This is a genomic window from Cupriavidus neocaledonicus (assembly GCF_000372525.1).
Classification (GTDB): domain Bacteria; phylum Pseudomonadota; class Gammaproteobacteria; order Burkholderiales; family Burkholderiaceae; genus Cupriavidus; species Cupriavidus neocaledonicus.
Window position 1 is genome coordinate 1 of record NZ_AQUR01000083.1, and the last position, 54675, is coordinate 54675.

At 66.0% G+C, this 54675-nt stretch carries 60 protein-coding genes and 2 pseudogenes (1 of these 62 only partly in view); 55 read left to right on the plus strand and 7 right to left on the minus strand.

Features of this window, described 5'->3' with window-relative positions; all coding sequences use genetic code 11:
• Window positions 1-2: 2 nt before the first annotated feature.
• Together tuf and rpsJ are read left to right on the plus strand one after the other, a co-directional pair.
• Window positions 3-1193 (plus strand): elongation factor Tu, encoded by a 1191-nt coding sequence (tuf, locus tag A3AG_RS0107800; protein WP_018004885.1) that lies wholly within the window; start codon window positions 3-5, stop codon window positions 1191-1193.
• Window positions 1194-1270: 77 nt separating this feature from the next.
• The gene (rpsJ, locus tag A3AG_RS0107805) at window positions 1271-1579 is read left to right on the plus strand and encodes a 30S ribosomal protein S10 (protein WP_006160488.1); all 309 of its coding nucleotides are present in this window, start codon (window positions 1271-1273) and stop codon (window positions 1577-1579) included.
• A 100-nt stretch (window positions 1580-1679) separates the two neighbouring features.
• Here rpsJ and A3AG_RS0107810 read toward each other — a convergent pair whose 3' ends face one another.
• Window positions 1680-2693, minus strand: coding sequence for an AraC family transcriptional regulator (locus A3AG_RS0107810; RefSeq protein ID WP_018004886.1), 1014 nt, complete (start codon window positions 2691-2693; stop codon window positions 1680-1682).
• Window positions 2694-2970: 277 nt separating this feature from the next.
• Here A3AG_RS0107810 and A3AG_RS0107815 point away from each other — a divergent pair, with 277 nt between their 5' ends.
• From A3AG_RS0107815 to dsbD, 34 genes and pseudogenes are all read left to right on the plus strand, one after another.
• Window positions 2971-4200, plus strand: coding sequence for a dienelactone hydrolase family protein (locus A3AG_RS0107815; RefSeq protein WP_018004887.1), 1230 nt, complete (start codon window positions 2971-2973; stop codon window positions 4198-4200).
• Window positions 4201-4278: 78 nt separating this feature from the next.
• Complete coding sequence (locus tag A3AG_RS0107820) at window positions 4279-5067, plus strand: SDR family oxidoreductase (protein WP_018004888.1); 789 nt, start codon at window positions 4279-4281, stop codon at window positions 5065-5067.
• A 37-nt stretch (window positions 5068-5104) separates the two neighbouring features.
• Window positions 5105-6346, plus strand: a complete 1242-nt coding sequence (locus A3AG_RS0107825) for a styrene monooxygenase/indole monooxygenase family protein (protein ID WP_018004889.1) — start codon at window positions 5105-5107, stop codon at window positions 6344-6346.
• A 1-nt stretch (window position 6347) separates the two neighbouring features.
• Window positions 6348-6848, plus strand: a complete 501-nt coding sequence (locus tag A3AG_RS0107830) for a flavin reductase family protein (protein ID WP_018004890.1) — start codon at window positions 6348-6350, stop codon at window positions 6846-6848.
• A gap of 306 nt (window positions 6849-7154) precedes the next feature.
• Entirely contained in the window at window positions 7155-7805 is a 651-nt protein-coding gene (gene rplC, locus A3AG_RS0107835; RefSeq protein ID WP_010812397.1) for a 50S ribosomal protein L3, read from the plus strand.
• A gap of 12 nt (window positions 7806-7817) precedes the next feature.
• On the plus strand, window positions 7818-8438 hold the full coding sequence (gene rplD / locus A3AG_RS0107840; RefSeq protein ID WP_018004892.1) for a 50S ribosomal protein L4: 621 nt from the start codon (window positions 7818-7820) through the stop codon (window positions 8436-8438).
• Window positions 8435-8749, plus strand: a complete 315-nt coding sequence (gene rplW, locus A3AG_RS0107845; RefSeq protein ID WP_006576245.1) for a 50S ribosomal protein L23 — start codon at window positions 8435-8437, stop codon at window positions 8747-8749. Before rplD ends, rplW begins: the two co-directional genes overlap by 4 nt.
• A gap of 2 nt (window positions 8750-8751) precedes the next feature.
• Complete coding sequence (rplB, locus tag A3AG_RS0107850; RefSeq protein ID WP_012354139.1) at window positions 8752-9582, plus strand: 50S ribosomal protein L2; 831 nt, start codon at window positions 8752-8754, stop codon at window positions 9580-9582.
• Between the two features lie 22 nt (window positions 9583-9604).
• On the plus strand, window positions 9605-9880 hold the full coding sequence (gene rpsS / locus A3AG_RS0107855; protein ID WP_012354138.1) for a 30S ribosomal protein S19: 276 nt from the start codon (window positions 9605-9607) through the stop codon (window positions 9878-9880).
• Between the two features lie 9 nt (window positions 9881-9889).
• On the plus strand, window positions 9890-10219 hold the full coding sequence (gene rplV / locus A3AG_RS0107860) for a 50S ribosomal protein L22 (RefSeq protein WP_003271370.1): 330 nt from the start codon (window positions 9890-9892) through the stop codon (window positions 10217-10219).
• Between the two features lie 9 nt (window positions 10220-10228).
• Window positions 10229-11026 (plus strand): 30S ribosomal protein S3, encoded by a 798-nt coding sequence (rpsC, locus tag A3AG_RS0107865; RefSeq protein ID WP_010812392.1) that lies wholly within the window; start codon window positions 10229-10231, stop codon window positions 11024-11026.
• A gap of 2 nt (window positions 11027-11028) precedes the next feature.
• Window positions 11029-11445: a 50S ribosomal protein L16 gene (gene rplP, locus A3AG_RS0107870; RefSeq protein WP_010812391.1), complete on the plus strand. Its 417-nt coding sequence runs from the start codon at window positions 11029-11031 to the stop codon at window positions 11443-11445.
• Between the two features lie 11 nt (window positions 11446-11456).
• The gene (rpmC, locus tag A3AG_RS0107875) at window positions 11457-11651 is read left to right on the plus strand and encodes a 50S ribosomal protein L29 (protein ID WP_008642937.1); all 195 of its coding nucleotides are present in this window, start codon (window positions 11457-11459) and stop codon (window positions 11649-11651) included.
• Window positions 11648-11926 carry a 30S ribosomal protein S17 gene (rpsQ, locus tag A3AG_RS0107880; protein ID WP_010812389.1) on the plus strand — a complete coding sequence of 93 codons (279 nt, stop codon included), beginning with the start codon at window positions 11648-11650 and terminating at the stop codon, window positions 11924-11926. The genes rpmC and rpsQ overlap by 4 nt, the downstream gene beginning before the upstream one ends.
• A 282-nt stretch (window positions 11927-12208) precedes the next feature.
• Entirely contained in the window at window positions 12209-12577 is a 369-nt protein-coding gene (rplN, locus tag A3AG_RS0107885) for a 50S ribosomal protein L14 (protein ID WP_010812388.1), read from the plus strand.
• Between the two features lie 9 nt (window positions 12578-12586).
• Window positions 12587-12895 (plus strand): 50S ribosomal protein L24, encoded by a 309-nt coding sequence (rplX, locus tag A3AG_RS0107890; RefSeq protein WP_010812387.1) that lies wholly within the window; start codon window positions 12587-12589, stop codon window positions 12893-12895.
• A 25-nt stretch (window positions 12896-12920) separates the two neighbouring features.
• Window positions 12921-13463, plus strand: a complete 543-nt coding sequence (rplE, locus tag A3AG_RS0107895; RefSeq protein WP_010812386.1) for a 50S ribosomal protein L5 — start codon at window positions 12921-12923, stop codon at window positions 13461-13463.
• 9 nt (window positions 13464-13472) lie between these two features.
• Window positions 13473-13778, plus strand: coding sequence for a 30S ribosomal protein S14 (rpsN, locus tag A3AG_RS0107900; protein WP_010812385.1), 306 nt, complete (start codon window positions 13473-13475; stop codon window positions 13776-13778).
• A 27-nt stretch (window positions 13779-13805) separates the two neighbouring features.
• Window positions 13806-14201: a 30S ribosomal protein S8 gene (gene rpsH, locus A3AG_RS0107905; protein ID WP_010812384.1), complete on the plus strand. Its 396-nt coding sequence runs from the start codon at window positions 13806-13808 to the stop codon at window positions 14199-14201.
• A gap of 10 nt (window positions 14202-14211) precedes the next feature.
• Window positions 14212-14745, plus strand: a complete 534-nt coding sequence (rplF, locus tag A3AG_RS0107910; protein ID WP_012354137.1) for a 50S ribosomal protein L6 — start codon at window positions 14212-14214, stop codon at window positions 14743-14745.
• A gap of 11 nt (window positions 14746-14756) precedes the next feature.
• On the plus strand, window positions 14757-15113 hold the full coding sequence (gene rplR, locus A3AG_RS0107915) for a 50S ribosomal protein L18 (protein ID WP_026164029.1): 357 nt from the start codon (window positions 14757-14759) through the stop codon (window positions 15111-15113).
• A gap of 21 nt (window positions 15114-15134) precedes the next feature.
• The gene (gene rpsE, locus A3AG_RS0107920; protein WP_006160449.1) at window positions 15135-15653 is read left to right on the plus strand and encodes a 30S ribosomal protein S5; all 519 of its coding nucleotides are present in this window, start codon (window positions 15135-15137) and stop codon (window positions 15651-15653) included.
• A 10-nt stretch (window positions 15654-15663) separates the two neighbouring features.
• A complete protein-coding gene (gene rpmD / locus A3AG_RS0107925; protein WP_010812381.1) occupies window positions 15664-15846 on the plus strand; it encodes a 50S ribosomal protein L30 in 183 nt (60 codons plus the stop codon).
• A gap of 19 nt (window positions 15847-15865) precedes the next feature.
• Window positions 15866-16300, plus strand: a complete 435-nt coding sequence (gene rplO / locus A3AG_RS0107930; protein WP_012354135.1) for a 50S ribosomal protein L15 — start codon at window positions 15866-15868, stop codon at window positions 16298-16300.
• Between the two features lie 47 nt (window positions 16301-16347).
• On the plus strand, window positions 16348-17691 hold the full coding sequence (gene secY / locus A3AG_RS0107935; RefSeq protein ID WP_012354134.1) for a preprotein translocase subunit SecY: 1344 nt from the start codon (window positions 16348-16350) through the stop codon (window positions 17689-17691).
• Window positions 17692-17714: 23 nt separating this feature from the next.
• Window positions 17715-17933 (plus strand): translation initiation factor IF-1, encoded by a 219-nt coding sequence (infA, locus tag A3AG_RS0107940; protein WP_010812378.1) that lies wholly within the window; start codon window positions 17715-17717, stop codon window positions 17931-17933.
• 30 nt (window positions 17934-17963) lie between these two features.
• Window positions 17964-18080: a 50S ribosomal protein L36 gene (gene rpmJ / locus A3AG_RS0107945; protein ID WP_008642959.1), complete on the plus strand. Its 117-nt coding sequence runs from the start codon at window positions 17964-17966 to the stop codon at window positions 18078-18080.
• 19 nt (window positions 18081-18099) lie between these two features.
• Window positions 18100-18465, plus strand: a complete 366-nt coding sequence (gene rpsM, locus A3AG_RS0107950; protein ID WP_008642961.1) for a 30S ribosomal protein S13 — start codon at window positions 18100-18102, stop codon at window positions 18463-18465.
• Between the two features lie 24 nt (window positions 18466-18489).
• Entirely contained in the window at window positions 18490-18888 is a 399-nt protein-coding gene (gene rpsK, locus A3AG_RS0107955) for a 30S ribosomal protein S11 (protein WP_010812376.1), read from the plus strand.
• 305 nt (window positions 18889-19193) lie between these two features.
• Entirely contained in the window at window positions 19194-19817 is a 624-nt protein-coding gene (gene rpsD / locus A3AG_RS0107960; RefSeq protein WP_012354133.1) for a 30S ribosomal protein S4, read from the plus strand.
• A gap of 165 nt (window positions 19818-19982) precedes the next feature.
• Complete coding sequence (locus tag A3AG_RS0107965; protein ID WP_010812374.1) at window positions 19983-20963, plus strand: DNA-directed RNA polymerase subunit alpha; 981 nt, start codon at window positions 19983-19985, stop codon at window positions 20961-20963.
• A 135-nt stretch (window positions 20964-21098) separates the two neighbouring features.
• Window positions 21099-21494 (plus strand): 50S ribosomal protein L17, encoded by a 396-nt coding sequence (rplQ, locus tag A3AG_RS0107970; RefSeq protein WP_010812373.1) that lies wholly within the window; start codon window positions 21099-21101, stop codon window positions 21492-21494.
• Between the two features lie 123 nt (window positions 21495-21617).
• A pseudogene (cutA, locus tag A3AG_RS31490) lies at window positions 21618-21977 on the plus strand (divalent-cation tolerance protein CutA); the annotation flags it as partial.
• A gap of 89 nt (window positions 21978-22066) precedes the next feature.
• The gene (gene dsbD, locus A3AG_RS0107980) at window positions 22067-23983 is read left to right on the plus strand and encodes a protein-disulfide reductase DsbD (RefSeq protein WP_018004895.1); all 1917 of its coding nucleotides are present in this window, start codon (window positions 22067-22069) and stop codon (window positions 23981-23983) included.
• A 30-nt stretch (window positions 23984-24013) separates the two neighbouring features.
• Here the strand turns inward: dsbD and A3AG_RS31495 are convergent.
• From A3AG_RS31495 to yihA, 3 genes and pseudogenes are all read right to left on the minus strand, one after another.
• A pseudogene (locus tag A3AG_RS31495) lies at window positions 24014-25230 on the minus strand (magnesium transporter CorA family protein).
• Between the two features lie 17 nt (window positions 25231-25247).
• Window positions 25248-26240, minus strand: a complete 993-nt coding sequence (hemB, locus tag A3AG_RS0107990; protein WP_026164030.1) for a porphobilinogen synthase — start codon at window positions 26238-26240, stop codon at window positions 25248-25250.
• 251 nt (window positions 26241-26491) lie between these two features.
• Complete coding sequence (gene yihA, locus A3AG_RS0107995; protein ID WP_018004897.1) at window positions 26492-27193, minus strand: ribosome biogenesis GTP-binding protein YihA/YsxC; 702 nt, start codon at window positions 27191-27193, stop codon at window positions 26492-26494.
• 494 nt (window positions 27194-27687) lie between these two features.
• Here yihA and A3AG_RS0108000 point away from each other — a divergent pair, with 494 nt between their 5' ends.
• The 8 genes from A3AG_RS0108000 to msrQ all read left to right on the plus strand — a co-directional run bounded on the left by A3AG_RS0108000 (window position 27688) and on the right by msrQ (window position 35885).
• Entirely contained in the window at window positions 27688-28347 is a 660-nt protein-coding gene (locus A3AG_RS0108000) for a c-type cytochrome (RefSeq protein WP_018004898.1), read from the plus strand.
• A 186-nt stretch (window positions 28348-28533) separates the two neighbouring features.
• Complete coding sequence (locus tag A3AG_RS0108005; protein ID WP_018004899.1) at window positions 28534-30741, plus strand: cytochrome c biogenesis protein ResB; 2208 nt, start codon at window positions 28534-28536, stop codon at window positions 30739-30741.
• Between the two features lie 49 nt (window positions 30742-30790).
• The gene (ccsB, locus tag A3AG_RS0108010; protein WP_085958668.1) at window positions 30791-31957 is read left to right on the plus strand and encodes a c-type cytochrome biogenesis protein CcsB; all 1167 of its coding nucleotides are present in this window, start codon (window positions 30791-30793) and stop codon (window positions 31955-31957) included.
• A gap of 156 nt (window positions 31958-32113) precedes the next feature.
• Entirely contained in the window at window positions 32114-32551 is a 438-nt protein-coding gene (locus A3AG_RS0108015) for a COG4315 family predicted lipoprotein (protein ID WP_026164031.1), read from the plus strand.
• 58 nt (window positions 32552-32609) lie between these two features.
• Entirely contained in the window at window positions 32610-33149 is a 540-nt protein-coding gene (locus A3AG_RS0108020) for an RNA polymerase sigma factor (protein ID WP_018004902.1), read from the plus strand.
• Window positions 33146-34009, plus strand: coding sequence for an anti-sigma factor family protein (locus A3AG_RS0108025; protein WP_018004903.1), 864 nt, complete (start codon window positions 33146-33148; stop codon window positions 34007-34009). The genes A3AG_RS0108020 and A3AG_RS0108025 overlap by 4 nt, the downstream gene beginning before the upstream one ends.
• A 176-nt stretch (window positions 34010-34185) precedes the next feature.
• Window positions 34186-35187, plus strand: a complete 1002-nt coding sequence (gene msrP / locus A3AG_RS0108030) for a protein-methionine-sulfoxide reductase catalytic subunit MsrP (protein ID WP_018004904.1) — start codon at window positions 34186-34188, stop codon at window positions 35185-35187.
• Window positions 35188-35201: 14 nt separating this feature from the next.
• Window positions 35202-35885, plus strand: coding sequence for a protein-methionine-sulfoxide reductase heme-binding subunit MsrQ (msrQ, locus tag A3AG_RS0108035; RefSeq protein ID WP_370866977.1), 684 nt, complete (start codon window positions 35202-35204; stop codon window positions 35883-35885).
• Between the two features lie 27 nt (window positions 35886-35912).
• On the opposite strand, the gene lysA is transcribed toward msrQ, so the two are convergent.
• Both lysA and A3AG_RS31500 read right to left on the minus strand, forming a co-directional pair.
• Entirely contained in the window at window positions 35913-37172 is a 1260-nt protein-coding gene (lysA, locus tag A3AG_RS0108040; protein WP_026164032.1) for a diaminopimelate decarboxylase, read from the minus strand.
• Between the two features lie 2 nt (window positions 37173-37174).
• Window positions 37175-37396: a hypothetical protein gene (locus A3AG_RS31500; RefSeq protein WP_035848178.1), complete on the minus strand. Its 222-nt coding sequence runs from the start codon at window positions 37394-37396 to the stop codon at window positions 37175-37177.
• A 145-nt stretch (window positions 37397-37541) separates the two neighbouring features.
• On the opposite strand from A3AG_RS31500, the gene cyaY reads away from it, so the two are divergent.
• Window positions 37542-37877 (plus strand): iron donor protein CyaY, encoded by a 336-nt coding sequence (gene cyaY, locus A3AG_RS0108045; protein WP_018004906.1) that lies wholly within the window; start codon window positions 37542-37544, stop codon window positions 37875-37877.
• Between the two features lie 70 nt (window positions 37878-37947).
• Here cyaY and A3AG_RS0108050 read toward each other — a convergent pair whose 3' ends face one another.
• Window positions 37948-40323 carry a penicillin-binding protein 1A gene (locus A3AG_RS0108050; RefSeq protein WP_018004907.1) on the minus strand — a complete coding sequence of 792 codons (2376 nt, stop codon included), beginning with the start codon at window positions 40321-40323 and terminating at the stop codon, window positions 37948-37950.
• A 400-nt stretch (window positions 40324-40723) separates the two neighbouring features.
• On the opposite strand from A3AG_RS0108050, the gene pilM reads away from it, so the two are divergent.
• The 10 genes from pilM to A3AG_RS0108100 all read left to right on the plus strand — a co-directional run.
• A complete protein-coding gene (pilM, locus tag A3AG_RS0108055; protein ID WP_026164033.1) occupies window positions 40724-41794 on the plus strand; it encodes a type IV pilus assembly protein PilM in 1071 nt (356 codons plus the stop codon).
• 17 nt (window positions 41795-41811) lie between these two features.
• Window positions 41812-42501, plus strand: coding sequence for a PilN domain-containing protein (locus A3AG_RS0108060; protein WP_018004909.1), 690 nt, complete (start codon window positions 41812-41814; stop codon window positions 42499-42501).
• Between the two features lie 2 nt (window positions 42502-42503).
• Window positions 42504-43175, plus strand: a complete 672-nt coding sequence (locus A3AG_RS0108065) for a type IV pilus inner membrane component PilO (RefSeq protein ID WP_018004910.1) — start codon at window positions 42504-42506, stop codon at window positions 43173-43175.
• A complete protein-coding gene (locus A3AG_RS0108070; RefSeq protein WP_018004911.1) occupies window positions 43172-43720 on the plus strand; it encodes a pilus assembly protein PilP in 549 nt (182 codons plus the stop codon). Before A3AG_RS0108065 ends, A3AG_RS0108070 begins: the two co-directional genes overlap by 4 nt.
• Window positions 43717-45852 carry a type IV pilus secretin PilQ gene (locus A3AG_RS0108075; RefSeq protein WP_018004912.1) on the plus strand — a complete coding sequence of 712 codons (2136 nt, stop codon included), beginning with the start codon at window positions 43717-43719 and terminating at the stop codon, window positions 45850-45852. Before A3AG_RS0108070 ends, A3AG_RS0108075 begins: the two co-directional genes overlap by 4 nt.
• 225 nt (window positions 45853-46077) lie before the next feature.
• Window positions 46078-46758, plus strand: a complete 681-nt coding sequence (locus A3AG_RS31505) for a shikimate kinase (RefSeq protein WP_370866976.1) — start codon at window positions 46078-46080, stop codon at window positions 46756-46758.
• Entirely contained in the window at window positions 46755-47861 is a 1107-nt protein-coding gene (gene aroB / locus A3AG_RS0108085; protein ID WP_018004914.1) for a 3-dehydroquinate synthase, read from the plus strand. Before A3AG_RS31505 ends, aroB begins: the two co-directional genes overlap by 4 nt.
• Before the next feature lie 48 nt (window positions 47862-47909).
• A complete protein-coding gene (locus A3AG_RS0108090; RefSeq protein WP_018004915.1) occupies window positions 47910-49052 on the plus strand; it encodes a deoxyguanosinetriphosphate triphosphohydrolase in 1143 nt (380 codons plus the stop codon).
• Window positions 49053-49107: 55 nt separating this feature from the next.
• Window positions 49108-49827 (plus strand): transposase, encoded by a 720-nt coding sequence (locus A3AG_RS0108095; protein WP_018004916.1) that lies wholly within the window; start codon window positions 49108-49110, stop codon window positions 49825-49827.
• A 293-nt stretch (window positions 49828-50120) separates the two neighbouring features.
• Window positions 50121-54675 carry the 5' portion of a glutamate synthase-related protein gene (locus A3AG_RS0108100; protein ID WP_035848183.1) on the plus strand. It continues 242 nt past the right edge of the window, so only the first 4555 of its 4797 coding nucleotides appear in the window; its start codon is at window positions 50121-50123; the stop codon falls past the right edge of the window.

Below are 54675 nucleotides of genomic sequence, written 5' to 3' on the forward strand. Positions count from 1 at the left end.
AAATGGCAAAGGAAAAGTTCGAGCGGACCAAGCCGCACGTGAACGTTGGTACGATTGGTCACGTTGACCATGGCAAGACCACGCTGACCGCAGCGATCGCCACGGTGCTGGCAGCGAAGTTCGGTGGTGCGGCCAAGAAGTACGACGAAATCGACGCAGCGCCGGAAGAGAAGGCCCGCGGTATTACCATCAATACCGCCCACGTCGAATACGAGACGGCCAACCGCCACTACGCGCACGTTGACTGCCCGGGCCACGCCGACTACGTGAAGAACATGATTACCGGTGCCGCCCAGATGGACGGCGCGATCCTGGTGTGCTCGGCCGCTGACGGCCCGATGCCGCAGACCCGCGAGCACATCCTGCTGGCCCGTCAGGTCGGCGTGCCGTACATCATCGTGTTCCTGAACAAGTGCGACATGGTGGACGACGCCGAACTGCTCGAGCTGGTCGAGATGGAAGTGCGCGAGCTGCTGTCGAAGTACGAATTCCCCGGCGACGACACCCCGATCATCAAGGGTTCGGCCAAGCTGGCGCTGGAAGGCGACAAGGGCGACCTGGGCGAAGAAGCCATCATGCGCCTGGCCGACGCGCTGGACACCTACATCCCGACGCCGGAGCGTGCCGTTGACGGTACCTTCCTGATGCCGGTGGAAGACGTGTTCTCGATCTCGGGTCGCGGCACCGTGGTGACCGGCCGTATCGAGCGCGGCGTGATCAAGGTCGGCGAGGAAATCGAAATCGTCGGTATCAAGCCGACCGTGAAGACCACCTGCACCGGCGTGGAAATGTTCCGCAAGCTGCTGGACCAGGGCCAGGCTGGCGACAACGTCGGTCTGCTGCTGCGCGGCACCAAGCGTGAAGACGTCGAGCGCGGCCAGGTGCTGTGCAAGCCGGGTTCGATCAAGCCGCACACCCACTTCACCGGCGAGGTGTACATCCTGTCGAAGGACGAAGGCGGCCGTCACACCCCGTTCTTCAACAACTACCGCCCGCAGTTCTACTTCCGTACCACCGACGTGACCGGCTCGATCGAGCTGCCGAAGGACAAGGAAATGGTCATGCCGGGTGACAACGTGTCGATCACCGTCAAGCTGATCGCCCCGATCGCCATGGAAGAAGGCCTGCGCTTCGCTATCCGCGAAGGTGGCCGTACCGTCGGCGCCGGCGTCGTGGCAAAGATCCTCGACTAAGCACTTCCTGGGACATGCCCGCGGGCATGTCCCCATTCAACGGGCAGCTTGCCCAATCGCTCTTTTAAGGAAATATCATGCAGAACCAGAAGATCCGTATCCGCCTGAAGGCTTTCGACTATCGCCTGATCGACCAGTCGGCCGCCGAAATCGTGGATACCGCCAAGCGTACCGGCGCGATCGTCAAGGGCCCGGTGCCCCTGCCGACCCGCATCCAGCGCTTCGACATCCTGCGTTCGCCGCACGTCAACAAGACCAGCCGCGATCAGTTCGAGATCCGCACCCACCAGCGCCTGATGGACATCGTCGACCCGACCGACAAGACCGTTGACGCGCTGATGAAGCTCGACCTGCCGGCAGGCGTGGACGTCGAGATCAAGGTGTAATCATGTTTCGGGCCGCGCGCGCGGCTTGATGCAGCAAAACGGCGAACCTCGGTTCGCCGTTTTTGTTTGGTGGCGCGCGGCATGGGCGCCCGCCTGGCACTTACACGCTGCCGCGCCGGCGCAGCGTCTCGGCCGGGCACTCGCCGAACGCGCGCCGGTATTCGGCGCTGAAGCGGCCCAGGTGGGTAAAGCCCCAGCGCATCGCGGCGCCGCTCACCGACGACAGCGCCGCATCGTTGAGCAGATCGTGCCGTACCCGGTCCAGCCGGACCGTGCGCAGGTAGGCCATCGGGCTCAGCCCGCGATGCTCGCGGAACCCTGCATACAGGCTGCGCAGGCTGACACCCGCGATCTCCGCCAGCAGCGCCGGCGTCAGCGCGGCGCCGGCATGGGCGTGGATATACTCCTCGACGACTTTCACATGGCGCGGCGCCAGCGGCTTGCCGTGCCGCTGCAGCGCCTCGGACAGGCTGTGCGGCTGCAGCGTCAGCAGCGCGCCGATCACCAGTTGCTCGAGCTGGCATGCCGTGAGCGGATGGCGCGCCGCTTCCGGCGCCACCGACAGCATCTGCGCCAGATACTCCATCAATGCATACCAGCCGGCGCTGCGCCAGGCCATGCCGAGCTGGAAGCGCAGCGGCGGGTCCGGGCGATGTCCGAGATAGGCGGCACACACGCGCTCCAGCGCGCTGCGCTCGACGCGCACGATGAGCTGGTCGTTGTCCGCGCTCCAGCGCATCAGCAGCGGATCGCTGGGCGTCAGCACCGAAGCGCAGTCCGGCGTCGACACGATCTGCTGCGCGCCGCAACGGATCTCGGCCTGGCCGCTGAGCGGCATCTGCACCAGCAGGAAGTCTCCGAGCGCGCCCGGGTCGATGGTGACATCGGCGCCGTAGGCGAGCCGGTTCAGCGACACCGCGCCCAGCGGGGCGTGATGCATGCGGGCCGACAGGCTGGTCCCGCGGATATCGAGCCGGTGTGGCTTGAAGACCTTGCCGACCGCCGCGCGCGTCTGCCCTAGGTCGTTCGAGGCGAACACCTGCCGCCCGGCATCGTGTAGCAGGGCATGCGCCAGTGGCACCGGCGCGCGGGCAGTCGGGGGCAGCTGCAACATGGTCTCGCTCCTCTGGCGTGGCCGCGGCGCTGGCTGGCGCCACGGCGGCGGGCCGGGGCGCCATGCGCGCAGCATGGTCCACGCAACCACTATAGCGGATCGACCCGCGCGAGCCCGGCGTTGCGTTGACCGAAGCCGAACTTTCCTGCACTAATCGGATAGCCGCTGCAGCCAGCGGCTAGTTTGCTGCAGTGCGGAGCCACCATCATGGGTCCAGCACGGCAGCACAACCCTCCACCAGCTGTCAGCCAACAGAGAACGACAAGGAGCGCAGGCCATGGGCCAGACCATCCAGATCCAGACCCCCGAAGGCAGTTTCAGCGGCTATCTGGCCACACCGGCGACGGGCAAGGGCCCGGGCATCGTGCTGTGCCAGGAGATCTTCGGCGTCAATGCCACCATGCGCCAGGTGGCCGATTACTACGCCGAAGAAGGCTATACGGTGCTGGTGCCCGACCTGTTCTGGCGCATCGCACCGGGCATCGAGCTGACTGACCGCGGCGACGACTTCCAGCGCGCGCTCGGCCTCTACCAGCAGTTCGACGAAGCCAAGGGCGTGCAGGATGTGGGTGCGGCGCTGGAGACGTTGCGCGCGCGGCCCGAATGTGTCGGCCAGACCGGCGTGCTGGGCTTCTGCCTGGGCGGCAAGCTGGCGTACCTGGCAGCCTGCCGGTTGCCCGACGTGGCCTGCGCGGTGGCGTACTACGGCGTCGGCATCGAGCACGCGCTGGACGAGGCCGCCAACGTGCGGGGCCGCCTGGTGCTGCATATCGCGGAGAAGGACGGCTTCTGCCCGCCGCAGGCGCAGGCGGCGATCCGCGAGGCGCTCGCCGGCCGGGAGCACATCGAGATGTACGTCTATGCCGGCGTCGACCATGCCTTTGCGCGATCCGGCGGCGAGCATTTCGACAAGCCGTCGGCGCTGATGGCGCACCAGCGCTCGATCGCCGCGCTGCGGCGCGAGATGGGGCCGCACTACGACTTCTCGGCGCTGTGGGACAAGCACTGCGAGTACGAATTCGCCACCCGCGATGTCGATGCCACCATGGCGACGATGGTGGCGCAGCCCTATGTGAACCATATCCCGACCATGACCGGCGGCGTCGGCCATGCGCAGTTGCGCCGCTTCTACCAGAACCATTTCGTCCACAGCAATCCGCCCGACACCACGCTGATCCCGCTGTCGCGCACGGTCGGCGCCACGCAGATCGTTGACGAACTGCTGTTCTGCTTCACCCACACCTGCGAGATCGACTGGATGCTGCCGGGCGTGCCGCCGACCGGCAAGCGGGTGGAGATCCCGCTGATCGCCATCGTCAAGTTCCGCGGCGACAAGCTGTACCACGAGCACATCTACTGGGACCAGGCCAGCGTGCTGGTGCAGATCGGCAAGCTGGACCCGGCGGGTTTGCCGGTGGCGGGCGTGGAAACCGCGCGCAAGCTGCTGGACGAGACCTTGCCGTCGAACACGCTGATGGCGCGCTGGCAGCAGAGCGAAGGCAAGTAAGCCAGGCGGCAAGGAACGGGAGCAGGCCCGCAGAGGCCTGCCCCGTACCGGACACCGGTGAGCAACCAGGAGATAACCATGAAAGGACTGCAGGACAAGGTAGCCATCGTCACCGGCGGCGCCACGCTGATCGGCGCGGCGGTGGTGCAGGCTTTCGTCGAGGCCGGGGCGCGCGTGGCGATCTTCGATATCGACGCGGCCAATGGCGAGCGCGTCGCCACGGAACTGGGCCAGGACGCGCTGTTCATCGCGGCGGACATCACGCGGGACGAGCAGGTCCGCGATGCGGTGAGCCAGGTAGCGCAGCGTTTTGGCGGCGTCGATTTCCTGGTCAACCTGGCCTGCACCTATCTCGACGACGGCTTCCGCTCGAACCGCGCCGACTGGCTGGCGGCGCTCGATGTCAATGTGGTTTCCGGGGTGATGCTGGCGCAGGCGGTGCATCCGCATATGCGCGCGCGCGGCGGCGGCGCCATCGTCAACTTCACCAGCATCTCCGCCAACGTGGCGCAGACCGGTCGCTGGCTCTATCCCGTGTCGAAAGCCGCGATCGCGCAGCTGACGCGCAGCATGGCGATGGACCTGGCGCCAGACCGGATCCGCGTGAACTCGGTCTCGCCGGGCTGGACCTGGTGCCGGCTGATGGACGAGGTCAGCGGCGGCAACCGCGCCCGCACCGATGCGGTGGCCGCGCCGTTCCACCTGCTCGGCCGCGTCGGCGAGCCCGACGAGGTGGCGCAGGTGGTGCTCTTCCTCTGCTCCGACCACGCCGGCTTCGTCACCGGCGCGGACTATGCCGTCGACGGTGGCTACTCCGCCATGGGTCCGGAGCAGAACGTGCCTGCCATCGGCAAGCTGGCCGGCTGAACAAACGCCCCACAACGATCCTTCAGGAGACCATGTCATGCGCCAACGCATCGCCATCGTCGGAGCGGGCCAGTCGGGCCTGCAAATGGCCCTCGGGCTGCAAGCCCGCGGCTACCGCGTCACGTTGCTGTCCAACCGCACGCCGGAGCAGGTTCGCGCCGGCAAGGTCATGTCCAGCCAGTGCATGTTCGACCGCGCGCTGCAGACCGAGCGCGAGCTCGGCCTGAACTGGTGGGACGATGCCTGCCCGCCGGTGCAGGGCATCGGCCTGGCCGTGCCCCATCCCGAGCTGCCCGGTGCCAAGGTCATCGACTGGGCCGCACCGCTGGACCGTCCGGCGCAGGCGGTCGACCAGCGCCTGAAGATGCCGGCGTGGATGGAGGCCTTTGTGACGCGCGGCGGCGACCTGCGCATCGTCGATGTCGGTGTCGACGAGCTGGAGGACCTGACCCGTGAACATGACCTGGTGCTGCTGGCCGCGGGCAAGGGCGAGATCGTCAGCCGCTTCGAGCGCGATGCGTCGCGCAGCCCTTTCGACCGGCCCCAGCGCGCGCTGGCGCTGACCTATGTGACCGGCATGCTGCCGCGCGAGCCGTTCTCGCGGGTTTGCTTCAACCTGATCCCCGGGGTCGGCGAGTACTTCGTCTTTCCCGCACTGACGCTGTCGGGGCCGTGCGAAATCATGGTGTTCGAGGGCATCCCGGGCGGTCCGATGGACCGCTGGGCCGAGGCCCGTACCCCCGAACAGCACCTCGCCGAAAGCCTGCGCATCCTGCGCACTTATGCGCCGTGGGAGGCCGAGCGCTGCGAGCGCGTGGCGCTGACCGACGACAACGGCATCCTGTCGGGCCGCTTCGCACCGACGGTGCGCAAGCCGGTGCTGACGCTGCCGTCGGGCCGGCTGGTGTTCGGCATGGCCGATGCCGTGGTGGTCAACGACCCGATCACCGGCCAGGGCTCGAACAATGCCGCCAAGTGCTGCAAGGTCTATCTCGATGCCATCGTTGACCATGGCGAGCGGCCGTACGACCGCGACTGGATGGAGCAGACCTTCACCCGCTACTGGCAATACGCCGGCGATGTGGTGGCCTGGACCAACTCGCTGCTGACCCCGCCGCCGCCGCACATCCTGGCGCTGCTGGGCGCCGCGGGGCAAGCGCCGGCGCTGGCGGCGCGCATCGCCAACGGCTTCGACAATCCGCCGGACTACTTCCCCTGGTGGATGGATCCGCAGGCCTGCCACCAGCTGATCGACCACCACCTGCCGCAGGCCGCCTGAGATGGACACCACCAGCCATGCCGCGCCCTCGCTCGATCCGCGCGAATTACGCCGGGTTTGCGGCCGCTACGCGACCGGCGTGGCGGTCATCGGTGCCTGTACGCCGCAGCAGCGGCCGGTCGGCATCACCATCAACTCGTTCGCGTCGCTGTCGCTGGCGCCGCCATTGATCCTGTGGAGCCTCGCCACGCATTCGCCCAATGCGGGCCTGTTCGCGCCGGGCACGCCTTTCGGCGTCAGCATCCTGCGCGCGGGTCACGGTGAACTGGCGCGTCGCTTTGCCACGCCGTCGCCGGACAAGTTTGCCGGCGTTGGCCATCGACGCTGCCCGCACGGCGTGCCCTACCTCGACGAGGCGCTGGCGACGCTGTCGTGCCGGGTCGAGCGCGCCGACCCGGTGGGCGACCACTTGCTGATCGTCGGTGCCGTCGAAGCGTTCACGGCGGGGGAGGGCGAGCCGCTGGTTTTCTACGGCGGCGACTTCGTCCGCGTCGCCGCCTGAGGGGCCTTTGCTGTGCCTGATGGGCCGCTTCGCCAGCGGCCCGTCGCCCCGACACCACAACCAGGCAGCGCAAGCGTCACTGCCGCGGCATCCCTGCCTACAACATTGCAGGGAAAGCCGCAATTCATATTGCCCTTTCCAAACTGCTGCGATATAGTGTAAGGCTACCCGTTTCCTCGGGTAGTGGGCTGGCCACTTTGGCCGCGCGCAGTCTTGTTTAGCGCAAGTCCATCCGCGCACAAGCGCAAGCACAGTTTTCGTGTATCAATCAGCCCCGGCCAATCGCAGCTGGGAATGGAGCAAACCATGAGCCTTGGCCTTGTAGGTCGCAAGGTTGGCATGACCCGTATTTTCACGGACGACGGTGAAGCGATTCCCGTGACCGTGGTCGAGGTCGGCGACAACCGCGTGACGCAAATCAAGACGGACGAGACCGACGGTTACACCGCGGTTCAAGTCACCTTCGGCGCACGACGCGCAAGCCGCGTCACCAAGCCGCTGGCGGGTCACCTCGCCAAAGCCGGCGTGGAAGCCGGCGAAATCATCCGCGAATTCCGTATCGACGCAGCCAAGGCTGCCGAACTGCAAGCTGGCGGTTCGCTGTCGGTCGACCTGTTCGAAGTCGGTCAGAAGATCGACGTGCAGGGCGTGACCATCGGTAAGGGCTACGCCGGTACCATCAAGCGCTACCACTTCGCCTCCGGCCGTGCCACCCACGGTAACTCGCGCTCGCACAACGTGCCGGGCTCGATCGGTATGGCGCAGGATCCGGGCCGCGTGTTCCCGGGCAAGCGCATGACCGGTCACCTGGGCGATGTCACCCGCACCGTGCAGAACCTGGAGATCGCCAAGATCGACGCAGAGCGCAAGCTGCTGCTGGTCAAGGGCGCCATTCCCGGCTCCAAGAACGGCAAGGTCATCGTTACCCCGGCCGTCAAGGCCAAAGCCAAAGCTTAAGGAGCGCATGTAATGGAACTCAAGCTCCTCCAGGACAATGGCCAGATCGGCGCCGGCGTTGACGCGTCGCCCGAAGTGTTCGGCCGTGACTACAACGAAGCCCTCGTTCACCAGATCGTCGTCGCTTACAAGGCCAACGCGCGCAGCGGTAACCGCAAGCAGAAGGATCGTGAAGAGGTCAAGCACACGACCAAGAAGCCGTGGCGCCAGAAGGGTACGGGCCGTGCTCGTGCCGGTATGTCTTCCTCGCCGCTGTGGCGCGGGGGCGGCCGTATCTTCCCGAATTCGCCGGAAGAGAACTTCAGCCAGAAGGTCAACAAGAAGATGTTCCGTGCCGGCATGCGCTCGATTTACTCGCAGCTCGCACGTGAAGGTCGTATCAACGTGGTGGACGGTTTCACCGTCGACGCGCCCAAGACCAAGCTCTTGGCCGACAAGTTCAAGGCCATGGGCCTGGACTCGGTGCTGATCATCACCGACAGCCTCGACGAAAACCTCTACCTGGCTTCGCGCAACCTGCCGCACGTGGCAGTCGTGGAGCCGCGCCAGGCTGACCCGCTGTCGCTCGTGCACTACAAGAAGGTGCTGGTGACCAAGGCTGCCGTCGCGCAGATCGAGGAGTTGCTGAAATGACGCAAGTAGCCAAGAACGATCATCGTTTGATGCAGGTGCTGCTCGCGCCGGTGGTTTCCGAAAAGGCAACCCTGGTCGCCGACAAGAATGAACAAGTCGTGTTCGAAGTGGCTCGCGATGCCAACAAGGCAGAAGTGAAGGCCGCCGTCGAACTGCTGTTCAAGGTCGAGGTGCAGTCCGTTCAGATCCTGAACCAGAAGGGCAAGCAGAAGCGCTTCGGCCGTTTCATGGGCCGTCGCAACCACGTGAAGAAAGCTTACGTGTCGCTGAAGCCGGGTCAGGAAATCAATTTTGAAGCGGAGGCCAAGTAATCATGGCACTCGTCAAGACCAAGCCGACTTCCCCGGGTCGTCGCTCGATGGTGAAGGTGGTCAACAAGGACCTTCACAAGGGCACCCCGTACGCGCCGCTGCTGGAAAAGCAATTCCAGAAGTCGGGCCGTAACAACAATGGTCATATCACCACCCGCCACAAGGGCGGTGGTCATAAGCACCACTACCGCGTGGTCGACTTCAAGCGCAACGACAAGGACGGCATCCCCGCCAAGGTCGAGCGCCTGGAATACGATCCGAATCGCAGCGCCAACATCGCGCTGGTCGTGTTCGCCGACGGCGAGCGCCGCTACATCATCGCCACCAAGGGCATGGTTGCCGGCCAGCAGCTGCTGAACGGCTCGGAAGCGCCGATCAAGGCCGGTAACAACCTGCCGATCCGCAACATTCCGGTCGGTACCACGATCAACAACGTGGAAATGCTGCCGGGCAAGGGCGCCCAGATCGCCCGCGCTGCAGGCGGCTCCGCCGTGCTGCTGGCCCGCGAAGGCCTGTACGCCCAGGTTCGCCTGCGCTCCGGCGAAGTGCGCCGCGTGCACATCGAGTGCCGCGCCACCGTCGGTGAAGTGGGCAACGAAGAGCACAGCCTGCGCGTCATCGGCAAGGCCGGTGCGACCCGCTGGCGCGGTATCCGCCCGACGGTCCGCGGCGTCGTGATGAACCCGGTCGACCACCCGCACGGTGGTGGCGAGGGCAAGACCGCTGCTGGTCGCGATCCGGTGTCGCCGTGGGGTACCCCGACCAAGGGCTACCGCACCCGCAGCAACAAGCGCACGGACAGCATGATCGTCCAGAAGCGCCACAAGCGTTAATCGGTAGGTAGGAGCTAAAGATATGACTCGTTCCGCTAAAAAGGGTCCGTTCTGCGACGCCCACCTGCTGAAGAAGGTGGAAGTTGCAACGAGCGGCAAGGACAAGAAGCCCATCAAGACGTGGTCGCGCCGCTCGACCATTCTGCCGGAGTTCATCGGCCTGACGATCGCCGTCCACAACGGCCGTCAACACGTGCCGGTGTACGTTACGGAAAACATGGTTGGCCACAAGCTCGGCGAATTTGCGATTACCCGCACGTTCAAGGGCCACGCGGCTGACAAGAAAGCGAAGAGGTAAGGTGCCATCATGGAAGTGAAAGCGATTCATCGCGGTGCCCGCATCTCCGCCCAGAAGACGCGCCTGGTCGCTGACCAGATCCGTGGTCTGCCGATCGAGCGCGCGCTCAACGTCCTGACGTTCAGCCCGAAAAAGGCTGCCGGGATCGTGAAGAAGGTGGTCGAATCGGCCATCGCCAACGCCGAGCACAACGAAGGCGCCGACATCGACGAACTCAAGGTCAAATCGATCTACGTCGACAAGGCAACCTCGCTCAAGCGCTTCACGGCACGGGCAAAGGGCCGCGGCAACCGCATCGAGAAACAAACCTGTCACATCACTGTGACGCTCGGCAACTAAGGAGTCACGATGGGACAGAAGATTCATCCGACTGGCTTCCGTCTGGCTGTCAGCCGTAACTGGGCTTCGCGCTGGTACGCCAGCAACACGAAGTTCGCCGGCATGCTGAAGGAAGACATCGAAGTTCGCGACTTCCTGAAGAAGAAGCTCAAGAACGCATCGGTTGGCCGCGTCGTGATCGAGCGCCCCGCCCGCAATGCCCGCATCACCATTTACAGCTCGCGTCCGGGCGTGGTGATCGGCAAGAAGGGTGAGGACATCGAACTGCTGAAGGCCGAACTGCAGCGTCGCATGGGCGTGCCCGTGCACGTGAACATCGAGGAAATCCGCAAGCCGGAAACCGATGCTCAGCTGATCGCCGATTCGATCACCCAGCAGCTCGAGCGCCGCATCATGTTCCGCCGCGCCATGAAGCGCGCCATGCAGAACGCGATGCGCCTGGGCGCCCAGGGTATCAAGATCATGAGCGCCGGCCGTCTGAACGGTATCGAAATCGCCCGTACCGAGTGGTACCGCGAAGGCCGTGTGCCCCTGCACACCCTGCGCGCCGACATCGACTACGGCTTCTCCGAAGCAGAAACCACCTACGGCATCATCGGTGTCAAGGTGTGGGTCTACAAGGGGGATCACCTCGGCCGCAATGACGCGCCGGTGGTGGAAGAGCCGCAGGACGACCGTCGTCGTCGCCCGGGTCGTCCGGAAGGCCGCCGCCGTGAAGGCGAAGGCCGTCCGGGTGGCAACCGCCGCGGCGGTGCCGGTGCCGGTCGCCGCGCTGCGCCTGGCGCAGATGCGAAGAGTGGAGAATAACGATGCTGCAACCTAAGCGCAGAAAATACCGCAAGGAGCAGAAAGGCCGCAACACGGGTAAGGCTACCCGTGGTAACGCCGTGTCTTTCGGCGAATTCGGCCTGAAGGCCATGGGCCGTGGCCGCCTGACGGCTCGTCAGATCGAGTCGGCACGTCGTGCGATGACCCGCCACATCAAGCGTGGCGGCCGCATCTGGATCCGGATTTTCCCGGACAAGCCGATCTCGAAGAAGCCCGCCGAAGTCCGTATGGGTAACGGCAAGGGCAATCCGGAGTACTACGTGGCTGAAATCCAGCCGGGCAAGATGCTGTACGAAATGGATGGCGTGAGCGAAGACCTGGCACGTGAGGCGTTCCGCCTCGCCGCGGCCAAGCTGCCGATCGCCACCAATTTCGTGGTGCGCCAGGTCGGGACGTAAGGAGAGCAGGGATGAAAGCATCCGAACTTCGCGGCAAGGACGCCGCAGGCCTGAACCAGGAGCTCTCCGAGCTGCTGAAGGCCCAATTTAGCCTGCGCATGCAAAAGGCAACCCAACAGCTGCAGAACACCAGCCAGCTGAAGAAGGTTCGCAAGGACATCGCGCGCGTGCAAACCGTGCTGACTGAAAAGGCGAACGCGAAATGACTGAAGCTGCACAAACGGAAAAGTCGCTTCGCCGTACCCTGGTCGGCCGTGTCGTGAGCGACAAGATGGACAAGACCGTTACGGTCTTGGTGGAAAACCGCGTCAAGCATCCCCTGTACGGCAAGTACGTGCTGCGTTCCAAGAAGTACCACGCACACGACGAAGCCAACCAGTACAAGGAAGGCGACAAGGTCGAAATCCAGGAAGGCCGTCCGCTGTCGCGGACCAAGTCCTGGGTGGTTTCCCGGCTGGTAGAGGCTGCACGCGTCATCTAAGAACAACACGTTCTTAGCTTGACTTGCAAGTCCAGGATTATGTAGCTATAATCCTGGACTTCCGCTTTATTGCGTTCGCCTTAGCTGTACCACCCGGGCGGGCCTGTTGAGCGAGCCAGGGCCAGGCGGCTCCGATGTATTTCAGTCGGGAATTGCCGGGCTCCTACCGACTTCAAAGTTGATCAACCCATACGGTGCTGGCGCAAGGCCGGAACCGACGGGACCAAGACTGACCGACGGGCGCTATCGCACCTGGCGGATTAAGTTGGGAAGACAAACACCATGATTCAGACAGAAAGCCGGCTCGAAGTGGCCGATAACACTGGTGCGCGCGAAGTGCTGTGCATCAAGGTGCTGGGTGGCTCCAAGCGCCGCTACGCAAGCGTTGGCGACATCATCAAGGTGACCGTCAAGGACGCAGCGCCGCGCGGTCGCGTCAAGAAGGGCGACATCTACAACGCCGTCGTCGTGCGTACCGCCAAGGGCGTGCGCCGCGCTGACGGTTCGCTGATCAAGTTCGACGGCAACGCCGCCGTCCTGCTGAACAACAAGCTCGAGCCGATCGGCACCCGTATCTTCGGGCCGGTGACTCGTGAACTCCGTACCGAGCGCTTCATGAAGATCGTGTCGCTCGCTCCGGAAGTGCTGTAAGGAGCCGCCATGAACAAGATTCGCAAAGGCGACGAAGTCATCGTGCTGACCGGCAAGGACAAGGGCAAGCGCGGTACCGTGCAAGCCGTCCTCGGCGACAAGGTTGCGGTGCAAGGCGTGAACATCGCCAAGAAGCATGCCCGCCCGAACCCGATGCTGGGCACTACCGGTGGTGTGGTCGACAAGGTCATGCCGCTGCATATTTCCAACGTTGCGCTCGTGGATGCCAATGGCAAGCCGTCGCGCGTCGGCATCAAGGTGGAAGACGGCAAGCGCGTGCGCGTGCTGAAGACCACCGGCGCCGTCGTGGCAGCTTGATTCTGGGCACGTTTAGGAGTTGAGCATGGCAGCACGTCTGCAAGAGTTTTACAAAGAACAGGTTGTGCCGAAGCTGATCGAGCAGTTCGGCTACAAGTCGGTCATGGAAGTGCCGCGCATCACCAAGATCACCCTGAACATGGGCCTTGGCGAAGCCATCAATGACAAGAAGATCATTGAAAACGCCGTCGGCGACCTGACCAAGATCGCCGGTCAGAAGCCGGTCGTGACGAAGGCCAAGAAGGCCATCGCCGGCTTCAAGATCCGCCAGGGCTACCCCATCGGTGCGATGGTGACCCTGCGCGGCGAGCGCATGTTCGAATTCCTCGATCGTTTCGTCACCGTGGCCCTGCCGCGCGTGCGTGACTTCCGTGGTGTGTCGGGCCGTTCGTTCGACGGTCGTGGCAACTACAACATCGGTGTGAAAGAGCAGATCATTTTCCCCGAAATCGAGTACGACAAGATCGACGCACTGCGTGGTCTGAACATCAGCATCACGACGACGGCAAAGAACGACGAGGAAGCCAAGGCCCTCCTCGGCGCGTTCAAGTTCCCGTTCCGCAATTAAGGGGTAACCGTGGCTAAACTGGCTCTGATTGAACGTGAGAAGAAGCGCGCCAAGCTGGTGGCAAAGTATGCCGCCAAGCGCGCCAACCTCAAGGCCATTATCGACGACCAAGAGAAGTCGGAAGAAGAGCGTTACAGCGCGCGTCTCGAGCTGCAACAGCTCCCGCGCAACGCGAACCCGACCCGCCAGCGCAATCGCTGCGCGATCACCGGTCGTCCCCGCGGTACCTTCCGCAAGTTTGGCCTGGCGCGTAACAAGATCCGCGAAATCGCCTTCAAGGGCGAAATCCCGGGTCTGACGAAAGCCAGCTGGTAATTACGCACAGGCTACAGGAGAAACAGTATGAGCATGAGCGATCCTATCGCCGATATGCTGACGCGCATCCGCAACGCCCAGGGCGTGCAGAAAGCGTCGGTTGTCATGCCGTCGTCGAAGCTGAAAGTGGCAATCGCCAAGGTCCTGAAGGACGAAGGCTACATCGACGACTACGCCGTCCAGGAAGATGGCGGCAAGGCACAACTGAGCATCGGTCTCAAGTACTACGCCGGCCGTCCGGTGATCGAGCGCATCGAGCGCGTCTCGAAGCCCGGCCTGCGCGTGTACAAGGGCCGCAGCGACATTCCGCAAGTGATGAACGGCCTGGGTGTGGCGATCATCTCGACCCCGCAGGGTCTGATGACCGACCGCAAGGCTCGCGCCACCGGCGTGGGCGGCGAAGTTCTCTGCTACGTCGCTTAAGGAGAGAACCATGTCCCGTGTAGGTAAGGCTCCCATCGCGCTCCCCAAGGGCGCGGAAGTGAACGTGGCAGCTGGCGTGCTCTCCGTGAAGGGCCCGCTGGGTACGCTGTCCCAGCCGATTCACAGCCTGGTCAAGGTCAATGTCGAGAACGACACGCTGACCTTCGCGCCGGCTGACGAGTCGCGTGAAGCAAACGCCCTGCAAGGCACCATGCGCGCCCTTGCGGCGAACATGGTCAAGGGCGTGACCACCGGTTTCGAGCGCAAGCTGAACCTCGTTGGCGTGGGCTATCGTGCCCAGCTGCAAGGCACTGCGCTGAAGCTCCAGCTTGGTTTCTCGCACGACGTGATCCATGAGATGCCGGAAGGCGTGAAGGCCGAAACGCCGACGCAGACCGAAATCCTGATCAAGGGTGCGGACAAGCAGAAAGTCGGTCAGGTTGCCGCCGAAGTGCGCGCGTACCGTCCGCCCGAGCCCTACAAGGGCAAGGGTGTGCGTTACAGCGACGAGCGCGTCATCCTGAAGGAAACCAAGAAGAAGTAAGGGGTGCAATGATGAACAAGAAAGACGCTCGTTTGCGCCGTGCACGTCAGACCCGCGCCAAGATCGCGGAGATGAAAGTCAATCGTCTGACCGTGTTCCGTACGAATTCGAACATTTACGCCCAGGTCTTCTCCGAGTGCGGCACCAAGGTGCTGGCTTCGGCTTCGACCGTCGAGGCAGAAGTGCGCAAGGAACTGGAAGGCAAGGGCGCTACCGCCGCTGCCGCTACGATCGTGGGCAAGCGCATCGCCGAGAAGGCGAAGGCTGCCGGCGTGGAAACCGTCGCGTTCGATCGCGCCGGCTTCCGTTTCCATGGCCGCGTGAAGGCCCTGGCAGACGCCGCCCGCGAAGCCGGCCTGAAGTTCTAAGCGCATAGAGAGAGATACGTCATGGCAAAGATGCAAGCAAAAGTCCAACAGGACGAACGCGACGACGGCCTCCGCGAGAAGATGATCTCGGTCAACCGTGTCACCAAGGTGGTGAAGGGTGGCCGGATTCTCGGTTTCGCTGCGCTGACCGTGGTCGGTGACGGCGATGGCCGCATCGGCATGGGCAAGGGCAAGGCCAAGGAAGTGCCGGTCGCGGTTCAGAAGGCAATGGACGAAGCCCGTCGCAAGATGGTCAAGGTCTCGCTGAAGAACGGCACGCTGCAACACGAAGTCGTTGGCAAGCACGGCGCCGCCAAGGTGCTGATGATGCCCGCCAAGGAAGGTACCGGCGTGATCGCCGGCGGCCCGATGCGCGCGATCTTCGAAGTGATGGGCGTCACCAACGTGGTGACCAAGTCGCACGGCTCCACCAACCCGTACAACATGGTTCGCGCCACGCTGGACGGCCTTCAGAAGATGAGCACGCCGGGCGAAATCGCCGCCAAGCGTGGCAAGTCGGTCGAAGACATCCTGGGTTAAGGTGAACGCAATGTCGCAGAAAACCGTAAAAGTGCAACTCGTGCGCAGCCTGATCGGCACGCGCGAGGATCATCGCGCCACCGTTCGTGGCCTGGGCCTGCGCCGCATCAACTCGGTGTCGGAGCTGCAGGACACGCCCGCCGTGCGCGGCATGATCAACAAGGTCTCGTACCTGGTCAAGGTTCTGGCCTGATCGGGACTTGGAGAGCAAGATGCAACTGAACAACCTGAAACCGGCTGCCGGTTCGAAGCACGCCAAGCGTCGCGTCGGCCGCGGTATCGGCTCCGGCCTGGGCAAGACCGCCGGTCGCGGTCACAAGGGTCAGAAGTCGCGTTCGGGCGGCTTCCACAAGGTGGGTTTCGAAGGCGGCCAGATGCCGCTGTATCGTCGCCTGCCGAAGCGCGGCTTCACCTCGCTGACCAAGGCGTTCACCGCCGAAGTCACGCTGCGTGACATCGAGCGCCTGGAAGCGGCCGAAGTCGACCTGCTGGTCCTGAAGCAGGCTGGCCTGGTCGGCGACCTGGTCAAGAGCGCCAAGGTCATCAAGGCCGGCGAGCTGACCCGCAAGGTGACGATCAAGGGTCTGGGCGCCACCGCTGGCGCCAAGGCCGCGATCGAAGCCGCCGGCGGCCAGATCGCAGCCTGATACGGCAGCATTCATCGCAGCATAGGCAGTCATAGTCGGAGCATCGTTTGGCCACGGCGAAACCCAATGCAAGCGCGCAAGCCAGGAACACGGCGAAGTACGGCGACCTCAAGCGCCGGCTGATGTTCCTGGTGCTGGCCCTGATCGTGTACCGCATCGGCGCTCATATTCCGGTGCCCGGTATCGATCCGGAGCAGCTTGCGAAGCTTTTCCAGAGTCAGTCGGGTGGCATCCTCGGGATGTTCAACCTGTTCTCGGGCGGGGCGCTGTCGCGCTTTACCGTCTTCGCGCTCGGCATCATGCCGTACATCTCGGCGTCGATCATCATGCAGTTGCTGACGATCGTGCTGCCGCAGCTGGAGTCGCTGAAGAAGGAAGGGCAGGCAGGGCAGCGCAAGATCACGCAGTACACGCGCTACGGCACCGTGGTTCTGGCCACGTTCCAGGCGCTGTCGATCGCGGTCGCGCTGGAGTCGCAGCCCGGGCTGGTGCTGGATCCGGGCCTGATGTTCCGGGCCACGGCGGTGATCACGCTGGTGACCGGCACGATGTTCCTGATGTGGCTGGGTGAGCAGATCACCGAGCGCGGTCTGGGCAACGGCATCTCGATCATCATCTTCGGCGGTATCGCGGCGGGCCTGCCCAACGCGATCGGCGGACTGTTCGAACTGGTCCGCACGGGTTCCATGAGCATCATCGCGGCGATCTTCATCGTGGCGATCGTGATCGGTGTGACCTTCGCCGTGGTGTTCGTCGAGCGGGGCCAGCGCAAGATCCTGGTGAACTATGCCAAGCGTCAGGTCGGCAACAAGGTGTACGGCGGCCAGTCGTCGCACCTGCCGCTGAAGCTGAACATGGCAGGGGTGATTCCGCCGATCTTCGCATCGTCGATCATCCTGTTCCCGGCGACGATCGCGGGCTGGTTCACGTCTGACTCGACCGGTGCGGTCGGCCGGTTCATCAAGGACCTGGCTGCCACGCTGTCGCCGGGCCAGCCGGTCTACATCCTGCTGTACGCTGCTGCGATTGTATTTTTCTGCTTCTTCTACACGGCCCTGGTGTACAACAGCCGTGAAGTGGCAGACAACCTGAAGAAAAGCGGTGCCTTCATTCCGGGCATTCGTCCGGGCGAGCAGACGACGCGCTATATCGACAAGATCCTGGTGCGTCTGACGCTGGCTGGTGCGATCTACATCACACTGGTCTGCCTGTTGCCGGAATTCCTGGTGCTGCGCTGGAACGTTCCGTTCTATTTCGGCGGAACCTCCCTGCTGATCATCGTGGTCGTCACGATGGACTTCATGGCCCAGGTTCAGTCCTATGTCATGTCGCAGCAGTATGAGTCGCTGCTGAAGAAGGCGAATTTCAAGGGCAATCTGACCTTGCGCTGACTTCGGATCGGTACAGGCTAGGTATGGCTAAAGACGACGTCATCCAGATGCAGGGCGAGGTCCTGGAAAACCTGCCCAATGCGACGTTCCGAGTCAAGCTGGAGAATGGCCACGTAGTGCTGGGCCATATCTCCGGCAAGATGAGAATGAACTACATCCGGATTCTTCCGGGTGACAAGGTGACGGTCGAGCTGACCCCATATGATCTGTCGCGCGCACGAATCGTCTTCCGGACGAAGTGAGCGAACAGGAATTGAAGGAAGAGGAAAATTATGAAAGTGCTGGCTTCTGTTAAGCGCATTTGCCGCAACTGCAAAATCATCAAGCGCAACGGTGTCGTGCGCGTGATCTGCTCGTCGGATCCCCGCCACAAGCAACGCCAAGGCTAATCGGAAAGAGGATTGACGAATGGCACGTATCGCAGGGGTTAACATCCCGAACCACAAGCATACCGAAATCGGCCTGACGGCTATTTACGGTATCGGCCGCTCGCGCGCCCGCAAGATTTGCGAGGCCACCGGTGTACCGTTTGACAAGAAGGTCAAGGATCTGACCGACGCCGACCTGGAAAAGCTTCGTGACGAAGTGGGCAAGGTCACGGTCGAGGGTGACCTGCGTCGTGAAACCACGATGAACATCAAGCGTCTGATGGACCTTGGTTGCTATCGTGGCATGCGTCACCGCAAGGGCCTGCCGATGCGCGGCCAGCGTACGCGCACCAACGCCCGTACCCGCAAGGGTCCGCGCAAGGCCGGCGTGGCTCTGAAGAAGTAAAGCCGAAGGCAGAGGAAGAAACTAATGGCAAAAGGTCCGAATAACGCCGCTCGCGCGCGTAAAAAGGTCAAGAAGAACGTTGCCGACGGCATTGCGCACGTCCACGCTTCGTTCAACAACACCATCATCACGATCACCGATCGCCAGGGCAACGCCCTGTCGTGGGCGACCGCCGGTGGCCAGGGCTTCAAGGGTTCGCGCAAGTCGACCCCGTTCGCTGCCCAGGTTGCTGCCGAGAACGCCGGCCGCGTGGCGCAAGACCAGGGCATCAAGAACCTGGAAGTGCGTATCAAGGGCCCCGGCCCGGGTCGTGAATCGGCTGTCCGCGCGCTGAACGCGCTGGGCATCAAGATCGCGATCATCGAAGACGTTACGCCGATTCCGCACAACGGCTGCCGTCCGCCGAAGCGCCGCCGCATCTGATGCGTTGGCGTGTCCGGACCCGGTGGGTTTACCTGCCGGTTTCGGATGTGGTAGTATCGCGCGTTGACCTGCTGCATTTTTATGCGGCAGGTTTTCGTTTTGCGCCGGAGTAGTGTCTTAAGGGGCACATTATAATGCCGGCGTATTGGTAAATTGCTTGCAGCGACGCCTCCCGCAACGGAGCGCGCTTAATAAGCCCACCGTCCGTCACGGTCTGGCGTGTGCCATGTTGCACCGCGCCGGCACTGCGTTGGCGGACTCACGGCGCGTCCTGAAGGCGTCGTGATCGATCAAAGGAAGACAACGTGGCACGTTATACCGGCCCGAAGGCCAAACTTTCCCGCCGTGAAGGCACCGACCTGTTCCTGAAGAGCTCGCGCCGCTCGCTGGCCGACAAGTGCAAGCTGGACAGCAAGCCGGGCCAGCATGGCCGCACCTCGGGTGCCCGCACCTCCGACTACGGCAACCAGCTGCGCGAAAAGCAGAAGGTCAAGCGCATCTACGGCGTGCTCGAGCGCCAGTTCCGCCGCTATTTCGCCGAAGCCGACCGCCGCAAGGGCAACACCGGCGAAAACCTGCTGCAACTGCTGGAATCGCGCCTGGACAACGTGGTGTACCGCATGGGCTTCGGCTCGACCCGCGCTGAAGCGCGCCAGCTGGTGTCGCACAAGGCGATCCTGGTGAACGGCCAGACCCTGAACGTGCCGTCGGCCCAGATCAAGTCGGGCGACGTCATCACCATCCGCGAGCAGTCGAAGAAGCAGGTCCGTATCGCCGAAGCGCTGTCGCTGGCCGAGCAGTCGGGCTTCCCGACCTGGGTCGCCGTGGATGCCAAGAAGTTCGAAGGCACCTTCAAGCAAGTCCCGGATCGTGCCGATATCTCGGGCGACATCAACGAAAGCCTGATCGTCGAACTGTACTCGCGTTAATCCGCGAGCACCCGGCCCAGAGCTTGCGTTCGTCGCAAAGCTTCTCCTTCAGCCCGACGCGCTTCGCGCGCGTCGGGCTTCGCCCATCGTTACGATGGGATTTCCAGGTTCCAAACGTCAGCCTTATCGGTGTAACGAGCCGAGGGTATTGAAAAGGACAACCTAATGCAAACAGCACTCCTCAAGCCAAAAATCATCGCCGTCGAGCCTCTGGGCGACCATCACGCCAAAGTCGTGATGGAGCCGTTCGAGCGCGGCTACGGCCATACGCTCGGTAACGCCCTGCGTCGCGTGCTGCTGTCGTCGATGGTCGGTTATGCCCCGACCGAAGTCACGATCGCTGGGGTGGTCCACGAGTATTCCACCATCGACGGCGTGCAGGAAGACGTCGTCAACCTGCTGCTCAACCTGAAGGGCGTGGTGTTCAAGCTGCACAACCGCGACGAAGTCACGGTGTCGCTGCGCAAGGATGGCGAAGGCGTGGTCACGGCCGCCGATATCGAGCTGCCGCACGACGTCGAGATCATCAACCCGAACCACGTGATCGCCCATCTGTCGGCCGGCGGCAAGCTGGACATGCAGATCAAGGTCGAGCAGGGCCGCGGCTATGTGCCGGGCAACGTGCGCAAGTTCGGCGACGAATCCGGCAAGGTCATCGGCCGCATCGTGCTGGACGCCTCGTTCTCGCCGGTGCGCCGCGTGTCGTACGCGGTGGAATCCGCCCGTGTCGAGCAGCGTACCGACCTGGACAAGCTGGTGATGAACATCGAAACCGACGGCGTGATCTCGCCCGAGGAAGCGATCCGCCAGTCGGCCCGCATCCTGGTCGACCAGCTGTCCGTGTTCGCCGCGCTGGAAGGCACCGAGTCGGCCGCCGAGGCCGCTTCGAGCCGCACGCCGCAGATCGACCCGATCCTGCTGCGCCCGGTCGACGACCTGGAGCTGACGGTGCGTTCGGCCAACTGCCTGAAGGCCGAAAACATCTACTACATCGGCGACCTGATCCAGCGTACCGAGAACGAACTGCTCAAGACCCCGAACCTGGGTCGCAAGTCGCTCAACGAGATCAAGGAAGTCCTCGCCTCGCGCGGCCTGACCCTCGGCATGAAGCTCGAGAACTGGCCGCCCGCAGGTCTGGAGAAGTAATCGTGGCGCGGGGCCACCGTCCCGCACCGCAGCAACCGCCCCGGCCCCGGCCGGGGCATGTATGACTACCGGCCCGCGTCCAGCCGCATCGGACGATAGAAGAGCTGGTCAAACACTTAACTGAAAGGAATCATCATGCGTCACCGTCATGGTCTGCGGAAACTGAACCGCACCTCGTCGCACCGTCTCGCGATGCTTCGCAACATGTCCAACTCGCTGTTCCAGCACGAGCTGATCAAGACCACCGTGCCCAAGGCCAAGGAACTGCGCAAGGTTGTCGAGCCCCTGATCACGCTGGCCAAGAAGGACACCGTTGCCAACCGCCGCCTGGCCTTCGCCCGCCTGCGCGACCGCGACATGGTCACCAAGCTGTTCACCGAACTGGGCCCGCGCTACGCCACCCGTCCGGGCGGCTACACCCGCATCCTGAAGTTCGGCTTCCGTCAGGGCGACAACGCGCCGATGGCGCTGGTCGAGCTGGTGGATCGTCCGGAAATCACCGAAGCCCCGGCCGAAGAAGCCGCGGAATAAGTGCGTTTCCTGCGCGCTGCCGTCGCACGACGGTTGCGGGCACACCGCTTACAATCGAGCCAGGCAATCGCCTGGCTCTTTTGTTTTGTGCGGCTCGGCCTGGCCAGCCGCGGGAGAGTGTCGATGCAAAGCCATACTGACCAGGGTGCGGGTCCGGACGAGGTGCTCGTCGTCGTCACCAACGCCCCCGATGCGGAAACCGCGGCGCGCTTGTCGCGGGCCGTGCTGCAGGCGCGCGCCGCTGCCTGCGTGAACCGTCTGGCGCCGGTCGAATCCGAGTACTGGTGGCAGGGCAGGCTCGAGCAGGCGCAGGAATGGCCGCTGCTGATCAAGACCACGCGCGCGCGCTACGCTGCGCTCGAGGCGGTGATCCGGCAACATCACCCCTATGACGTGCCGGAGCTGCTTGCGTGGCCAGTGTCAGCCGGCTACGGGCCTTACCTGGAGTGGGTGCGCAGCGAGACCGCGGGCGTGCCGGCGCAGCCAGCAACGGCGGCACCGGCTGGCGATGCCCGCCACGCAGCACCAGGTACGGCGGCATCCCGGGATCAAGACCAACAGGAATCGGCTTCATGAACATCGGTTTGGCACGGCGGGCGGGCACGCCCGGGCAGATGTGGGCGCGGCATATTGCCGCAGCGCTGCTGACGGCGCTGGCCTGGCTGTGCCTGGCGGGCAGCCTCCACGCCGCCACCGAGGACGACTTCCTGCCGCCCGAGCAAGCCTTCCGCTTTGCCGCCAGCCAGCCTGACGACAAGACCGTCGAAGTGCGTTTCGAGGTCGCGCCGGGCTACTACATGTATCGCGAGCGCTTTGCGTTTGCGGCGCAGCCGGCCGTCGTGAAGCTGGGCGCGCCGGCCTATCCGCCGGGCAAGGTCAAGTTCGACGAGACCTTCGGCAAGGAGATGGAGACCTACCGCGACACCGTGATCATCCGCGTGCCGGTCGAGGCCGCGCCCGCCGACGGCAAATGGACGCTGACCGTGACCTCGCAGGGCTGCGCCGACAAGGGCCTCTGTTATCCGCCGATGGAAAGCGTCTACAAGGTAGGCGCCAGCGCGCTGGCCGACCTGTTCGGCAAGCGCGGCCGCAGCGAGGCGCCGACGGCCGAGCCGGCTCCGGCGCCCGCCGCACCCGCCGTACCGGGCGTGGCGGCGACGCTGCGCGCCGACGACAGCGACCGCATCGCCGGCGCGCTGGCCAGCCGCAACCTGGGCCTGATCGGGGCGCTGTTCTTCGGCCTGGGGCTGCTGCTGACCTTTACGCCATGCGTGCTGCCGATGGTGCCGATCCTGTCGTCGATCGTGGTGGGCGAGCACGTCACGCGCGGCCGCGCGCTGCTGGTGTCGCTGGCCTATGTGCTGGGCATGGCGGTGGTGTACACCGCGGTCGGGGTGGCCGCCGGGCTGCTGGGCGAGGGCCTGTCGGCCGCCTTGCAGACGCCCTGGGTGCTGGGCGCCTTCGCCGCGCTGATGGTGGCGCTGGCGCTGTCGATGTTCGGTTTGTACGAGCTGCAACTGCCGCAGCGCTGGCAGACCCGGCTGACGGAATCATCCAACTGCCGCCAGGGCGGGCAGGTGGCCGGGGCCGCGGCGATGGGGGCGATTTCCGCGCTGATCGTCGGGCCGTGCGTGACGGCGCCGCTGGCGGGCGCGCTGGCCTATATCGCACAGAGCCGCGACGCCGTGACCGGCGGTGCCGCGCTGTTCGCGATGGCGCTGGGCATGGGCGTGCCGCTGGTGCTGGTGGGCGTGGGCGCGGGCAACCTGCTGCCGCGCGCCGGCCGCTGGATGGAGGTCACCAAGCGCTTCTTCGGCTTCCTGCTGCTTGGCGTGGCACTGTGGATGCTGGGGCCGGTGCTGCCGGCGTGGACCACGATGCTGCTGCTGGCGGCGCTGCTGCTGGTGGCGGCGGTGTTCCTCGGTGCCTTCGACGGGCTGGGGCCCGACCCGCGCAATCTGGTGCGAGTGGGCAAGGGCGTGGGCGTGCTGTTCGCCATCGCCGCCGCGATCGTGCTGATCGGCGTGGCTTCGGGCGGACGCGATCCGCTGCAGCCCCTGTCGCACCTGAGCGTGGCACGCAGTGGCGGCGAAAACGCCGGCGCTGCGCAGGCGGTGCGTTTCGAGCGCGTGCGCAGCGTCGCCGAGCTCGACGCCCGCGTGGCGCAGGCTGCCGCCGCGGGCAAGCCGGTGCTGCTGGATTTCTATGCCGACTGGTGCGTCAGCTGCAAGGAGATGGAGCGCATGACCTTCGTCGATCCGCGCGTGCGCGCGCGGCTGTCGGAGATCGTGCTGCTGCAGGCGGACGTGACCGCCAACAATGCCGACGACAAGGCCTTGCTCAAGCGCTTCGGCCTGTTCGGGCCGCCCGGCATCATCCTGTTCGGCCCGGACGGTCGCGAGCGCCCGGTGCGCGTGATCGGCTACCAGTCGGCCAACCGCTTCCTGGAAAGCCTGGAGCGCGCTTTCGGCACACCCACGCGCACCTGAACCGTCCCCGGGGCGTACCCAGGCCTGCGGCTAGCGCTCCAGCTGCCGCGCCAGTCCCCACAGCGCTGCCAGTACCACCGCCACGGCACCCATCAGGCCGATCGACCACCAGAAGCCCTGCGGCTCCTGCAGCCAGGGCATGCGCTCGAAGTTCATGCCGAACACGCCGGTGATCAGCGTCAGCGGCATGAACAGCGCCGTAATAAGCGTCAGCGCGCGCATGGTGCGGTTGGTCCGGTGCGCCACCGCCGAGAAGTGGATCTGCACCGCCGATTCGATCGAATCCTCCAGCCGGCGCGCATGCGCCAGCACCCGCTGGATATGCTCCATCACGTCGTTGATGCGCACCAGCAGCACCTCGTCGCGCCCCGGCGCATCGACGGCGCCGCCGGGCTGGTCGCTGCTGTAGCGGTTGTCGAGCAGGCTGTCGCGGAATTCCTGCAGCGCGTCGCGCTGCTCCTCGCTCAGGTGCTCCAGCTTGCGCAGCTGGATGCGCGCATCGAGCAGGCCCTCCCAGCTGGAGAAACTGCGGCGCGAGTTCAGCAGCGCGCGCTGCCAGCGGTCGAGCTGGCGCGTCAGCGGCGCGCGCAGTTCCAGGTAGCGGTCGACCATGGCGTTGAGCAGCCGCAGCATCAGGTCCTCGGGCCGGCTCGGCGGACGGATGCCGTGCAGCAGCGACTGGCCGTTGCCACGCGCGGGCGCGGCTTGCGGACGCGGGGCCTGGCACAGCTCCAGCAAACGCTGGCGCACCTGGTCGACGGTGCGCGACGGCCCGGAGCGTACCGTTACCAGCACGGTGTCGAACATGAAGAACGTGACTGGCTGGGTGTCGATCTTGGCCAGTGCCGGCAGGAATCCCGGCGCATGGCGCTTCTGGCGGGCGGCTGCCTCGGCCGCGGCCGGCTTGGCGGTGATGGCGGCGTCCTGCGGCTCGGCCTCGGCAATGGCGCGGCTGGTTTCAAAGGTGAGCTTGCGGAAGATCACCATGTCGTACGCATGGGTCGTATCGAAGTACGACGGATGCGCGGCGTTGGTGGCGTCGGCCAGGTGCAGGTCGAGGATGGGCGCGCCGGCCAGCTGGCGCACCTGCTCGCGCCAGTCATCGGGCGCCGCGGTGACCTCTTCAGTGGAAAAATCCGCCCACACGAACAGAACAGCGACGCGGCATTGCCCGACAGAAAGCTGCCCGCCTCGGTGAGCGAGGCCAGCGGGTGTACCTGGCTCGCTGAGAAACCTAGCAACTCCATGCGCGGTCCGTCGGCCGTCAGGCCTGCAGCAGCCGCGCGGCATCGCGCGCAAAGTAAGTCAGGATGCCGTCGGCGCCGGCGCGGCGGAAGGCCAGCAGCGATTCCATCATGACCTTGTCGTGGTCCAGCCAGCCGTTCTGCGCGGCGGCCTTGAGCATCGCGTACTCGCCGCTGACCTGGTACACGTAGGTCGGGAAGCGGTATTCGTCCTTGACCCGACGCACGATGTCCAGGTACGGCATGCCGGGCTTGACCATCACCATGTCGGCGCCTTCCAGGATGTCCTGCGCCACTTCGCGCAGGGCCTCGTCGGTGTTGGCCGGGTCCATCTGGTAGGTCATCTTGTTGCCCTTGCCCAGGTTGGCGGCCGAGCCCACCGCGTCGCGGAACGGGCCGTAGAATGCCGACGCGTACTTGGCCGAGTACGCCATGATGCGGGTATGGATGTGGCCGTTGTCTTCCAGCGCGGTGCGCACCGCGCCGATGCGGCCGTCCATCATGTCGGACGGGGCGACGATGTCGACCCCCGCCTCGGCCTGCGCCAGCGCCTGGCGCACCAGGATCTCCACCGTCGCATCGTTGATCACGTAGCCGTTGTCGTCGAGCACGCCATCCTGGCCGTGGCTGGTGTACGGGTCGAGCGCCACGTCGCACAGCACGCCGAGTTCGGGGAAGCGGTCCGTCAACGCGCGCACCGCGCGCGGCACCAGTCCGTCCGGATTGGTGGCCTCGATGCCGTCGGGCGTCTTCAGCGACGGGTCGATCACCGGGAACAGCGCCAGCACTGGGATGCCCAGCTTGACGCAGTCTTCGGCCACGGGCATTAGCAGGTCGACCGAGACGCGTTCCACGCCCGGCATCGACGCCACGGCCTGGCGCTGGTTCTGGCCATCGAGGATAAAGACCGGGTAGATCAGGTTGTCCGGGGACAGGCGATGCTCGCGCATCATGCGACGGGAGAAATCATCGCGGCGCATGCGGCGCGGGCGGAATTCGGGGAAGGTGGACATGGCGGCTTCTTGGCGGAAGAGGACGGAATGCAGGCCCGGCAAGCGCGGCGCGCGCAGCGTCGTGCGGCTGGCCGAAGAAAAACTAAACTTTTGTGCGTGCCCGCCATCATACTCGCGGACACTTTGCGTTGCGCGCTGCGTGGCGCGGTGTCCCCCGCTACTCCTCCCTGAGCGGGTACCCGCCTCACCGGCGGGAAAGTTTGTCCCCGTTGCTTGCGACGGGGCTTTTTTTTGCGCGCTCGCTACCAGGATCACGCGGCCGGATCGGACGCGGGCGGCACTGCGTCGGCGGCGGCGGGCGCGCGCTCGGGCTTCTGTGCTTCCGGCAGGTTCAGCCAGCCGGCGATCACGCCCTGCGCCTCCTCGATGCCGCGGCGCTTGAGGCTGGAGAACAGCTGGGCCGTCATCGGCACCGGCGTCTCCAGCTGCTCGGCGTAGCCTTGCAGCATCTTGCGCGTTTCGCGCAGGGCCTTGGCGTTTTCGCTGTTGGTGAGCTTGTCGGCCTTGGTCAGCAGCACGTGGATCGGCCGCCCGGTGGGCAGGAACCACTCGACCATCTGGCAATCGAGCTCCGTAAAAGGCCGGCGCGCGTCCATCATCAGGATCAGGCCGGCGAGCTGCTGGCGGGTCTGCACGTAATCGCTCAGCAGGCCCTGCCAGTGGTACTTGGCCGAGCCCGAGACCTCGGCATAGCCGTAGCCGGGCAGGTCGACCAGGAAGGCCAGCGGGTCGGGCGCCTTGACCGGCGCCACCGAGAAATAGTTGATGTGCTGGGTGCGTCCGGGCGTGCGCGACGAGAACGCCAGCCGCTTCTGGTTGCACAGGATGTTGATCGCCGTGGACTTGCCGGCGTTGGAACGGCCGGCGAACGCTACCTCGGGCACGGCCGTGGCGGGCAGGTCGCGCAGGTGGTTCACGGTGATGAAGAAGCGGGCCTGGTGAAGAAGGGACATGCGCTAGAGCGGTGGGGCGGGCCGCGGAGGCCGCGCAAGCGCGTGCCGGGGCCGGGGTCTCGCCAGGGTGGGATGGCTGCGGCCTGGGCCGCCCGCCGGGCTTGATCTGGCGCAGCCCGAAGCGGGCACGACAAGGCGCAAGGCATCAATCCGGCACATAACTTATTGTACAATACGCCGGTTTACGGTCTCCTGAGCGGGTGACGCGTGGCATCCATGCCGCGTGCCTCGGCTGCCGTCGTCCGGGCGGGAAGCCTAGTGTGTCGTTCCATCGTGGGCAAGGCCTTGTCCCCATTGCGCGTTGCACCGGACGGTGCGGCGGCGGCGGGCGCGGGCTGGCGGGGTCTGCCGCCACGGCCAGCGTTGCGCGGATCGGTCAGCCGCTCGCGGGTCGCCACGTTCCCAGCCTTTTGCACCGGCGCGTCCTCACCGCCGGCAAAGCGCCGGAGCGGCACGCATCACGGTATCCAAAACAATTCAGAGAAGGTGTGCGAATGAACCGCATTGCGAAGATTCTGGGTGTCCTGGCTCTGGCCGTTCCTGCCGCCGCCCTTTCCGGTCTGGCATCTGCCGCAGAGCAGGCCGCCGCGAAGGCGGACCCCGCCAAGGGTGAAACGCTGTACACGCAAGGCGCCCCCGATCGCAATGTGCCCGCCTGCCTGAGCTGCCACGGTGCCGCCGGCAACAGCGCGGCCGCCGCCAATCCCAAGCTGGCCGCGCAGCATCCCGAGTACGTCCACAAGCAACTGGCCGACTTCAAGGCCAAGACCCGCAACAACGCGATCATGGTGCCGATGGCGTCGGTGCTGACCGACGAGGAAATGCGCAACGTGGGCGCCTACCTGGCCAAGCAGTCGCTCAAGCCGGCCACCGCCAAGAACAAGGACAGCATCGAAGCCGGCCAGAAGATCTATCGTGCCGGCATCGCCGCCAAGGGCGTGCCGGCCTGTGCCGCCTGCCATGGTCCCGCCGGCGCAGGCATTCCGGCGCAGTATCCGCGCATCGGCGGCCAGTGGGCCGACTATACCGAGGCACAACTGGTGGCATTCCGCCAGGGCACCCGCAAGAACAACCCGGTCATGACGACCATCGCCGCCAAGATGTCGGATGCCGAGATCAAGGCGGTGGCGGACTACGTCGCCGGGGTTCGCTGACGATCCGGGATTCCGCGACGCTGGCGCCCGCGCGCGCCGGCGCATCGGTTGAGCGGCCGCCGCCGGCTGGCGCGGCAACATGCAACCGAACGCGCTTGTCACAATCGAAAAGGGTGGCCTGCTTGCCAAAGCATGTCCACCCTTTATTCATTTCCAGGCCGTACGCTGTTTTAGGTTTCACTGCACATGTCGACCGCTTCCACTTCAGGGCTGCACCTGAAGACCTCTCACCGCGTGCTGCGCGACGCGGTCGAATTGTTGTCCTCGATGCGCTTTGCGATCGCGCTGCTGACGGTGATCTCCATCGCCAGCGTGATCGGCACCGTGCTCAAGCAGAACGAGCCGTATCCCAACTACGTCAACCAGTTCGGGCCCTTCTGGGCCGAGGTGTTCCACACGCTGTCGCTGCAGAAGGTTTACGGGTCGTGGTGGTTCCTGCTGATCCTGGCGTTCCTGGTGGTGTCCACCAGCCTGTGCCTGGTGCGCAACGCGCCCAAGATGATCGCCGACATGCGCTCGTGGAAGGACCACGTGCGCGAGCGCAGCCTGCGCGCCTTCCACCATCGCGGCGAGTTCGACGGCGCGCGGGCGCGCCCCGAGGCCGTCGGGCGGCTGACGGCGTTGCTGCGCAACCGCGGCTACCGCGTCAAGGCGGTCGAGCATGACGGCGCCACGCTGCTGGCGGCCAAGGCCGGCGCCGCCAACAAGGCCGGCTATATCTTGGCGCACACCGCCATCGTGGTGATCTGCATCGGCGGCCTGCTCGACGGCGACCTGCTGATCCGCGCGCAGATGTGGCTGGGCGACAAGACCCCGATCCGCGGCAACGCGGTGATCAGCGAGATCCCGCCGCAGCACCGGCTGTCGGTGAACAACCCGGGCTTTCGCGGCAACGCCTACGTGCCCGAGGGCTCGACCGTCTCCACCGCCATCCTCAACATTGCCGACGGTGCGCTGGTGCAGGACCTGCCGTTTGCGATCACGCTCAAGAAGTTCAAGGTCGACTTCTACGAGACCGGCATGCCCAAGCTGTTTGCCTCGGACGTGGTCGTGACTGACCGAGCCACCGGCAAGCGCACCGAGGCCACCATCAAGGTCAACGAGCCGCTGATCGTCGACGGCATCGCCATCTACCAGTCCAGCTTCGAGGACGGCGGCTCGCGCCTGAAGTTCGTCGGCTACCCGATGCAGGGCAGCGGCCACGCCACCTTCACCATCGACGGCGCGGTGGGCGGCAACAAGCCGCTGGCCGGCACCGGCACCAGCGCGGACAGCGACGGCCTGACGGTGGAGTTCAGCGACTTCCGGCTGATGAATATCGAGAACGTCACCGATGCCTCGGGCAAGCCCGATGCGCGCGGCGTGGCGCGCAAGTCCTTCAACGAAACGCTGGACAAGCATCTCGGCGCCGCCGCCAGCACCGACCGCGCCAAGACCCTGCGCAATGTCGGCCCGTCGGTGCAGTACAAGCTGCGCGACCGCACCGGGCAGGCGCGCGAGTACAACAACTACATGGTGCCGGTGCAGATGGACGGCCAGTCGGTGTTCCTCGCCGGCATGCGCCAGTCGCCCAGCGAGCCGTTCCGCTACCTGCGCATTCCCGCCGATGACCAGGGCAGCGTGGCCGACTGGATGCGCCTGCGCGCCGCGCTGCAGGACCGCGCGCTGCGCGGCGAAGCCGCGCGCCGCTTTGCGCTGGCGTCGATGCCTGGCGACGACAAGGCCGAGCTGCGCCGGCAGCTGGCCGAAAGCGCGCTGCGCGCGCTCGACCTGTTCGCGGGGGCGACGCGCCCCACGCCGGATTCGCCGCCGGGCGGCTTCACCGCCATCGCCGCCTTCCTGGAAAAGTCCGTGCCGCCGGCCGAGCAGCAGAAGGCCGCCGACGTGTTGCTGAAGATCCTGAACGGGTCGATGTGGGAGCTGTGGCAGCTTGCGCGCGCGCAGGACCGGCTGCCGGTGGTGGCCAACAGTGCCCAGAGCGGCGCCTTCCTGCAGCAGGCGATCAATGCGCTGTCGGATAGTTTCTTCTACGGCGCACCGGTGTTCCTGCAGCTCGACGACTTCCAGGAAATCAAGGCCAGCGTGTTCCAGCTGACCCGTGCGCCGGGCAAGAACATCGTGTATCTTGGCTGTCTGCTGCTGGTGCTGGGCGTATTCGCGATGTTCTACATCCGCGAGCGTCGGGTCTGGATCTGGGTGAAAGACAAGCCCGCCGACGCGTCCGCCACGGGCCACACCGGCGACGGCGATGCCGGCAGCCATGTGCTGATGGCGATGTCGACCCAGCGCCGCACCATGGATTTCGAGAAGGAATTCACGGCGCTGCGCGAGGACATCGGCCGCGCGGCAGGGGGGCGAAGCGCCGCCCAGGCGCCCGCCGGCACTCCCCACTGAATCGAGCAGGTACGCTATGTCTTCTGATGTGAACCAGGCCGGCCCCGCCATGCGCGGCGTCACGCGCGCCGAATCCGGTGCCGACGAGGCCTACCTCGAACCTTCCTTCCTGCGCCGCCTGAGCTGGGTGGACTGGCTGTTCGCGCTCGCGCTTGCCGCCGGCGCCGGCGTGGCGCTGGCGCAATACGGACAGTGGATGGACGGCTACGACAAGGCCGTGCTGATCGGCGCCGTGCCCACTTTCGCGCTGCTGGGCTGGCACTGGAAGCCGGTGCGGCTGCTGATGGTGGCACTGGCAGTGCTGTCGCTGTTTGCGATCCAGCTCTACCAGGGCCAGCTCGCGCGCGCCGACCAGGCCTTCTTCCTCAAGTATTTCCTGTCGAGCCAGTCGGCCATCCTGTGGATGAGCGCACTGGTGTTCCTGTCGACGCTGTTCTACTGGGTCGGGCTGGCCACGCGCTCGGGCACCGGCTACAGCCTCGGCAGCAAGCTGTGCTGGGGCGCGGTGGTGCTGGGCTTCACCGGCATGCTGGTGCGCTGGTACGAGTCCTACCTGCTCGGCACCGACATCGGCCACATCCCGATCTCGAACCTGTACGAAGTCTTCGTGCTGTTCACGCTGATCACCTCGCTGTTCTACCTGTACTACGAAGGCCGTTACGCCACGCGCGCGCTGGGCCCGTTCGTCATGCTGGTGGTTTCGGCCGCGGTGGGCTTCCTGCTGTGGTACACGGTCAGCCGCAATGCGCAGGAGATCCAGCCGCTGGTGCCCGCGCTGCAAAGCTGGTGGATGAAGATCCACGTGCCGGCCAACTTTATCGGCTACGGCACCTTTGCGCTGGCGGCGATGGTCGCGGTGGCCTACCTGCTCAAGCAGCGCGGCATCCTGGCCGAGCGCCTGCCGTCGCTGGAGCTGCTCGACGACGTGATGTACAAGGCGATCGCGGTCGGTTTCGCCTTCTTCACCATCGCCACCATCCTCGGCGCGCTGTGGGCGGCCGAGGCCTGGGGCGGCTACTGGAGCTGGGACCCGAAGGAAACCTGGGCGCTGATCGTGTGGCTGAACTATGCAGCGTGGCTGCATATGCGGCTGATGAAGGGGCTGCGCGGCACGGTGGCGGCCTGGTGGGCGCTGGTGGGCCTGCTGGTGACGACCTTTGCCTTCCTCGGCGTGAACATGTTCCTGTCAGGGCTGCACAGCTACGGCGAACTCTGACGCGCATGCTGCAATGCAAAAGACCTGCCTTCGGGCAGGTTTTTTTTCGACTTTTTTCAATTTTTTTGGCCGCTGCGGGAATAAAGAGATCACATCCAGTGTTTACTGGAGGGACGGTGCCGGCTGGCGGCACCGAATTGCATGGAGAACAAGATCATGGCAAGTCTGCGTCGTAACGCTGCTGCATCCCTGGTTCGTCCCGGCGCGCTCGCGCTCGGCTGCGCGGCTGTCCTGCTCGCCGGTTGTGCCGGCATGGGCATGGGCGGCGGCAGCGCCGGCAATCTGCCGCCCACGGTGAAAGTGACCAATGGCGTGCTGACCGATCCGCAGGGCCTGACGCTGTACACCTTTGACCGCGACACCGCCGGCAGCGGCAAGAGCGCCTGCAACGGCCCCTGCGCCACCAACTGGCCGCCGCTGATGGCGGCCCCGGGCACCAGCGGTTCCGGCCAGTACACCATCATCACGCGCGATGACGGCAGCAAGCAGTGGGCCTACCGCGGCCAGCCGCTGTACCGCTTCGCCAAGGACGCCAAGCCGGGCGACCGCACCGGCGACAACGTCAACAACGTCTGGCACGTGGCCAAGCCCTGACGCGGCGGCAGCCACCCCAAGGCACAACAGCCACGACAGCCACAACAGCCACAACAGCATGGATGGGTTTGACGGCCAGCTCGTTGCGCTGGCGCCGCGACTGCGGCGCCATGCGCGCGGCCTCACCGGCGATGCGGCGCTGGCCGACGACCTGGTGCAGGACACGCTCGAGCGCGCGCTGCGCTACCGCTGGCGCTTCCGCCTGCGCCCCGGCGCCTGGTGGGGCGACGGCGCCGATGGCCTGCTGCCGTGGCTGCTGACACTGATGCACCGCCTGCGCCTGAACGCCTTGCGCCGCAAGGACCTGGTGGTGGCCACCGATACCCTGCCCGAGGTCAGCGGCCCCGCCGAAGACCCGGGACTGCGGCGTGACCTGTCGCAGGCACTGGCGCAACTGCCCGAGCCGCAGCGCGCCGTGCTGCTGCTGGTCAGCCTGGAACAACTGACCTACGCCGAGGCCGCGCGCGTGCTCGACATCCCGCCAGGCACGGTGATGTCGCGGCTGGCGCGGGCGCGCGAACAGATGCGGCGGCTGCTTGACGGCGCGGCGCCGAATCGAACTGCCACGGCCGCCAATGCGCTGCAACGGGTGAAATGATGCCGGGCATCCAGGAAGCCGATCTCCACGCCTATGCCGACGGCCAGCTGGCCGGCGCGCGCCGCGCCGCCGTCGAAGCCTACCTGGCGCAGCATCCCGACGCGGCGGCACAAGTGGCCGCCTGGCGCCGGCAGGCCGAGGCGCTGCACGGCGCGCTCGACCCCGTACTCAATGAACCGGTGCCCCTGGCGGCCCTGCCGCCGGGTTTGCACGGCGACCGGGGCCGCAACCGCGGCCGCGATGGCAGGCGTGATGGCGCCCGCCCGTGGCCGCGCTGGGCCATGGGCGTGGCGGCCACGTGCGCGTCGGTCGCGCTGCTGGCCGTGGGCGGTACGCTGGGCTGGCTGGCGCACGGCCGTCTTGGCGGCGGCACGCTGGTGCTCGCGCCCGGCGAGCGCTTTGCGCGCGAGGCGCTCGCCACCCACGCGGTCTACGCCCCGGAGATGCGCCACCCGGTGGAAGTCGCCGCGACCGAAGAGGCCCACCTGGTCGCCTGGCTGTCCCGGCGCCTGGGCACCGCGCTGCAGGTGCCCGACCTGCGTGCGCAGGGCTTCCACCTGATCGGCGGCCGGCTGGGCGTGGCCGAGGGCGGCCCGTCGGCGATCCTGATGTATGAAGCCGACGACGGCACGCGCCTGTCGCTGCAGTTGCGGCGCATGGCGCAGGGCACGCCCGATACCGGCTTCCGCGTCGAGCGCATGACGGGCGAGGGCGCGCGCCGGCGCGCGCCGGGTCGCGACCCGATGATGGCGTTCTACTGGATCGACCGCGACCTGGGCTTTGCGCTGGCGGGGCCGCTGGAACGCGCCCGGCTGCTGACGCTGGCGCAGGTGGTGTATCAGCAATACCAGGGCGGATAACGACCCCGCGCCGCACTTGCGGCACATGGCAGGCGCAGGCGCCTGCAGGCTCGCTTTCGACGTCATTGCAAAAAATCTGTCAGGACTGGCCCGCACTCCACGACCAAGCCCGGAGTCCAATCCTGCAAGCACGCGGCGCCGCCGGCGCCGGCACGACCAGGCAATCGAGGAAAACCATGCTGATTCCTTCCCCCAAATGGCTGCGCGGCGGCGACATTGCCGCCAGCGAGATCACGCCGCGCCATGTCTTCGCAGCGCGCCGCCGCATGCTGGCGCTCGCTGCCGCCGGTGCCGCCGGCGGCACGCTGGCGCCGTGGTTCACGCGCCAGGCCTTCGCCCAGGGTCAGCATGGCGCCCGGCTGCCCGCCGCGCCCAACAACGCCTACGTCATCACCGAGAAGCGCACGCCGTACGAAGAGGTGACCACCTACAACAACTTCTACGAGTTCGGCACTGACAAGTCCGACCCGGCGCGCCATGCCGGCACGCTGCGTCCGCGTCCGTGGCAGGTGGCGGTCGAAGGGCTGGTGAAGAAGCCGAAGGTCTATGACCTGGACGAGCTGACCAGGCTGGCGCCGATGGAGGAGCGCGTCTACCGGCTGCGCTGCGTCGAGGGCTGGTCGATGGTGATCCCCTGGATCGGCTATCCGCTGGCCGAGCTGATCCGCCGCGTCGAGCCGCAGCCGGGCGCGAAGTATGTGCAGTTCATCACGCTGGCCGACAGGAAGCAGATGCCCGGCCTCAGCAGCGGCGTGCTCGACTGGCCGTACAGCGAGGGCCTGCGCATGGACGAGGCCATGCATCCGCTGGCGCTGCTGACCTTCGGCCTGTACGGCGAGGTGCTGCCCAACCAGAACGGCGCGCCGGTGCGCATGGTGGTGCCGTGGAAATACGGCTTCAAGAGCGCCAAGTCGATCGTGAAGATCCGCTTCGTCGACAAGCAGCCGCCGACCAGCTGGAACCTGGCCGCGCCGCAGGAATACGGCTTCTACTCGAACGTGAACCCGGATGTCGACCATCCGCGCTGGAGCCAGGCCACCGAGCGCCGCATCGGCGAAGAGCGTGGCAGCGGTTTCGGCGCGCTGTTCGCGCCCAAGCGCAAGACGCTGCCGTTCAACGGTTATGCCCAGCAGGTGGCGGCGCTGTACCAGGGCATGGACCTGAAGAAATTCTTCTGATGCAAGGCGAGCGCATGGCTACCTCTTCTCCCGCGGCCACGGCGGCGGCCCGCAAGCCGGCCGGCCTGGCCACGCTGTCGCCGCAACGGGTGCGCGCGCTCAAGCTGGCGATCTGGGTGTTGGCGCTGCTGCCGTTCGTGCGCCTGCTGTACCTGGGCGCCACCGGGCAGTTCGGCGCCAACCCGCTTGAATTCGTGACACGCTCGACCGGCACCTGGACCCTGGTGATGCTGTGCCTGACGCTGGCGATCACGCCGCTGCGCCGCCTCACCGGCTGGAACTGGCTGATCCGGATGCGGCGCATGCTGGGCCTGTTCGCGTTCTTCTATGGCCTGCAGCACTTCCTGCTGTGGATCGGCGTGGACCGCGGCTTCGACTTCGCCTACATGATCAAGGACGTGTACAAGCGGCCCTTCATCACGGTCGGTTTTACCGCGTTCATGCTGATGGTGCCGCTGGCGCTGACCTCGACCAACGGCATGGTGCGGCGCCTGGGCGGCAAGCGCTGGCAGGCGCTGCATCGGCTGGTCTATGCCATCGCGGTGCTGGCCATCCTGCACTACTGGTGGCACAAGGCAGGCAAGAACGACTTCGGCGAAGTCTCGATCTACGCCGCGGTGGTGTTCGTGCTGCTGGGGATGCGGGTGTGGTGGCGGCTGCGCAAGCCGGCCGCGGTGACGCGCCAGCCCGCCGCATAAGACGCGGCGGGCCGGGTTTGCGGGGACTCAGTCCTGCAGCAGGCGCTCGTCGCGGAACAGGTCTTCGACCAGTTCGCGCTCGCGCACCAGGTGCACCTTGCTGCCGTCGACCATCACTTCGGCGGCGCGCGGGCGCGTGTTGTAGTTGGAACTCATGGTGAAGCCGTAGGCGCCGGCCGACATCACCGCCAGCAGGTCACCGGGCTGCACCGCCAGCGCGCGGTCGCGGCCCAGCCAGTCACCGGATTCGCACACCGGGCCGACGATGTCGTAGGTCACGGCCGCGCCGTCGCGCTGCGCCACCGGCTCGATGCGGTGATAGGCCTCGTACATGGCCGGGCGCGCCAGGTCGTTCATGGCGGCGTCGACGATGCAGAAGTTCTTGGCCGCTCCCGGCTTGAGGAATTCCACCTGCGTCAGCAGCACGCCGGCGTTGCCCACCAGCGAGCGGCCCGGCTCGAACAGCACCTCGCGGTGGCCGTGGCCGCGCGCGGCGACGCGCTCCAGCAGCGTGGTGGCGAAGCCGGTGATGTCCGGCGGGGTCTCGTCGGTGTAGGTAATGCCCAGGCCGCCGCCCACGTCGATGTGTTCCAGGCTGATGCCTTCGCGCTCGAGCGCCTCGACCACGTCCAGCACCTTGTCCAGCGCTTCCAGGTAGGGCTCGACCTCGGTGATCTGCGAACCGATATGGCAGTCGATGCCGGTCACCGCCAGGTGCGGCAGCGCGGCGGCGGCGCGGTAGGTCGGCAGCACGTCTTCGAAGGCGATGCCGAACTTGTTGCCCTTCAGGCCGGTGGAGATATAGGGATGGGTCCTGGCGTCGACGTCGGGGTTGATGCGCAGCGACACGCGCGCGCGCTTGCCGACGCGGCCGGCCACTTCGTTGAGGCGGTCCAGTTCGGGGATCGACTCGACGTTGAAGCAGCGCACGTCCTGCGCCAGCGCCAGTTCCATTTCGGCCGCGCTCTTGCCCACGCCCGAGAACACCACCTTGCGCGGATCGCCGCCGGCGGCCAGCACGCGCTTGAGCTCGCCGCCCGAGACGATGTCGAAGCCCGCGCCCAGGCGGGCGAACACCTGCAGCACCGCCAGGTTGGAGTTGGCCTTCATCGCGTACTGCACCTGCGCCTTGCGGCCCGCGCACGCGGCGGCGTAGGCCTGGTACGCGGCGGTCAGCGCCGCGCGCGAATAGACGTAGGTGGGCGTGCCGAACTCGGCGGCGATGCGCGCCAGCGGCACTTGCTCGACGGCAAGCGCGCCGTCCTGGCGGTGAAAGAATGCGGTCATGGTTATCGGGTGGTGGGGGCGGCGGGGGACGATGCCGGTGCCGGCGTGGCGGGTGCGGGCGGCACGGCATCGGCACGGCCCAGGCCCGGATCCGGCACGGTCGGCGGGGTCGGCTCGGGCGGCACCTTGGGCAGGGTCAGCGGCCCGCGGATACCGCATCCGCCCAGCAGGGGCATCGCAAGGGCGGCGGCAAACGCCGATACAATCGCAACACGACGCAGCATCGGGTCGTCCTTTTGGCTTGTTGGCAAGGCGTTGGATGGCCCGGCGCGCTGGCCGGCCATCCGGAGGATTCTTAACAAAAAAAGCCGTTCGCGCCACGTACGCCCGGTTCGGGCAGCGGCGGCAACGGCGGTCTCGGAGTTTAGCATGCCCCCCTTGAGCGAAAGCGAGTTCCTGGCCCTGGCCACGCGCGAGCTGGACCGCATCGAAGCCGCGGTCGAGGCGGCCGCCGACGCGGCCGACGCCGACATTGAAATCAGCCGCACCGGCAACGTGATGGAACTGGAATTCGAGAACGGTTCCAAGATCATCATCAACAGCCAGGCGCCGATGCAGGAACTGTGGGTGGCCGCGCGCGCGGGCGGTTTCCACTTCCGCCGCGAGGGCGAGCGCTGGGTCGATACGCGCAACGGCGGCGAGCTGTACATGGCGCTGTCGGGTTATGTCAGCGAGCAGGCGGGCGCCAGCCTCAGCCTGCACTGACGCCAGGCCCCCAAAGCCCAAAAAGAAAAGCCGGCCTGGCGGCCGGCTTTCTGCTGTCTGGCGAGCGCGCTCAGGCGCCGCCGAACATCTCCAGGATCTTGCGTTTCTCGGACTCGGTATCGACCGACGGGGTCGTGGATTCTTCCGGCTTGCCCGGCCACGGATCGCCCAGGCCCACCGACGCCACGCCGGCGCCGCCGGCATTCTCTTCGAAGGTCCAGTCGCCGCCCACCATCAGCACGCCTTCGGGCGCGGGCCGTTCCGGAGACTCCGGCACGCCCTTGAGCGCCTTGCTCATGTAGCCGACCCAGATCGGCAGCGCCAGTCCGCCGCCGGTTTCGCGCACGCCCAGGCTCTTGGGCTGGTCATAGCCCATCCAGGCGATCGCCACCAGGTTGGGGGTGTAGCCGGCGAACCAGGCGTCGACCGCGTCGTTGGTGGTGCCGGTCTTGCCGGCCAGGTCGTTGCGGCCCAGGCGCTGCTTGGCGCTGTTGGCGGTGCCGTAGCGCACCACGTCGCGCAGCATGGTGTCGGCGATAAAGGCCGTGCGGGCGTCGAGCACGCGCACGGCGTCGCTGCCGGCGCGCTGCGGATGGGTTTCGGAGATCACGTTGCCGCGCGCGTCGACCACCTTCTGGATCAGGTAGGGGTTGACGCGGTAGCCGCCGTTGGCGAACACCGAGTAGGCGCCGGCCATCTGCAGCGGCGTCACCGCGCCGGAGCCCAGCGCCATCGGCAGGTAGGCGGGGTGCTTGTCGGCCTCGAAGCCGAAGCGGGTGATGTAGTCCTGGGCGTACTGCGTGCCGATCGCGCGCAGGATCCGCACCGAGACCAGGTTCTTGGACTTGGCCAGCGCGCGGCGCATGGTCATCGGGCCCTCGAAGCGGCCGTCGTAGTTCTTCGGTTCCCACACCTGGCCGCCGGTATCGGGACCGATCGTCAGCGGCGCATCGTTGATCACGGTGGCCGGCGAGAAGCCCTTTTCCAGCGCCGCCGAGTAGATGAACGGCTTGAAGCTGGAGCCGGGCTGGCGCCAGGCCTGGGTCACGTGGTTGAACTTGTTGCGGTTGAAGTCGAAGCCGCCCACCATCGAGCGGATCTCGCCATCCTGCGGATTGATCGACACGAACGCCGCGGCCACTTCCGGCAGCTGCGTCACCGCCCAGTTGTTCTTCTCGTCCTGCGTCACGCGGATCACCGCGCCCGGGCGCATCTTCATCTTGGGCTGCGCGTTGGCCGACAAGGACGGCGAGATAAAGCGCAGCGCCGCGCCTTCGATGGTCGCGACTTCGCCGGACAGCAGCGTCGCCTTGACTTGCTTGGGCGACACGCTGGTGACCACCGCCGAGCGCAGGTCGCCGCTGCCCGGGTGCTCGACCAGCGCATCGTCGATGGCCTGCTCGCGTTCGGCAGGGTCCGACGGCAGGTCGATGAAGGCTTCGGGACCGCGGTAGCCGTGCTTGCGCTCGTAGTTCATGATGCCGGTGCGCACGGCTTCATAGGCGGCGTCCTGGTCGGTCTTGGTCAGCGTGGTGTAGACCGTCAGGCCGCGCGTGTAGGTTTCCTCGCGGTATTGCGCGTACATCAGCTGGCGCACGATCTCGGCCACGTATTCGGCGTGCGTGGAAAATTCGTTGCCCTCGGTGCGCACCTTCAGCTGGGCCTGCACGGCCTCGTCGTACTGTTCGGGCGTGATGTAGCGCAGGTCGCGCATGCGCTGCAGGATGTATTCCTGGCGCACCTTGGCCCGGCGCGGGTTGACCACCGGGTTGTACGCCGACGGTGCCTTCGGCAGCCCGGCCAGCATCGCCGCCTCGGCCGGCGTCACATCGCGCACCGACTTGCCGAAGTACACGCGCGCGGCGCTGTCGAAGCCGTAGGCGCGCTGGCCCAGGTAGATCTGGTTCATGTACAGCTCGAGGATCTGGTCCTTGCTCAGGTTGGCCTCGATCTTGTACGCCAGCAGCATCTCGTAGATCTTGCGGGTGTAGGTCTTTTCGCTGGACAGGAAGAAGTTGCGCGCCACCTGCATGGTGATGGTGGAGGCGCCCTGCGACAGCCCGCCGCGCAGGTTGGCCAGGCCGGCACGCATCACGCCGACGAAGTCGACGCCGCCATGCTCGTAGAAGCGATCGTCCTCGATCGCCAGCACGGCCTTTTTCATCACGTCCGGGATTTCGGCGATGGGCACGAAGTTGCGCCGCTCTTCGCCGAATTCACCGATCAGCACATTGTCCGCGGTGTAGATCCGCAGCGGAATCTTGGGCCGGTAGTCGGTGATGGTGTCCAGCGATGGCAGGTTGGGGGCGGCCACCAGCAGCGCGTATCCCAGCAGCAGCGCAATCACGACGGCACCGGCGACAACCAGTCCCACCGCCCAGAACATGAGCCGCGTCCAGATCGAACGGCGGGCAGGGTGGGGCGGCTTGTGTTGTGCTGTGGCCATAAGGGAAATACCTAGTCAGGGGTGCTCGCGATTATATCTTCCGGCATCGGCCCGCCCGGGCGCACAGTGGCGGGGGCGCCGCTATCGCGCTGTTACAAGATGTAAGACCGCGGATGCCGGCGTGCAGGGCGACGTTGGCCGTGACTACGGGGGGAAGCGCGCGGCACAGGCAGGCATGGAAGGGAACCCGACGACCGTGGGGTTTTGGCAACGGATTGGTGAGGGCCTTCTCAAAAACAAGTTTGGCCCAGTTCGGCACGTTGCCACCGATGCCGGATTTTGTGAGAATCGGCCAACATAAAAAGCACACGTTTCATTCAAGAAACTAGGCTCGCCCGATTAGAGCGTTCAAGCCAGGGGCGAGTTCAAAAGTCAGGGGGTCACCTTGCGTCGGGGCATTCTGTCGGGGCTTCTGCGCCGGACTACGGTCGGCGTGGATATCGGGTCATCCAGTGTCAAGGTAGTCGAGCTCTCCGTCGGGGGCAGCAGGCAAGACTACCGGCTGGAAAAATGCGCCAGCGAACTGCTGGACCGCAATGCCGTTGCCGATGGCAACGTCATCAATATCGAGGCAGTCGGGATCGCGCTCAGGCGCGCGCTCGGCAAGGCCGGCATCCGCTCCAGGGAGGTGGTGCTGGGCGTGCCCTCGATGCTGACCGAATCGCAGACGGTCAGCCTGCCGGACAACCTGTCCGAAGACGAACTCTATTCCCAGGTCGAATCCGAGGCGCACCGGCTCTATCCGCCGTCGCAGGCGGTCAACTTCGACTTTGCCGTGATTGGCCCCAGCGAGACCGAGGGCGGCATCGGCGTGCGCGTCACCGCCGCCAACAGCGATCGCGTGCAGGAGCGCGTGACCGCGGCCGAAATGGCCGGCCTCAAGCCGCAGGTGATGGATGTCGAGGAATACGCGGTGCAGCGCTCGATCGTGCAGATGCTGGGCGTGCCGCAGGAGATGTCCGAAGCCGACGCGCGCGCGCTGCCGGTGGTGGCGGTGGTCCACCTGGGCGGCAGCCGCTCCAAGGCTATCTTCTACCAGGGCTGGAAAGAACTCTACGAACAGCCGCTGAACAGCTACGGCGACCAGCTCACGCAAAGCGCGGCGCGCATGTTCACGCTTGACGCGCTCAAGGCCGAGATCAAGAAGCGCAAGAACACGCTGCCCGAAGCCTGGCGCGCGCAGCTGCTCAAGCCCTCGCTCGATGCCCTGGCCATGGAAGTGCAGTCCGCCATCGGCAACTTCATCGCCAGTTCCAGCCTGGGACGGGTCGACGAGATCCTGCTGTCCGGCGGGCATGCATCGTTGTTCGGCGTGCAGGCAGCGATCCAGCACCAGACCAAAATCACCACCACGCTGGCGAATCCGTTCGCCAACATGGCGACCAACGCCAAGGTCAATGAGCGCTACCTGCAGCGCGACCTGCCGGCCTATATCGTCAGTGTCGGGCTGGCCCTGCGCGGCCTGCAATAACGCACCGGAGGCACGAGATGTCAACCAACACACTGCCTTCGGTCAACCTGCTGCCCTACCATGAAGCCCGCAAGGCGGCGCGGCGCAAGAAGGTCTACACCATGCTGGGCGCAGCGGCAGCCGCCGGCGCGGCCGTGGTGCTGCTGGGTGGCGTCTATATCGACGGTCGCATCGCGTCCGTGGTGGCGCTGAACCAGGTGCTGAGCGCGGAAAACGCCAGGCTCGACGGGCAGATCCGCGAAGTCAACACGCTGAAGAAAGACATCGACGCGCTGCTGCAGCGCCAGAAGGCGGTCGAAAGCCTGCAGACCGAGCGCAACCGCCCGGTGCAGCTGCTCGAAGAACTGGTGCGGCAGGTGCCCGAAGGCGTCTACCTGACCAGCCTGAAGCAGGCCGGCGAGGCCTTCACCATCGCCGGCGTGGCGCAGTCCAACGAACGCATTTCCGAGCTGCTGCGCAACCTGGGCGAGGTGCCCTGGCTCGACAAGGCCGAGCTGGTCGAGTCCAAGGCGGTCACCATGACTAACAACCTGCGCGAGCAGCGCCGGCTGTTCGATTTTTCGATGCGCTTCGCGTACCGCGCGCCGGAGGCCCCGGCCGACGGCAAGAAGGCCGCCGCGGGCGCTTCGGCGCCAGCCGCCGCACCTGCAACCGCACCTGCAGCCGCACCTGCAGCCGCACCCGCCCCCGCGGCCGGAAAGGCCTGACCATGGCGCTCAATACCGAAATCAACCTGGCTGACCTGACCAGCCAGTTCCGCGGGCTCAACCTGAACGAGCCGGAGACCTGGCCGGCCGCGCCACGCGTTCTGTTCGCGATCCTGGCCGCGGCGGTGGTGCTGCTGCTGGGCTGGCAGTTCTACTGGAGCGCAAAGTTCGACGAGCTCGAGCGCCAGCGTCAGGAGCAGGAAAGCCTGAAGCAGGCGTTCCAGTCCAAGGTGGCGCAGGTAGCCAACCTCGACGCGCTGCGCGCGCAGAAAAAGCAGGTCGAGCAGCGCGTGGCGCTGCTGGAGCGACAGTTGCCGAACAAGACGGAAATGGACGCGCTGCTGGCCGATGTCAACCATGCCGGCGTCGCGCGTGGGTTGCAGTTCGAGCTGTTCAAGCCGCAGGCGGCGGTGATCAAGCCCTACTTTGCCGAGATCCCGGTGAACCTGCGCGTGACCGGGCGCTATCACGAGGTGGCGCAGTTCAACGCCGATGTCGCGGCGCTGTCGCGGATCGTGTCGATGCAGAACCTGCAGCTGGCCAATACCAAGGATGGCGGGCTGTCGATGGAGGCGGTGGCGATGGCCTACCGCGCGCTCGACGCCGAAGAACAGGCGGCGCAACGCAAGGCCGCCGCGGCCGCGGCCGCGGCCAAGGCAGGAGGCGCGAAATGAGCCGCACCGTTCGAACCCGCGCCCTGGCATGGACCGCGTCGCGGCGCACGCTGGCGGCGGCGCTGGCGCTCGGCCTGCTGGGCGCCTGCGGCGCCAGCGATGAGGACGCGCTGCGCCAGTGGATGGACGCCACCCGCAGCGCGCGTGCCAAGCCGCCCGAGCCGGTGCCCGACGCCCGGCCCTACGTGCCGCGCGAATATGCCGCGGCCAGTGCGCCCGAGCCGTTCGCGCAGGCCAAGATCGGCGAACTGAACAAGACCCTGGCCGATTCGCCCGAAGCCGGCCGGCGCCGCGAGCCGCTGGAGGACTATCCGCTCGAAAACTTCAAAATGCTCGGGATGATGAAGAAGCAGGGGGAAACCTTCGGCATCGTCCGTGTTGATAACAAGGTCCACCATGTGAAGGTGGGTCAGTATCTCGGCCAGAGCTATGGCCGGGTGGTCCGCATCACCGATCAGGAGATCGTGCTGCGCGAATTGGTCCGGGAGGGGGTATCCGAGTGGAAAGAGAAAATGACCAGCCTGAAGCTGGACGCGGCGGCATGACCCCCGCGCGCTGGTATCGTGCGCGTGCGGGCGCCGTGATGAGGACCATGGCCACGGCGCTGGCGCTATGGCTTGCGCTCGCCGCACCGCAGGCGCTGGCTCAGGGCAACCGCATCAAGTCGGTGGACGTCAGCACGACCGGAGAGCAGACCGTGCTGGTGGTCGAGCTGGAACGGCCGCTGGCGCAGAAGCCGGCCGATTTCACCACGCAGAACCCGGCGCGGCTCGCGATCGATTTCTTCGATACCGGCTTTGCCGAGCGGCGCGCGCAATATGAATACGGCGGCAAGCTGGTCAAGGCCGCCAATGTGATGCAGATCGGCGACCGCACGCGCGTGATCCTCGACCTGACGCGCAGCGCCACCTATCGCACCGACCAGCGCGGCAATGTCTTCGTGGTGTCGCTGGATAACGTGGCGCCGGCGGCCAAGAACGCCGCGCCGACCTTCGCCCCGGCCGCGACCGCGCCTGGCGCCGCGGCGGGGCGGCCGTCGGTGCGCGGTATCGACTTCCGCCGGGGCGCCGATGGCGCCGGGCGCGTGGTGGTCGACCTGTCCTCGCGCGAGTCGGGCATCAATATCGCGCAACAGGGCAAGAACGTGGTGGTCGATTTCCTCGGCACCACGCTGCCTGAGAACCTGCGGCGGCACTACGACGTCAGCGACTATGGCTCGCCGGTGCAGGGCATGCGCGCCTCCGACGCCAACGGCAACGCGCGCCTGACCATCGAGCCGCGCGGCAACTGGGAATACAGCTCGTACCAGACCGACACCCAGTTCGTGGTCGAGGTCCGGCCGGTCAAGGAGGATCCGACCAAGCTGATCAGCGGCCCCGGCTACCGCGGCGAACGCCTGTCGCTGAACTTCCAGAACATCGACATCCGCTCGCTGCTGCAGGTGTTCGCCGACTTCACCAACCTGAACATAATCACCAGCGAAAGCGTGCAGGGCAACATCACGCTGCGGCTCAAGGACGTGCCGTGGGACCAGGCGCTGCAGATCGTGATGGATGCCAAGGGGCTGGCGTCGCGCCGCAACGGCAATGTGCTGTGGGTTGCGCCCAAGGCGGAGCTGCAGACCAAGGAGAAGCTGGAGCTCGAGTCGCAGCAGCAGATCAATGACCTCGAGCCGATTCGCAGCCAGGTGTTCCAGCTCAATTACCAGCGCGCCGAGGACGTGCGCCGGATGCTGCTGGGCATGGGCGCCGGCGGCGGCGCGGCCGCCCCCATCGGCGGCGCCGGGGCGGCGGGCGCCAGCACGCGCATGCTGTCCAGGCGCGGCTCGCTGACCGCCGATGCGCGCACCAACCAGCTCTTTGTGTCGGACATCGCCTCCAAGCTGGAAGAGGTGCAGAGCTTTATCGGCAAGATCGACATCCCGGTGCGCCAGGTCATCATCGAGGCGCGCATCGTCGAGGCCACCGATACCTTCAGCCGCAACCTGGGCGTGAAGCTGGGCTTTGCCGGGCAGTACAACAATGCCCGCGTCGGCAACACCTACAACAACGTGCTGCCGGGAGCGACCTCCGACAACGGCCCGTTCCTGAGCCTGCCGGCCGGTTCCATCAACGGCACCAACCCGGCCAATATCGCGGTGAGCCTGTTCAACAGCGCCGCCACGCGCTTCCTGGCGCTGGAACTGTCGGCGCTGGAGGCGGACGGCAAGGGCAAGATCATCTCCAGTCCGCGCGTGGTCACGGCCAACAACATCAAGGCGCTGATCGAGCAGGGCACCGAACTGCCTTACCAGGCCGCCACTTCGAGCGGCGCCACCTCGGTGCAGTTCCGCAAGGCCAACCTGAAGCTCGAGGTGACACCGCAGATCACGCCCGAAGGCAATGTGCTGCTCGACGTCGACGTGAACAAGGACAGCGTCGGCATCCAGACCACCTCGGGCTTTGCCATCGACACCAAGCACGTGCAGACCCAGGTGCTGGTCGAGAACGGCGGCACCGTGGTGATCGGCGGCATCTACACCCAGACCGAGTCCACCGATGTCGACAAGGTGCCGCTGCTGGGCGATATCCCGGTGCTGGGCTACCTGTTCAAGAACAACGCCAAGGTCCGCAACCGGACCGAACTGCTGGTGTTCCTGACCCCGCGCATCCTGAACGAAAGCGTGTCGCTCAGGTAGGGCCGGGGCGCCGGATACAGTAGACTGGCAGGCCGCATCGACCGATGCGGCCTTTTTTTGCGCCGTGCGCCACAGCCGCCGGGCGCGCCGGCATGCACGCGCAGCGGCGAGAAATGCGGTCTATGCCGCATTCGGCACTTGCCGGCCGCGCCACAACATAAGAAGATGATGCAGTTCCCAACCGGGGAGGACGGCCCGCATGCCGCGCTCCCGAACCACAGTCCCGTGACAGCCTCAGCGACAGGGCCGGCGGCGCAGCGCCAGGCGCCGGATCGGCGCGAAGCCGAACGATCCGGCGCCGAGCGCCCCGAATCCGATCGACCCAACCTCTTTTTCGTCGGCCTGATGGGCGCCGGCAAGACCACCGTGGGCCGCACGGTGGCGCGGCGCCTGCACTATCCGTTTTTCGATTCCGACCACGAGCTGGAGGCGCACTGCGGGGTGCGCATCCCGGTGATCTTCGAACTCGAGGGCGAGGCTGGCTTCCGCGACCGCGAGACCGCGATGATCCGCGAACTGGCGCAGCGCCAGGGCATCGTGCTCGCCACCGGCGGCGGCGCGGTGCTGCGCGCCGAGAACCGCGAGGTGCTGAAGGCGCGCGGCACGGTCGTCTACCTGCGCGCCAGCCCGCACGACCTGTGGCTGCGCACCCGGCACGACCGCAACCGGCCGTTGCTGCAGACCGAGGATCCCAAGGGCAAGCTCGAGGCGCTGTACGCCGAGCGCGATCCGCTCTACCGCGAAGTCGCCGATTTCATCATCGAAACCGGCAAGCCCTCGGTGGCGCAGCTTGCTAATATGGTGTTGATGCAACTTGAAATGGCCGGTTTCCGGATCGATCCCCCGCAGCCGGCGTCGGCGCCCGCGGGCGATGCCGGGCCACCGGCGCAGGACCCCAATCCATGATTACCCTTGAAGTCGACCTGGGCGAGCGCAGCTACCCCATCCACATCGGCACCGGCCTGCTCGACAACGCCGAGCTGCTGCGCCCGCACGTGCGCGGCCAGCACGCCGTCATCGTCACCAACGAAACCGTCGGGCCGCTCTATGCGGCGCGGGTCGAGGCCGCGCTGGCGTCGCTGGGCAAGACCGTGCGCACCGTCACGCTGCCGGACGGCGAGGCCTTCAAGCACTGGGAAACGCTGAACCGCATCTTCGATGCCCTGCTGCAGGCCGGCGCCGACCGCAAGACCACGCTGGTGGCGCTGGGCGGCGGCGTGGTCGGCGACATGACCGGGTTTGCCGCCGCCTGCTACATGCGCGGCGTGCCGTTCGTGCAGATGCCGACCACGCTGCTGGCGCAGGTCGATTCGTCGGTGGGCGGCAAGACCGGCATCAACCACCCCCTCGGCAAGAACATGATCGGCGCGTTCCACCAGCCCAACGCGGTGATTGCCGACATCGACACGCTGCGCACGCTGCCGCCGCGCGAACTGGCGGCGGGCATGGCCGAGGTGATCAAGCACGGCGCCATTGCCGACGCCGAGTACTTTGCCTGGATCGAGCGCAACATCCAGGCACTGAATGCCTGCGACCCGGAGCTGATGGCCGTTGCCGTGCAGCGCTCGTGCGAGATCAAGGCGGGCGTGGTGGCACAGGACGAGCGCGAGGGCGGGCTGCGTGCCATCCTCAATTTCGGCCATACCTTCGGCCACGCGATCGAGGCCGGCATGGGCTACGGCGCCTGGCTGCACGGCGAAGCGGTGGGATGCGGCATGGTGATGGCAGCGGACCTGTCGCACCGGCTCGGCTTCATCGATATCGAGACGCTGGCGCGCGTGCGCACGCTGACGCAGGCGGCGATGCTGCCGGTGGTGGCGCCGGAACTGGGCGCCGACCGCTATATCGAACTGATGAAGGTCGACAAGAAGGCCGAGGCCGGCAGCATCAAGTTCATCCTGCTGAAGAAGCTCGGCGAGGCGTTCATCACCAGCGTGCCGGACGCGGATTTGCGCGCGACGCTGGCCCACGCCGTCCTGAAACCTCCCACCGAGGCACCGGTCGCCTGACCGATCGGTTATGCCTCGCCACCCCGACCCAGCCACCGGACGCGCCGCATGACCGACTTTGAAAGCCACCTCGCCCCGTACGCCGCCCGCTCCGCGCAGACGCGCGGGCGCGTGCACGCCGAACCCGCGTCGCTGTCGCGCAGCGAATTCCAGCGCGACCGCGACCGCGTGATCCACAGCACGGCGTTCCGGCGGCTCGAGTACAAGACCCAGGTCTTCGTCAACCATGAGGGCGACCTGTTCCGCACGCGGCTGACGCACAGCCTGGAGGTGGCGCAGATCGCCCGTTCGATCGCGCGCAACCTGCGCCTGAACGAGGACCTGGTCGAGGCGATCTCGCTGGCGCACGACCTGGGCCACACGCCCTTCGGCCACGCCGGGCAGGACGCGCTGAACCAGTGCATGAAGAACCACGGCGGCTTCGAGCACAACCTGCAGAGCCTGCTGGTGGTCGACGAACTGGAAGAGCGCTACGGCGGCTTCAACGGCCTGAACCTGACCTTCGAGACGCGCGAGGGTATCCTCAAGCATTGCTCGCGCGTCAATGCCTCGGCGCTGGGCGAACTGGGCCGGCGCTTCCTGGAAGGCACGCAGCCGTCGCTGGAAGCCCAGCTGGCCAACCTCGCCGACGAGATCGCCTACAACAACCACGATATCGACGACGGCCTGCGGTCCGGGCTGCTGACGCTGGAGCAGCTCGACGAGGTGCCGATGTGGGGCCGCCACCGGGCCGAGGTGGCCGAAGCGTTCCCCGGCATCAATGGCCGCCGCGCCATCAACGAGACGGTCCGGCGCATGATCAACACGCTGATCGTCGACCTGATCGAAACCACCAGCCGCAATATCGCCGACGCCAACCCGCGCAATATCGACGCGGTGCGGGCCGCCGGCCCGCTGGTCGGCTTCAGTGCGCAGATCCACGAGGAAGCCGCCGCGCTCAAGCGCTTTCTGTTCCGCCACCTGTACCGGCACTATCTGGTGATGCGGATGTCCGCCAAGGCCCAGCGCATCGTCGGCGACCTGTTCCAGGCCTTCATGTCCGATCCGCGCCTGCTGCCGCCGCAGTACCAGGCCAGCCATGGCGGCGACCAGTCGCGCCTGATCGCGCATTACATTGCCGGCATGACCGACCGCTACGCCATTCGCGAGCATCGACGCATCTTCGCGGTCAGCGAGGGCACCGCGCCCTGAAAATTAGGGACGGATCAGGCTATGATGCGGGGATCGCAGCCCGCACGACACTGTCATGGCCCGCCTTCCCCGTTTTTCCCCCACCGGATTGCCCGCGCTGGTGTTGCAGCGCGGCAACAATCGCCAGGCCGTCTTCCTCGGTCCCGACGACTACCTGCATTACCTCGATTGCCTGCGCATGGCCGCGCGCGAACACGACCTCGCGGTCCACGCCTACGCGCTGCGACCCAATCATGTTCACCTGGTGGCAACGCCAAAAAGTGAGGACGCGCTTAGCCTGACCATGCAGGCGGTCGGGCGTCGCTATGCGCGCTACTTCAACCGCGCGGCGGGCCGCACCGGCACCTTGTGGGAAGGGCGTTTCCGCTCCGCCGTGTTCGACCCGGCCCAGTGGATGCTGCCGGCCATGCTCTACGTCGAGGGCAACGCGGTGCGCGCCGGGGAGCTCAACACGCCGGAGGCCGACCGCTGGAGCAGTTACCGCCATCACGCCGGCATCGAGGCCAGTCCTTTTGTCAGCGACCACGCCGCCTACTGGGAACTCGGCAATACCCCGTTCGAACGCCAGTCGAACTACCGCATGCTCAGCGCCGAAGGCCTGTCCGGCAAGACTTTGGACACCTTGCGCGCCCATGCGCATAGCGGCTGGCCGCTGGGTGACGAAGCGTTCCTGGCGCAGCTGGAGAGACACGGAACACGACGTGTTCAGCCATTGCCGAAGGGGCGCCCCAAAAAGGTGCGGAACACCACCGGAAATGCGGCGAAAGCATCATAAACTACATGTGTCCCCATTTAAATGATTCACCGAAACGGTGCGTTATTTAATGTGCTCCGACCCCATTTAATTTTTTTGCGAGCCGCAGGGGATTCCCATATAGTTGCTCCACCCACAGTCATTGTGCGGCGCGTCACGCTCGTGTACGCCGCTGCGGCCCGCTGACAGCTTCGTCCCCATTTCCCTTCCCGCCGGTCCACCGGAGTGGGTGGATTGAAAAGAAAGCGCGCGGTCTCCGTTCCGGTAGTCCAGCCGTTCGCGCAGCCTTCACCGGAATTCAGCCCGTGGACCAAATGAAGAACCTTTCGGCCCAAGCGCAGACCAGCGAGCAAATCAGCGAGTCTTCCTCCGCCCCCGACCTGCGTCCGCAGGCGCAAGGCATGTACGACCCCAGCAACGAGCATGACGCCTGCGGCGTCGGCATGGTCGCGCATATCAAGGGCAGGAAGTCGCACGAAATCATTTCCCAGGGCCTGAAGATCCTGGAGAACCTGGACCACCGCGGCGCGGTCGGCGCCGACCCGCTGATGGGCGACGGTGCCGGCATCCTGATCCAGATTCCGGATCAGTTCTATCGCGAAGAAATGGCGGCGCAGGGTGTGAGCCTGCCGCCGGCCGGCGAATACGGCGTCGGCATGATCTTCCTGCCGAAGGAACACGCCTCGCGCCTGGCCTGCGAGCAGGAGCTGGAGCGCACGGTGCGCCTGGAAGGCCAGGTCGTGCTGGGCTGGCGCGACGTGCCGGTCGACGCTGCCATGCCGATGTCCCCGACGGTGCGCAAGACCGAGCCGGTGATCCGCCAGATCTTCATCGGTCGCGGCCGCGACATCATGACCACGGACGCGCTGGAACGTAAGCTCTACGTCATCCGCAAGACCGCCAGCCACGCCATCCAGGCGCTCAAGCTCAAGCACGGCAAGGAATACTTCGTGCCGTCGATGTCGGCCCGTACCGTGGTGTACAAGGGCCTGCTGCTGGCCAACCAGGTCGGCGAGTACTACCTGGACCTGCAGGACCAGCGTGCCGTGTCGGCGCTGGCCCTGGTGCACCAGCGCTTCTCGACCAACACCTTCCCGGCCTGGGAACTGGCCCACCCGTACCGCATGGTCGCCCACAACGGCGAAATCAACACGGTCAAGGGCAACGTCAACTGGATCAACGCACGTACCGGCGCGATCTCTTCGCCGGTGCTGGGCGACGACCTGCCCAAGCTGTGGCCGCTGATCTATCCGGGCCAGTCCGATACGGCATCGTTCGACAACTGCCTCGAACTGCTGACGATGGCCGGCTACCCGCTCGTCCACGCGATGATGATGATGATCCCGGAAGCCTGGGAACAGCACACGCTGATGGACGACAACCGTCGCGCCTTCTACGAGTACCACGCCGCCATGATGGAGCCGTGGGACGGCCCGGCCGCGATCTGCTTCACCGATGGCCGCCAGATCGGCGCCACGCTGGACCGCAACGGCCTGCGCCCGGCACGTTTCTACGTGACCGAGGACGACGTCGTGGTGCTGGCCTCGGAAGCCGGCGTGCTGCCGTTCCCCGAGTCGCGCATCGTTGAAAAGTGGCGCCTGCAGCCGGGCAAGATGTTCCTGATCGACATGGAGCAGGGCCGCATCATCGACGACAAGGAACTGAAGGACAACCTGGCCAACGCCAAGCCGTACAAGAGCTGGATCGACGCCGTCCGCATCAAGCTGGACGAGATCGACGCCAAGCCGGAAGACGTCGCCGCCGAGAAGAAGCCCGTGGCCAAGCTGCTGGACCGCCAGCAGGCGTTCGGCTACACCCAGGAAGACGTCAAGTTCCTGATGGCGCCGATGGCGCTGGCCGGCGAAGAGGCCACCGGCTCGATGGGCAACGACTCGCCGCTGGCGATCCTGTCGTCCAAGAACAAGACGCTGTACCACTACTTCAAGCAGCTGTTCGCCCAGGTCACCAACCCGCCGATCGACCCGATCCGCGAGAACATGGTGATGTCGCTGGTGTCGTTCATCGGCCCTAAGCCGAACCTGCTCGAGCTGAACAATATCAACCCGCCGATGCGCCTCGAAGTGTCCCAGCCGGTGCTGGACTTCAAGGACATCGCCAAGATCCGCAACATCGAGCACTACACCGGGGGCAAGTTCCGTTCGTATGAACTGAACATCTGCTACCCGACCGCGTGGGGCAAGGAAGGCATCGAAGCGCGCCTGGCCTCGCTGTGCGCCGAGGCCGTGGATGCGGTGCGTTCGGGCTACAACATCCTGATCGTGACCGACCGCCCGGTCGATGCCGACCATGTCGCCATCCCCGCGCTGCTGGCCACCTCCGCGATCCACCACCACCTGGTGGAGAAGGGCCTGCGCACGTCGACCGGCCTGGTGGTCGAGACCGGCACCGCGCGTGAAGTCCACCACTTCGCGCTGCTGGCCGGCTACGGCGCCGAAGCCGTGCACCCGTACCTGGCGATGGAAACCCTGGCCGACATGGCCAGCGGCCTGTCGGGCGACCTGTCGCCCGAGAAGGCGGTCAAGAACTTCGTCAAGGCGATCGGCAAGGGCCTGTTCAAGGTGATGTCCAAGATGGGCATCTCCACCTACATGTCGTACACCGGCGCACAAATCTTCGAAGCCATCGGCCTGTCGCGCGAACTGGTGCAGAAGTACTTCCACGGCACGCCGTCGAACGTCGAGGGCATCGGCATCTTCGAAGTCGCCGAGGAAGCGCTGCGCCTGCACAAGGACGCCTTCGGCAACAGCCCGGTGCTGGAGAACATGCTCGACGCCGGCGGCGAGTACGCCTTCCGCATCCGTGGCGAAGAGCACATGTGGACCCCGGACTCGATTGCCAAGCTGCAGCACTCGGTGCGCGCCGACGACGGCAAGGGTGCCTATCAGACGTACAAGGAATACGCCAACATCATCAACGACCAGAGCAAGCGCCACATGACGCTGCGCGGCCTGTTCGAGTTCAAGGTCGATCCGGCCAAGGCGATTCCGCTGGAAGAGGTCGAGCCCGCCAAGGAGATCGTCAAGCGCTTCGCCACCGGCGCGATGTCGCTCGGCTCGATCTCGACCGAGGCCCACACCACGCTGGCGCTGGCGATGAACCGCATCGGCGGCAAGTCCAACACCGGCGAAGGCGGCGAGGACGAGAAGCGCTACCGCAACGAACTGCGCGGCATCCCCATCAAGCAGGGCGATACCCTCAAGGGCGTGCTCGGCGACGGCGTGATCGAGAAGGACCTGGAACTGCAGGCCGGCGACTCGCTGCGCTCGAAGATCAAGCAGGTGGCGTCGGGCCGTTTCGGCGTGACCGCCGAATACCTGGCCTCGGCCGACCAGATCCAGATCAAGATGGCGCAGGGCGCCAAGCCCGGCGAAGGCGGCCAGCTGCCGGGCCACAAGGTCTCGGACTACATCGGCAAGCTGCGTTACTCGGTGCCGGGCGTGGGCCTGATCTCGCCGCCGCCGCACCACGACATCTACTCGATCGAGGATCTGGCGCAGCTGATCCATGACCTGAAGAACGTCAACCCGTCGTCGGATATCTCGGTCAAGCTGGTGTCCGAAGTGGGCGTCGGCACGGTGGCCGCGGGCGTGTCCAAGGCCAAGGCCGACCACGTCGTGATCGCCGGCCATGACGGCGGCACCGGCGCCTCGCCGTGGTCGTCGATCAAGCACGCCGGCACGCCGTGGGAGCTGGGCCTGGCCGAGACGCAGCAGACGCTGCTGCTCAACGGCCTGCGCAACCGCATCCGCGTGCAGGCCGACGGCCAGATGAAGACCGGCCGCGACGTCGTCATCGGCGCGCTGCTGGGCGCCGACGAGTTCGGCTTCGCCACGGCGCCGCTGGTTGCCGAGGGCTGCATCATGATGCGCAAGTGCCACCTGAACACCTGCCCGGTGGGCGTGGCCACGCAGGATCCGCAGCTGCGCAAGAAGTTCCAGGGCAAGCCGGAGCACGTGGTCAACTTCTTCTTCTTCGTTGCCGAGGAAGCCCGCGAGATCATGGCCCAGCTGGGCATCCGCACCTTCGACGAGCTGATCGGCCGCGCCGACCTGCTCGACACCAGGGCCGGCATCGAGCACTGGAAGGCGCGCGGCCTGGACTTCAGCCGTATCTTCCACCAGGTGCAACTGGGCGCGGACGTGCCGCTGTACCACACCGACGTGCAGGACCACGGCCTGTCGGCCGAAGCCGGCAAGGCGCTGGACCACGTGCTGATCGCCAAGGCGCGTCCGGCGATCGAGAAGGGCGAGCGCGTCTCGTTCATCCAGCCGGTCAAGAACGTCAACCGCACCGTGGGCGCGATGCTGTCCGGCGTGGTGGCCAAGCAGTACGGCCACGAAGGCCTGCCCGACGACACCATCCACATCCAGCTGCAAGGCACCGCCGGCCAGTCGTTCGGCGCGTTCCTGGCACACGGCATCACGCTGGACCTGGTCGGCGACGGCAACGACTACGTCGGCAAGGGCCTGTCGGGCGGCCGCGTGATCGTGCGCGCTCCGCACGAGTTCCGCGGCGATCCGACCCGCAACATCATCGTCGGCAATACCGTGCTGTACGGTGCCATCGCCGGTGAAGCGTTCTTCAACGGCGTCGCCGGCGAGCGCTTCGCGGTACGCAACTCGGGCGCCGTGGCAGTGGTGGAAGGCACCGGCGACCATGGTTGCGAGTACATGACCGGCGGTACGGTAGTGGTGCTGGGCGGCACCGGCCGCAACTTCGCGGCCGGCATGTCGGGCGGCGTGGCCTACGTCTATGACGAGGACGGCCTGTTCGACAAGCGCTGCAACACCTCGATGGTGGCACTGGAAGCGGTGCTGGCCTCGGCCGACCAGGAGAAGGGCCAGCCCC

Excerpts from the sequence above, each read along its gene's own strand:
- tuf (WP_018004885.1), top strand. The coding sequence starts at position 3 with ATGGCAAAGGAAAAGTTCGAGCGGACCAAGCCGCACGTGAACGTTGGT.
- rpsJ (WP_006160488.1), top strand. The coding sequence starts at position 1,271 with ATGCAGAACCAGAAGATCCGTATCCGCCTGAAGGCTTTCGACTATCGC.
- A3AG_RS0107810 (WP_018004886.1), bottom strand. The coding sequence starts at position 2,693 with ATGTTGCAGCTGCCCCCGACTGCCCGCGCGCCGGTGCCACTGGCGCAT.
- A3AG_RS0107815 (WP_018004887.1), top strand. The coding sequence starts at position 2,971 with ATGGGCCAGACCATCCAGATCCAGACCCCCGAAGGCAGTTTCAGCGGC.
- A3AG_RS0107820 (WP_018004888.1), top strand. The coding sequence starts at position 4,279 with ATGAAAGGACTGCAGGACAAGGTAGCCATCGTCACCGGCGGCGCCACG.
- A3AG_RS0107825 (WP_018004889.1), top strand. The coding sequence starts at position 5,105 with ATGCGCCAACGCATCGCCATCGTCGGAGCGGGCCAGTCGGGCCTGCAA.
- A3AG_RS0107830 (WP_018004890.1), top strand. The coding sequence starts at position 6,348 with ATGGACACCACCAGCCATGCCGCGCCCTCGCTCGATCCGCGCGAATTA.
- rplC (WP_010812397.1), top strand. The coding sequence starts at position 7,155 with ATGAGCCTTGGCCTTGTAGGTCGCAAGGTTGGCATGACCCGTATTTTC.
- rplD (WP_018004892.1), top strand. The coding sequence starts at position 7,818 with ATGGAACTCAAGCTCCTCCAGGACAATGGCCAGATCGGCGCCGGCGTT.
- rplW (WP_006576245.1), top strand. The coding sequence starts at position 8,435 with ATGACGCAAGTAGCCAAGAACGATCATCGTTTGATGCAGGTGCTGCTC.
- rplB (WP_012354139.1), top strand. The coding sequence starts at position 8,752 with ATGGCACTCGTCAAGACCAAGCCGACTTCCCCGGGTCGTCGCTCGATG.
- rpsS (WP_012354138.1), top strand. The coding sequence starts at position 9,605 with ATGACTCGTTCCGCTAAAAAGGGTCCGTTCTGCGACGCCCACCTGCTG.
- rplV (WP_003271370.1), top strand. The coding sequence starts at position 9,890 with ATGGAAGTGAAAGCGATTCATCGCGGTGCCCGCATCTCCGCCCAGAAG.
- rpsC (WP_010812392.1), top strand. The coding sequence starts at position 10,229 with ATGGGACAGAAGATTCATCCGACTGGCTTCCGTCTGGCTGTCAGCCGT.
- rplP (WP_010812391.1), top strand. The coding sequence starts at position 11,029 with ATGCTGCAACCTAAGCGCAGAAAATACCGCAAGGAGCAGAAAGGCCGC.
- rpmC (WP_008642937.1), top strand. The coding sequence starts at position 11,457 with ATGAAAGCATCCGAACTTCGCGGCAAGGACGCCGCAGGCCTGAACCAG.
- rpsQ (WP_010812389.1), top strand. The coding sequence starts at position 11,648 with ATGACTGAAGCTGCACAAACGGAAAAGTCGCTTCGCCGTACCCTGGTC.
- rplN (WP_010812388.1), top strand. The coding sequence starts at position 12,209 with ATGATTCAGACAGAAAGCCGGCTCGAAGTGGCCGATAACACTGGTGCG.
- rplX (WP_010812387.1), top strand. The coding sequence starts at position 12,587 with ATGAACAAGATTCGCAAAGGCGACGAAGTCATCGTGCTGACCGGCAAG.
- rplE (WP_010812386.1), top strand. The coding sequence starts at position 12,921 with ATGGCAGCACGTCTGCAAGAGTTTTACAAAGAACAGGTTGTGCCGAAG.
- rpsH (WP_010812384.1), top strand. The coding sequence starts at position 13,806 with ATGAGCATGAGCGATCCTATCGCCGATATGCTGACGCGCATCCGCAAC.
- rplF (WP_012354137.1), top strand. The coding sequence starts at position 14,212 with ATGTCCCGTGTAGGTAAGGCTCCCATCGCGCTCCCCAAGGGCGCGGAA.
- rplR (WP_026164029.1), top strand. The coding sequence starts at position 14,757 with ATGAACAAGAAAGACGCTCGTTTGCGCCGTGCACGTCAGACCCGCGCC.
- rpsE (WP_006160449.1), top strand. The coding sequence starts at position 15,135 with ATGGCAAAGATGCAAGCAAAAGTCCAACAGGACGAACGCGACGACGGC.
- rpmD (WP_010812381.1), top strand. The coding sequence starts at position 15,664 with ATGTCGCAGAAAACCGTAAAAGTGCAACTCGTGCGCAGCCTGATCGGC.
- rplO (WP_012354135.1), top strand. The coding sequence starts at position 15,866 with ATGCAACTGAACAACCTGAAACCGGCTGCCGGTTCGAAGCACGCCAAG.
- infA (WP_010812378.1), top strand. The coding sequence starts at position 17,715 with ATGGCTAAAGACGACGTCATCCAGATGCAGGGCGAGGTCCTGGAAAAC.
- rpmJ (WP_008642959.1), top strand. The coding sequence starts at position 17,964 with ATGAAAGTGCTGGCTTCTGTTAAGCGCATTTGCCGCAACTGCAAAATC.
- rpsM (WP_008642961.1), top strand. The coding sequence starts at position 18,100 with ATGGCACGTATCGCAGGGGTTAACATCCCGAACCACAAGCATACCGAA.
- rpsK (WP_010812376.1), top strand. The coding sequence starts at position 18,490 with ATGGCAAAAGGTCCGAATAACGCCGCTCGCGCGCGTAAAAAGGTCAAG.
- A3AG_RS0107965 (WP_010812374.1), top strand. The coding sequence starts at position 19,983 with ATGCAAACAGCACTCCTCAAGCCAAAAATCATCGCCGTCGAGCCTCTG.
- rplQ (WP_010812373.1), top strand. The coding sequence starts at position 21,099 with ATGCGTCACCGTCATGGTCTGCGGAAACTGAACCGCACCTCGTCGCAC.
- dsbD (WP_018004895.1), top strand. The coding sequence starts at position 22,067 with ATGAACATCGGTTTGGCACGGCGGGCGGGCACGCCCGGGCAGATGTGG.
- hemB (WP_026164030.1), bottom strand. The coding sequence starts at position 26,240 with ATGTCCACCTTCCCCGAATTCCGCCCGCGCCGCATGCGCCGCGATGAT.
- yihA (WP_018004897.1), bottom strand. The coding sequence starts at position 27,193 with ATGTCCCTTCTTCACCAGGCCCGCTTCTTCATCACCGTGAACCACCTG.
- A3AG_RS0108000 (WP_018004898.1), top strand. The coding sequence starts at position 27,688 with ATGAACCGCATTGCGAAGATTCTGGGTGTCCTGGCTCTGGCCGTTCCT.
- A3AG_RS0108005 (WP_018004899.1), top strand. The coding sequence starts at position 28,534 with ATGTCGACCGCTTCCACTTCAGGGCTGCACCTGAAGACCTCTCACCGC.
- ccsB (WP_085958668.1), top strand. The coding sequence starts at position 30,791 with ATGCGCGGCGTCACGCGCGCCGAATCCGGTGCCGACGAGGCCTACCTC.
- A3AG_RS0108015 (WP_026164031.1), top strand. The coding sequence starts at position 32,114 with ATGGCAAGTCTGCGTCGTAACGCTGCTGCATCCCTGGTTCGTCCCGGC.
- A3AG_RS0108020 (WP_018004902.1), top strand. The coding sequence starts at position 32,610 with ATGGATGGGTTTGACGGCCAGCTCGTTGCGCTGGCGCCGCGACTGCGG.
- A3AG_RS0108025 (WP_018004903.1), top strand. The coding sequence starts at position 33,146 with ATGATGCCGGGCATCCAGGAAGCCGATCTCCACGCCTATGCCGACGGC.
- msrP (WP_018004904.1), top strand. The coding sequence starts at position 34,186 with ATGCTGATTCCTTCCCCCAAATGGCTGCGCGGCGGCGACATTGCCGCC.
- msrQ (WP_370866977.1), top strand. The coding sequence starts at position 35,202 with ATGGCTACCTCTTCTCCCGCGGCCACGGCGGCGGCCCGCAAGCCGGCC.
- lysA (WP_026164032.1), bottom strand. The coding sequence starts at position 37,172 with ATGACCGCATTCTTTCACCGCCAGGACGGCGCGCTTGCCGTCGAGCAA.
- A3AG_RS31500 (WP_035848178.1), bottom strand. The coding sequence starts at position 37,396 with ATGCTGCGTCGTGTTGCGATTGTATCGGCGTTTGCCGCCGCCCTTGCG.
- cyaY (WP_018004906.1), top strand. The coding sequence starts at position 37,542 with ATGCCCCCCTTGAGCGAAAGCGAGTTCCTGGCCCTGGCCACGCGCGAG.
- A3AG_RS0108050 (WP_018004907.1), bottom strand. The coding sequence starts at position 40,323 with ATGGCCACAGCACAACACAAGCCGCCCCACCCTGCCCGCCGTTCGATC.
- A3AG_RS0108060 (WP_018004909.1), top strand. The coding sequence starts at position 41,812 with ATGTCAACCAACACACTGCCTTCGGTCAACCTGCTGCCCTACCATGAA.
- A3AG_RS0108065 (WP_018004910.1), top strand. The coding sequence starts at position 42,504 with ATGGCGCTCAATACCGAAATCAACCTGGCTGACCTGACCAGCCAGTTC.
- A3AG_RS0108070 (WP_018004911.1), top strand. The coding sequence starts at position 43,172 with ATGAGCCGCACCGTTCGAACCCGCGCCCTGGCATGGACCGCGTCGCGG.
- A3AG_RS0108075 (WP_018004912.1), top strand. The coding sequence starts at position 43,717 with ATGACCCCCGCGCGCTGGTATCGTGCGCGTGCGGGCGCCGTGATGAGG.
- aroB (WP_018004914.1), top strand. The coding sequence starts at position 46,755 with ATGATTACCCTTGAAGTCGACCTGGGCGAGCGCAGCTACCCCATCCAC.
- A3AG_RS0108090 (WP_018004915.1), top strand. The coding sequence starts at position 47,910 with ATGACCGACTTTGAAAGCCACCTCGCCCCGTACGCCGCCCGCTCCGCG.
- A3AG_RS0108095 (WP_018004916.1), top strand. The coding sequence starts at position 49,108 with ATGGCCCGCCTTCCCCGTTTTTCCCCCACCGGATTGCCCGCGCTGGTG.